The organism is Brumimicrobium aurantiacum (genome assembly GCF_003402975.1).
Classification (GTDB): domain Bacteria; phylum Bacteroidota; class Bacteroidia; order Flavobacteriales_D; family Crocinitomicaceae; genus Brumimicrobium; species Brumimicrobium aurantiacum.
The window spans coordinates 346030-397576 of sequence record NZ_QURB01000003.1; the positions used below are offsets into that span (position 1 = coordinate 346030).

Annotated in this window: 50 protein-coding genes and 2 tRNA genes (1 of these 52 cut by a window edge); 18 read left to right on the top strand and 34 right to left on the bottom strand. The window is 34.2% G+C overall.

The window, feature by feature from the left end; genetic code table 11:
- From DXU93_RS07340 to DXU93_RS07360, 5 genes are all read right to left on the bottom strand, one after another.
- A protein-coding gene (locus DXU93_RS07340; protein WP_116880623.1) for an SDR family oxidoreductase crosses the window boundary here: on the bottom strand, positions 1 to 485 show its 5' end (the start). 511 nt of this gene lie to the left of the window's left edge; only the first 485 of its 996 coding nucleotides appear in the window; its start codon is at positions 483 to 485; its stop codon lies beyond the left edge, outside the window.
- 308 nt (positions 486 to 793) lie between these two features.
- On the bottom strand, positions 794 to 1171 hold the full coding sequence (locus tag DXU93_RS07345; RefSeq protein ID WP_116880624.1) for a hypothetical protein: 378 nt from the start codon (positions 1169 to 1171) through the stop codon (positions 794 to 796).
- Positions 1172 to 1482: 311 nt separating this feature from the next.
- Entirely contained in the window at positions 1483 to 2757 is a 1275-nt protein-coding gene (locus tag DXU93_RS07350) for a nucleotide sugar dehydrogenase (RefSeq protein ID WP_116880625.1), read from the bottom strand.
- Between the two features lie 615 nt (positions 2758 to 3372).
- The gene (locus DXU93_RS07355) at positions 3373 to 4368 is read right to left on the bottom strand and encodes an SDR family oxidoreductase (protein WP_116880626.1); all 996 of its coding nucleotides are present in this window, start codon (positions 4366 to 4368) and stop codon (positions 3373 to 3375) included.
- A 523-nt stretch (positions 4369 to 4891) separates the two neighbouring features.
- A complete protein-coding gene (locus tag DXU93_RS07360; protein WP_116880627.1) occupies positions 4892 to 5350 on the bottom strand; it encodes a UpxY family transcription antiterminator in 459 nt (152 codons plus the stop codon).
- Positions 5351 to 5482: 132 nt separating this feature from the next.
- Here DXU93_RS07360 and DXU93_RS07365 point away from each other — a divergent pair, with 132 nt between their 5' ends.
- A complete protein-coding gene (locus tag DXU93_RS07365; protein ID WP_116880628.1) occupies positions 5483 to 6004 on the top strand; it encodes a type I restriction enzyme HsdR N-terminal domain-containing protein in 522 nt (173 codons plus the stop codon).
- Positions 6005 to 6083: 79 nt separating this feature from the next.
- On the opposite strand, the gene DXU93_RS07370 is transcribed toward DXU93_RS07365, so the two are convergent.
- The 3 genes from DXU93_RS07370 to DXU93_RS07380 all read right to left on the bottom strand — a co-directional run bounded on the left by DXU93_RS07370 (position 6084) and on the right by DXU93_RS07380 (position 8708).
- Positions 6084 to 7049: an OmpA family protein gene (locus DXU93_RS07370; protein WP_116880629.1), complete on the bottom strand. Its 966-nt coding sequence runs from the start codon at positions 7047 to 7049 to the stop codon at positions 6084 to 6086.
- Between the two features lie 116 nt (positions 7050 to 7165).
- Positions 7166 to 8104 (bottom strand): M20/M25/M40 family metallo-hydrolase, encoded by a 939-nt coding sequence (locus DXU93_RS07375; RefSeq protein WP_116880686.1) that lies wholly within the window; start codon positions 8102 to 8104, stop codon positions 7166 to 7168.
- Positions 8091 to 8708, bottom strand: a complete 618-nt coding sequence (locus DXU93_RS07380; protein ID WP_116880630.1) for an IMPACT family protein — start codon at positions 8706 to 8708, stop codon at positions 8091 to 8093. Before DXU93_RS07380 ends, DXU93_RS07375 begins: the two co-directional genes overlap by 14 nt.
- A 42-nt stretch (positions 8709 to 8750) precedes the next feature.
- On the opposite strand from DXU93_RS07380, the gene DXU93_RS07385 reads away from it, so the two are divergent.
- From DXU93_RS07385 to DXU93_RS07440, 11 genes are all read left to right on the top strand, one after another.
- Positions 8751 to 9263 carry a hypothetical protein gene (locus DXU93_RS07385; protein ID WP_123776078.1) on the top strand — a complete coding sequence of 171 codons (513 nt, stop codon included), beginning with the start codon at positions 8751 to 8753 and terminating at the stop codon, positions 9261 to 9263.
- A 92-nt stretch (positions 9264 to 9355) separates the two neighbouring features.
- Complete coding sequence (locus tag DXU93_RS07390; protein ID WP_116880632.1) at positions 9356 to 10423, top strand: bifunctional 3-deoxy-7-phosphoheptulonate synthase/chorismate mutase type II; 1068 nt, start codon at positions 9356 to 9358, stop codon at positions 10421 to 10423.
- Positions 10424 to 10962: 539 nt separating this feature from the next.
- Entirely contained in the window at positions 10963 to 14343 is a 3381-nt protein-coding gene (locus DXU93_RS07400) for a methylmalonyl-CoA mutase family protein (RefSeq protein ID WP_116880634.1), read from the top strand.
- A 471-nt stretch (positions 14344 to 14814) separates the two neighbouring features.
- A complete protein-coding gene (locus tag DXU93_RS07405; protein ID WP_116880635.1) occupies positions 14815 to 15111 on the top strand; it encodes a hypothetical protein in 297 nt (98 codons plus the stop codon).
- Positions 15112 to 15117: 6 nt separating this feature from the next.
- The gene (locus DXU93_RS07410; protein WP_116880636.1) at positions 15118 to 15405 is read left to right on the top strand and encodes a cell division protein ZapA; all 288 of its coding nucleotides are present in this window, start codon (positions 15118 to 15120) and stop codon (positions 15403 to 15405) included.
- A gap of 91 nt (positions 15406 to 15496) precedes the next feature.
- Positions 15497 to 17029 carry a ribonuclease Y gene (gene rny / locus DXU93_RS07415; RefSeq protein WP_116880637.1) on the top strand — a complete coding sequence of 511 codons (1533 nt, stop codon included), beginning with the start codon at positions 15497 to 15499 and terminating at the stop codon, positions 17027 to 17029.
- Positions 17030 to 17259: 230 nt separating this feature from the next.
- On the top strand, positions 17260 to 19134 hold the full coding sequence (locus DXU93_RS07420; RefSeq protein ID WP_116880638.1) for a T9SS type A sorting domain-containing protein: 1875 nt from the start codon (positions 17260 to 17262) through the stop codon (positions 19132 to 19134).
- Positions 19135 to 19219: 85 nt separating this feature from the next.
- Entirely contained in the window at positions 19220 to 19714 is a 495-nt protein-coding gene (locus DXU93_RS07425; RefSeq protein WP_116880639.1) for a hypothetical protein, read from the top strand.
- Positions 19715 to 19742: 28 nt separating this feature from the next.
- On the top strand, positions 19743 to 20405 hold the full coding sequence (locus DXU93_RS07430) for a hypothetical protein (RefSeq protein WP_123776079.1): 663 nt from the start codon (positions 19743 to 19745) through the stop codon (positions 20403 to 20405).
- A gap of 122 nt (positions 20406 to 20527) precedes the next feature.
- Positions 20528 to 21889, top strand: coding sequence for a pyridoxal-phosphate dependent enzyme (locus DXU93_RS07435; protein ID WP_116880641.1), 1362 nt, complete (start codon positions 20528 to 20530; stop codon positions 21887 to 21889).
- 7 nt (positions 21890 to 21896) lie between these two features.
- Positions 21897 to 22676 (top strand): ABC transporter substrate-binding protein, encoded by a 780-nt coding sequence (locus DXU93_RS07440; RefSeq protein WP_116880642.1) that lies wholly within the window; start codon positions 21897 to 21899, stop codon positions 22674 to 22676.
- A gap of 356 nt (positions 22677 to 23032) precedes the next feature.
- On the opposite strand, the gene DXU93_RS07445 is transcribed toward DXU93_RS07440, so the two are convergent.
- Positions 23033 to 24322 (bottom strand): hypothetical protein, encoded by a 1290-nt coding sequence (locus DXU93_RS07445; protein WP_123776080.1) that lies wholly within the window; start codon positions 24320 to 24322, stop codon positions 23033 to 23035.
- A 138-nt stretch (positions 24323 to 24460) separates the two neighbouring features.
- Here DXU93_RS07445 and DXU93_RS07450 point away from each other — a divergent pair, with 138 nt between their 5' ends.
- Positions 24461 to 25015 (top strand): 1-acyl-sn-glycerol-3-phosphate acyltransferase, encoded by a 555-nt coding sequence (locus DXU93_RS07450; RefSeq protein ID WP_116880644.1) that lies wholly within the window; start codon positions 24461 to 24463, stop codon positions 25013 to 25015.
- Positions 25016 to 25136: 121 nt separating this feature from the next.
- Here DXU93_RS07450 and DXU93_RS07455 read toward each other — a convergent pair whose 3' ends face one another.
- The 6 genes from DXU93_RS07455 to rsfS all read right to left on the bottom strand — a co-directional run bounded on the left by DXU93_RS07455 (position 25137) and on the right by rsfS (position 29784).
- Complete coding sequence (locus DXU93_RS07455) at positions 25137 to 25373, bottom strand: hypothetical protein (RefSeq protein WP_116880645.1); 237 nt, start codon at positions 25371 to 25373, stop codon at positions 25137 to 25139.
- Between the two features lie 37 nt (positions 25374 to 25410).
- Positions 25411 to 26076, bottom strand: a complete 666-nt coding sequence (locus DXU93_RS07460; protein ID WP_116880646.1) for a phosphatidylserine decarboxylase family protein — start codon at positions 26074 to 26076, stop codon at positions 25411 to 25413.
- Positions 26077 to 26221: 145 nt separating this feature from the next.
- Positions 26222 to 27037, bottom strand: a complete 816-nt coding sequence (locus tag DXU93_RS07465; protein WP_116880647.1) for a phosphatidate cytidylyltransferase — start codon at positions 27035 to 27037, stop codon at positions 26222 to 26224.
- On the bottom strand, positions 27030 to 27326 hold the full coding sequence (locus DXU93_RS15270) for a putative signal transducing protein (RefSeq protein WP_116880648.1): 297 nt from the start codon (positions 27324 to 27326) through the stop codon (positions 27030 to 27032). The genes DXU93_RS07465 and DXU93_RS15270 overlap by 8 nt, the downstream gene beginning before the upstream one ends.
- Positions 27256 to 29400, bottom strand: a complete 2145-nt coding sequence (ftsH, locus tag DXU93_RS07475) for an ATP-dependent zinc metalloprotease FtsH (RefSeq protein WP_116880649.1) — start codon at positions 29398 to 29400, stop codon at positions 27256 to 27258. The genes DXU93_RS15270 and ftsH overlap by 71 nt, the downstream gene beginning before the upstream one ends.
- Positions 29401 to 29409: 9 nt before the next feature.
- A complete protein-coding gene (gene rsfS, locus DXU93_RS07480) occupies positions 29410 to 29784 on the bottom strand; it encodes a ribosome silencing factor (protein ID WP_116880650.1) in 375 nt (124 codons plus the stop codon).
- Between the two features lie 64 nt (positions 29785 to 29848).
- On the opposite strand from rsfS, the gene DXU93_RS07485 reads away from it, so the two are divergent.
- Positions 29849 to 30586 (top strand): biotin--[acetyl-CoA-carboxylase] ligase, encoded by a 738-nt coding sequence (locus DXU93_RS07485; RefSeq protein WP_116880651.1) that lies wholly within the window; start codon positions 29849 to 29851, stop codon positions 30584 to 30586.
- Here DXU93_RS07485 and DXU93_RS07490 read toward each other — a convergent pair.
- Positions 30583 to 30798, bottom strand: a complete 216-nt coding sequence (locus tag DXU93_RS07490) for a hypothetical protein (RefSeq protein WP_116880652.1) — start codon at positions 30796 to 30798, stop codon at positions 30583 to 30585. The two genes, DXU93_RS07485 and DXU93_RS07490, sit on opposite strands and share 4 nt — an antisense overlap.
- A 99-nt stretch (positions 30799 to 30897) precedes the next feature.
- Here DXU93_RS07490 and DXU93_RS07495 point away from each other — a divergent pair, with 99 nt between their 5' ends.
- Positions 30898 to 31542, top strand: a complete 645-nt coding sequence (locus DXU93_RS07495; RefSeq protein WP_116880653.1) for an HD domain-containing protein — start codon at positions 30898 to 30900, stop codon at positions 31540 to 31542.
- Between the two features lie 72 nt (positions 31543 to 31614).
- Here DXU93_RS07495 and DXU93_RS07500 read toward each other — a convergent pair whose 3' ends face one another.
- The 7 genes from DXU93_RS07500 to proS all read right to left on the bottom strand — a co-directional run bounded on the left by DXU93_RS07500 (position 31615) and on the right by proS (position 36680).
- Positions 31615 to 32796, bottom strand: coding sequence for an OmpA family protein (locus DXU93_RS07500; RefSeq protein ID WP_116880654.1), 1182 nt, complete (start codon positions 32794 to 32796; stop codon positions 31615 to 31617).
- Positions 32786 to 33820 carry a uroporphyrinogen decarboxylase gene (gene hemE / locus DXU93_RS07505; protein ID WP_116880655.1) on the bottom strand — a complete coding sequence of 345 codons (1035 nt, stop codon included), beginning with the start codon at positions 33818 to 33820 and terminating at the stop codon, positions 32786 to 32788. The genes DXU93_RS07500 and hemE overlap by 11 nt, the downstream gene beginning before the upstream one ends.
- A 117-nt stretch (positions 33821 to 33937) precedes the next feature.
- Positions 33938 to 34189 carry a 30S ribosomal protein S20 gene (rpsT, locus tag DXU93_RS07510; RefSeq protein ID WP_116880656.1) on the bottom strand — a complete coding sequence of 84 codons (252 nt, stop codon included), beginning with the start codon at positions 34187 to 34189 and terminating at the stop codon, positions 33938 to 33940.
- Positions 34190 to 34218: 29 nt separating this feature from the next.
- Positions 34219 to 34290 (bottom strand) — tRNA-Glu (locus tag DXU93_RS07515).
- Positions 34291 to 34361: 71 nt separating this feature from the next.
- Positions 34362 to 34433: transfer RNA gene (locus DXU93_RS07520), tRNA-Glu, on the bottom strand.
- A gap of 90 nt (positions 34434 to 34523) precedes the next feature.
- Positions 34524 to 35201 (bottom strand): hypothetical protein, encoded by a 678-nt coding sequence (locus DXU93_RS07525; RefSeq protein ID WP_116880657.1) that lies wholly within the window; start codon positions 35199 to 35201, stop codon positions 34524 to 34526.
- A 9-nt stretch (positions 35202 to 35210) separates the two neighbouring features.
- On the bottom strand, positions 35211 to 36680 hold the full coding sequence (gene proS, locus DXU93_RS07530) for a proline--tRNA ligase (RefSeq protein WP_116880658.1): 1470 nt from the start codon (positions 36678 to 36680) through the stop codon (positions 35211 to 35213).
- A 144-nt stretch (positions 36681 to 36824) separates the two neighbouring features.
- Between proS and DXU93_RS07535 the strand changes: the two genes are divergently transcribed.
- Both DXU93_RS07535 and DXU93_RS07540 read left to right on the top strand, forming a co-directional pair.
- Entirely contained in the window at positions 36825 to 37877 is a 1053-nt protein-coding gene (locus DXU93_RS07535) for a hypothetical protein (RefSeq protein ID WP_116880659.1), read from the top strand.
- 28 nt (positions 37878 to 37905) lie between these two features.
- A complete protein-coding gene (locus tag DXU93_RS07540) occupies positions 37906 to 39381 on the top strand; it encodes an OmpP1/FadL family transporter (RefSeq protein WP_116880660.1) in 1476 nt (491 codons plus the stop codon).
- Here the strand turns inward: DXU93_RS07540 and DXU93_RS07545 are convergent.
- Both DXU93_RS07545 and DXU93_RS07550 read right to left on the bottom strand, forming a co-directional pair.
- Complete coding sequence (locus DXU93_RS07545; RefSeq protein WP_116880661.1) at positions 39371 to 40909, bottom strand: hypothetical protein; 1539 nt, start codon at positions 40907 to 40909, stop codon at positions 39371 to 39373. The two genes, DXU93_RS07540 and DXU93_RS07545, sit on opposite strands and share 11 nt — an antisense overlap.
- Positions 40910 to 41032: 123 nt before the next feature.
- Entirely contained in the window at positions 41033 to 41983 is a 951-nt protein-coding gene (locus DXU93_RS07550; RefSeq protein ID WP_116880662.1) for a glucosaminidase domain-containing protein, read from the bottom strand.
- Between the two features lie 390 nt (positions 41984 to 42373).
- Here DXU93_RS07550 and DXU93_RS07555 point away from each other — a divergent pair, with 390 nt between their 5' ends.
- Positions 42374 to 43684, top strand: a complete 1311-nt coding sequence (locus tag DXU93_RS07555; RefSeq protein WP_116880663.1) for an NAD(P)/FAD-dependent oxidoreductase — start codon at positions 42374 to 42376, stop codon at positions 43682 to 43684.
- A 67-nt stretch (positions 43685 to 43751) separates the two neighbouring features.
- Here DXU93_RS07555 and DXU93_RS07560 read toward each other — a convergent pair whose 3' ends face one another.
- From DXU93_RS07560 to DXU93_RS07600, 9 genes are all read right to left on the bottom strand, one after another.
- On the bottom strand, positions 43752 to 45374 hold the full coding sequence (locus tag DXU93_RS07560) for an ABC-F family ATP-binding cassette domain-containing protein (RefSeq protein WP_116880664.1): 1623 nt from the start codon (positions 45372 to 45374) through the stop codon (positions 43752 to 43754).
- Between the two features lie 101 nt (positions 45375 to 45475).
- Positions 45476 to 46987, bottom strand: coding sequence for a DEAD/DEAH box helicase (locus DXU93_RS07565; RefSeq protein WP_116880665.1), 1512 nt, complete (start codon positions 46985 to 46987; stop codon positions 45476 to 45478).
- Between the two features lie 166 nt (positions 46988 to 47153).
- Positions 47154 to 48104, bottom strand: coding sequence for a thioredoxin-disulfide reductase (trxB, locus tag DXU93_RS07570; RefSeq protein ID WP_116880666.1), 951 nt, complete (start codon positions 48102 to 48104; stop codon positions 47154 to 47156).
- Positions 48105 to 48191: 87 nt separating this feature from the next.
- Entirely contained in the window at positions 48192 to 48911 is a 720-nt protein-coding gene (rluF, locus tag DXU93_RS07575) for a 23S rRNA pseudouridine(2604) synthase RluF (protein ID WP_116880667.1), read from the bottom strand.
- Between the two features lie 69 nt (positions 48912 to 48980).
- Positions 48981 to 49409: a hypothetical protein gene (locus tag DXU93_RS07580; protein WP_123776081.1), complete on the bottom strand. Its 429-nt coding sequence runs from the start codon at positions 49407 to 49409 to the stop codon at positions 48981 to 48983.
- 72 nt (positions 49410 to 49481) lie between these two features.
- The gene (locus DXU93_RS07585; RefSeq protein WP_116880669.1) at positions 49482 to 49694 is read right to left on the bottom strand and encodes a hypothetical protein; all 213 of its coding nucleotides are present in this window, start codon (positions 49692 to 49694) and stop codon (positions 49482 to 49484) included.
- Between the two features lie 412 nt (positions 49695 to 50106).
- Positions 50107 to 50709 carry a short chain dehydrogenase gene (locus DXU93_RS07590; RefSeq protein WP_116880670.1) on the bottom strand — a complete coding sequence of 201 codons (603 nt, stop codon included), beginning with the start codon at positions 50707 to 50709 and terminating at the stop codon, positions 50107 to 50109.
- A gap of 10 nt (positions 50710 to 50719) precedes the next feature.
- Positions 50720 to 50989: a CBU_0592 family membrane protein gene (locus tag DXU93_RS07595; RefSeq protein WP_013871334.1), complete on the bottom strand. Its 270-nt coding sequence runs from the start codon at positions 50987 to 50989 to the stop codon at positions 50720 to 50722.
- 44 nt (positions 50990 to 51033) lie between these two features.
- Positions 51034 to 51336 carry an ArsR/SmtB family transcription factor gene (locus DXU93_RS07600; protein ID WP_116880671.1) on the bottom strand — a complete coding sequence of 101 codons (303 nt, stop codon included), beginning with the start codon at positions 51334 to 51336 and terminating at the stop codon, positions 51034 to 51036.
- Between the last annotated feature and the right edge of the window lie 211 nt (positions 51337 to 51547).

The window sequence follows — 51547 nt, forward strand, 5'->3', positions numbered from 1 at the left end:
TCATTCACATATTTCGTAATGGCATAAGGCGACAAAGGTTTCCCAATAATATCTTCAACTTTAGGTAAGTTTTCAGAATCTCCATAAGTCGAAGAACTCGCTGCATAAACAAATCTATCCACTTTAGCGTCTCTGGCAGCCACCAACATATTTAAGAATCCATCAGTATTTACAGAATTCGTGTTGATAGGATCATTAATAGAACGCGGTACAGAACCCAAAGCCGCTTGATGTAAAACAAAGTCTTTTCCTTCGCATGCGGTATGGCAAGTTTCCAAGTCACGAATATCTCCTTCAATTAAAGTAAAGTTTGAATCTTCAAGGAAAGGCGTGATGTTGTGTTGGTGTCCCGTCGCGAAATTGTCGAGGCAAGTTACTTTTGCACCGATCTCGAGGAGGATTTCACAGAGGTTGCTTCCAATGAAACCCGCCCCTCCGGTTACTAGGATGTTTTTCTTTTTTAGAATACTAAATTCTTTAATCATTTAATGTTTTTTGTGGGGTTGTTTTTTTGTTGAGTTGTTAACTCGTAATTCAGCTTGTTCGTCCTCTGACGAGTATTTTGTATCCGATAGCCATCGGATTGATTTTATTTTGATCTATTCTTCGCTACAAGCCCCGTGAAATATGCCTATATTCCTTTAGATTCAAAATTAAATTAGCTTCGCTGAGACTTCGTGTTCATGAACCGAGCTTGCGAGCTCACTTCGATAAGCTCTGCGCAGCGCATAGTTTGTCCTGAAAAAATCGGGAAATACCTTTTAATATTTTAGAGAATGAATAATAAAATGTGTTAACTTGCTTTAGGGCTGGCAATTATTTCAAAATCTTTTTCTACAATCTGCTCAGGGTTGTAATCATTGATTTGATCAAAATGAAATACCCCTAAACTATTGTATAATCCATTTGAATTTTCACTTTCAATGGTCTTTAATTGTTTTATTTCAGCTATACTGCTATTGTTCACAATTATACTTATTCCGCTTTTTAAATGAGGTTCACTCAGTTTATGAATAACTATTCCATCCTTACAAAATATAAGTTGACTTGAAATGACTGGTGTTGGGATTTTTGTTGTGTTTTTTAAATTGTGTTCTTTTACCTTTTCTTTCAATAGGGTATGGTATTGCTCTTCTAAATCGATCCATTGGTTTTTAAGTTGTGTTTCCATTTGATTTAGGTTTTTATGTTAAGTTGTTTTTTTGTTTAGTCGTTAAGTTGGTTATTCCTAAAGTCGTGTAGTCGGTTATTTGTTAATTTGAAAAGTCGGTTTTTTGTAAATTTGGTTATTCGTTAAGTCGTTTATTTGTTTACTCTTACTTTATATTCAGTGTTCTGGTCTTCGTCGCGTCTGTCGCGACGATTCACCACCCACAACTGCTGTCATTTCGACGAACGAAGTTAGGAGAAATCTTATCCTAAAAATGTTAATTCGTTTTTTGTAAAGTTGTAAATTTGTTTGTTAATTGTTTAACAATGCAATTACAATTTACTTGTAGCATTTTTAACCACTCCTTTCACATCATACAAGATTCCTTTTTCGTTTTTCAATTGATCGATGTCGATACTTAAGAATTCTTTATGTGGAACAGCCAAAACAATAGCGTCAAAAGTAGCTGAAGGCAATTCTTGGGTTGTTGTTAAGTTGTATTCGTGAGCAACTTCTTCTGGATTAGCTAAAGGATCAAAAATAGTTACCTTAGTTCCGAATTGTTGCAATTCTCTGATTACATCAACAACCTTTGTATTACGAACATCAGGACAATTTTCCTTAAAAGTAATTCCCATCACTAGAATTTTAGAGCCTTTCACTTTTTGGTCGTTGTTCAACATTAATTTGACCACTTCAGAGGCAACGTAAGCGCCCATAGAATCATTCATACGTCTTCCTGCGAGAATAATTTCGGGGTGGTATCCTAATTCTTGTGCTTTTTGTGCTAAGTAATAAGGATCAACTCCGATACAGTGTCCTCCTACTAATCCTGGTTTAAATGGTAAAAAGTTCCATTTTGTTCCAGCAGCTTCCAAAACCGCATTGGTATCAATTTCCATTCGGTTAAAGATTTTCGCCAATTCATTAACAAAAGCAATATTGATGTCACGTTGTGAATTTTCAATTACTTTAGAAGCTTCTGCTACTTTAATGGTAGGTGCCAAATGCGTTCCAGCTGTAATAACGCTGTTGTATAATGCATCAACTTTTTCTCCGATTTCTGGAGTTGAACCAGAAGTCACTTTTAATATTTTCTCGACTGTATGTTCTTTGTCTCCCGGATTAATTCTCTCTGGAGAATAACCTGCAAAAAAGTCTTCATTAAATTTTAAACCACTCACTTTTTCCAGTACAGGAACACATTCATCTTCCGTTACACCAGGGTAAACTGTAGATTCATAAATGACAATATCCCCTTTAGAAAGCACCTTTCCAACCGTCTCAGAAGACTTGTATAAAGGTGTTAAATCTGGTTTGTTGTGTTTGTCAACAGGAGTAGGGACAGTAACGATGTAATAATTACAATCTTTAATGTCTTCTAAGTTCGCAGAATTGAATAATCCTGTTTCCATATTGTGATCTTCTACCAATACAGATTTCAATAAATCATCCGCCACTTCTAAAGTAGCATCATGACCATCATTTAATTCCTTAATTCTAGCCTCGTTTATATCAAATCCAATTACAGGATATTTTGTAGCCAATAAACGTGCTAATGGAAGTCCTACATATCCTAATCCTATTACTGCAACTTTATCTTTCATTTTTTTTTATGTTAGTTCTCAAGTTGGTTTGTTAAGTTGTTTACTTTATATTCTTTGTTTTGACCGTCGTCGCGCTTGTCGCGACGATTGATCTCCCACAACTACTGTCATTTCGACGAACGAAGTTAGGAGAAATCTAATTTTAGTGTACTGTAAGTTTGTTGATTCGGTTATTCGTTAATTTGTATAGTCGTTAATTCGTAAAGTCGGTTATTTGTTTTTTTGTGTATCCGATTTCTGTCGGTTTGTTTATTTGCTTACTCTTACTTTATATTTTTTGTTTTGGTCGTCGTCGCGCATTGCGCGACGATTTATACCCCTTAACAGATGTCATTTCGACGAACGAAGTGAGGAGAAGTTCTCAGTCAACTGACTGAATCTATTATTGAGTGAATTGTTAATTTGTATAGTCGTTAATTCGTAAAGTCGGTTATTTGTTTTTTTGTGTATCTGATTTCTGTCGGTTTGTTTGTTTGGTTATTCTTGCTCTGTATTTGCGGTCCATTCGGCAAGCTCTGGGACCGTAAATGCCGAGTTTTATATTTGTCAATCTAAATAAAAGTATAGTTTTTCACCTCTTTACTCAATACTCTTGCTCGAAACTGTAATTTGAATTTACTTCAAATTATTCCAGTACCATTCAACAGCCTCTTCAATTCCATCTTCGATTTTATGACTAGGTATATACCCTAATAAATCCTTTGCTTTGTCGATGCTGGCCAAAGAGTGTGGAATATCTCCCTTACGATTTGGACCATGTTTGATTTCAACATGAGCTATTGCTTCATCAAATTTTGTTAAGTGTTTTTTAAGTAATTCTGTTAATTGAACTAGGGTAGTGCGATCCCCAACTGCTGTATTGTAAACTTGGTTCAGCGCTTCTTTATTTTCAGTGGTTATGGCGCGTAAATTCATTTGAATTACGTTGTCGATGTAAGTAAAGTCTCTAGAGTAAGTTCCATCTCCATTAATGATTGGACTTTCGTGCTCCATAAATTGTTTCACAAATAGAGGAATTACTGCTGCGTATGCCCCATTAGGATCTTGTCTTCTTCCGAAAACGTTGAAATAACGTAGTCCAATCGTGTTTAGGCCATAGGTCGCAAAGAAATTGTCAGCATATAATTCATTGACATATTTAGTGATAGCATAAGGAGACAATGGCTTTCCAATAATATTTTCAACTTTTGGTAAGTTTTCAGAATCACCATAAGTAGAGCTACTTGCAGCGTAAACAAAACGTTTTACTTCAGCGTCTCTTGCAGCAACCAGCATATTTAAGAATCCTCCAATGTTAACTTCGTTTGTTTTTATTGGGTCATTGATTGAACGCGGTACAGAACCTAATGCTGCTTGATGTAATACGAAATCTTGATCTTTACACGCTTTGTGACAAGTTTCCAAATCTCTAATATCTCCTTGGATAAAAGTGAAATTGTCATTACTCATAAAAGGCTCGATGTTGTGCTTATGTCCAGTTGATAAATTGTCAAGACAAGTCACTAAAACTCCAGTTTTTAGTAGTCTTTCGCACAAGTTAGAACCGATAAAACCTGCTCCACCGGTTACTAAAACCTTTTTATTTTTGAGTTGTGTAAATTGTTCTATCATTTTTTTATGCTAATGGCTGTAAGCTTTTAGCTTTTAACTAGTTTTCTCCAACATTATATGTTGTTCGAAATGACAATTTTCCTGAGGTGTTTCTCGTCGCGCGGAGCGCGACGATGATCGAATAGTTCAATATGTCATTTCGACGAACGAAGTTGAGGAGAAATCTTTTTGTTGGCCGATTGAGTCTTTTTTCCTCCTTTTCCTTTATTAATTTTTGGAAGATGTTTTAGCTTCCTCCCCTTGTCCTCCCGTCAGCTGACGGAGAAGTATGAATTCCTTCGTTTTTAATATTATGATTTATTAAGTTTAGTTAAGGAATTAAATTGTTTACTAAATCTTCTTGCTCAAAACTCTTGTCTTGCTCAATACTCTTGCTCAATACTGACTTCCCACGGCTTCGCCATTATCAGTCACATTTCCATTTGTAATGTGTTGATTAAAAAAGGGTTTGCAATACTAAGAAAAAAAAGCCTAGCATTGTTTTTTCCGTATTATTTTAAGATGAAACGCGATTATAAAAACATTATAATTTTAGTCTCACTATATATCCTAAGTTTTTCAACAGGACCCAGCATTGATTTCCTGAGATCTTTTTTACTACACCTTTTTTTGTTTCGGTTCCAAAGTTGGTAACATCAATTTCGCTTCCTTCTTTGATTTTATCAACCGACACAATATTGGCGTGGTTTTCACTCATTTCATTCAATACGTCAACTTCCTGCTGGCTCACTTCGGCGGGTTTCCCCAACCAAAATAAATAACGCAATACGCCTGGGACTTCAAAAACGAGATCGCGTTCATTGTCCTTCAAATTAACCAGTAACATCGATGGGAGCATTGGAGTTTCAACCTTTTTTATTCGGTCGCTCCATTGTCTACGTTCGATTCTGGTGGGGCAATATGCTTCAATTCCTTGTTGAAGTAAGCGGGATTCCACTTTCTTTTCACATTTAGGTTTCGTTATAAGCACATACCAAGGCATTGTGTTGTTATTTTAGGAATGCAAACATAACTAATATTATCGAATATTTAATGAAATTATTTATTTAATCTTATGAAATAAGTAGGAGGGGCTTGAACATTTTAGTTTTAGATTAAAAAGAAGGAGTATCGTATGAAAGGTGAGGTTTATACTGTTGGAATTGCGTTTAAATTTTACTTTTGCAAAATGCTAACTCCATTGAATTTTCCAAAGACGGTGCTAAAACTCACGAAAAAGGGTGGTGATGTTTTTGTGTGGGATGAATTTCGTAAAAGAAAATTATTGTTGACGCCTGAAGAATGGGTGAGACAACATGTTTTACATTATTTAAACGAATATTGTCAAGTTCCACTTCCTTTAATTGCTTCAGAGTATGCAATTGAGGTCAATGGAATGTTGCGTCGTTGTGATGGAGTAGTGTTTGATCGGCAAGGAAAAGCAGTGGCAATTGTTGAGTGTAAAGCACCAAAGGTAAAATTGAATGAAGCTGTGTTGCATCAAATTGCACAATACAATTTCAAGCTAAAAGTCAGTTGGCTAATTCTCACCAACGGATTGAATACAATTGTTGCTCATGTAAATCAATCCACTGGTGAAATTTTGTACCGATCTGAAATTCCTAGTTTTGAGGTGATGGAGTCAATCGATATTTAAATACTGAAGAATGAAAAGTTATTAATGAGTAATTAAACCATTCGTAATCCGATAACTATCGGATCGTAATTAACTTCCTTTATTTCTCAATCAATTCCATTACTTCACTAAGGTCTGGGGATAAAATAATTTCAGTTCTTCTATTTTTTGCTCTTCCTTCAGCAGTTTCGTTGCTTGCTCTAGGGTCAAATTCTCCTCTTCCAGAAGCTGTTAGTCGATCTGGATTCAAACCGTGTTCGCTTTGTAAAATTCGAACCATCGAAGTTGCTCTTGCAACACTTAAATCCCAATTGTCTTTGTATTGCGCTGTTTTAATTGGAATACTGTCTGTGTGTCCTTCAACTAAAATTTGGAATTCTTTGTTTTTCTTTAAAACATCTCCTAATGCTTTTAAGGCCTCTAATCCTTTGTCTTGAACATTTGCTTTTCCAGATTTAAACATCAATTTATCTGACATTGAAACATAGATTTTACCGTTCTTGATTTCAGTAGTTAGTTCATCGCTATCAAAACCGAGTAAGGCTTCTCTTAAAACACGGTTTAAACGTTCGGCAATTGAATCTTGTTTTGCAATTTCTTGTTCTAAAGCTTTGATTTCTTGTTCCCTTTCGCTCAGTGCTTCCTCTTTCATGGCTAGGTGGCGCTCTTTTTCTTTGAGTCTTTCATCAAAAAGGTGTCCTTGATTAAGTTTTTCAGTAATGGCTTCAGAATAGCGTTGGCTTAAATCCATGTGTTCTTTCTCCAAAGACACTAAGTCTTCTTTGGTGGTGTTGTATTTGTGTTTAAGTTCTTTGTTGGTTGAAGATAAACTGTCGTTCTCAATTTCAAGTTTTTGATTGGTTTTCACCAAGAACTCATTCTCTTCTGTTTTAATACTTACTGTTTCACAAAGATCATCACGTTCTTCAACCACATCCATTAAACGACTGCTTCCTTGAATTCCACCTTCTGGACGAGGTTCTCCACATTTGTAAATAGGCGCACAAGAAGCGAGTGAAAAAACTGCTCCAACAAATAGATATTTTAGGTTTTTATTTTTTATCATCGTTTTAAAATTTTTGTCAATTACTCAAATATAGTGATTTAATATTTTTTAAATGAAAAGTGAAAAAATTAAGAATGAAAAATAATCCGAAAACTATCGGATCGTAATTGAATAATCTAAATCTCTTTCATTAAAACTTTATACAATTCAATCATTGCTTCGATATCTGAAATATATACTTTTTCGGTAGGCGAGTGGACATTGTCTTCTGGTGCGCCAATAAAACACCAGTCAAATGGTAGATCTGTCATTTGTAGCATTGAGCCATCACTTCCTCCAGCAGATTCAACTTCTAACTGATATTTAATCTTGTTTTCTTTTGCAAGCGCAATAATTTTATTCAAGAAGCTTCTTCTCGGAATGGCTTTGTCACGCATCGAAATCGCAACACCTCCATCGTGTTGAACACCATCTGTTACCCAAGTGATGTCTGAAATTAGGGCTTGACGAACTTTGTAATTATCATAAAGAAAGCGTCCTAAGAAGCCTACAGAACCGCCTCCGTGTTCTTCGTAAGTAGAAAATACGACAGCTCCATTTTCTAAGTCCTCACAAACTGTTAGCGCATTTAAAACACCTAAACGATTGTCTAAATATGGTGTTTGAACGTGTTGATCAGTTAAATTGAAGTCAGGTTTAAAACTTAAGTTGGTTCCTCTGTCAATCTCACGATCAAAAACATATTTTAAAGTTGTGTTACCTTCATCGTCTTCAATCACCATCAATTCTGTTTCGATTTCACCTTGACTGTCGCTACCAACGAGTTTCATTCCGTCAATGGTACGTGGACCACCAATTTTAATTAAGTTATTGTTGTATCCAACCGTAAACCCTATGGTGTCGGTATGAGCGAAAATCGCAGTTCTTGGTTTTCCGAAAATCAATACAATTGCGTCTTGAAAGCCTTCACCATGATGAACTTCTACTTCACTTTTCCAATTTGCTTTGTTTTCATTGACATAATTAAGGATGAAATCTTTGATTGCTCCTTCGTCTCCGGAAGTTCCTCGAACTTCTATTAATTTTTCTAGTAACTCTGGTTTAAAATGTGCCAATTTTTTCAATTTTTAAAGATTCAAATCCTTTTAGTTTCTCCAATAGGAGTGCAGTTCCGTCAATTTCTATTGCAATACTTAAATAGCAATCGTTTTCAAAAACTTGCTTGTTGATTTTTGCGTTATTGTCTTTCACCACATCCATAATCAAAGCCATATCTTGATAATCAAAGAATAATTCAAAACGGTCTTTCACCACTTCTGTAATGATTTTTCCGTTTTCAAGTGCTTCTTTCGCTGCTGTTCTGTATGCGTTGATTAATCCACCGACACCTAGTTTTGTTCCTCCATAATAGCGAACTACTCCAATTAAAACATTGGTTAAATCATAGGATTGTATTTGTCCTAAAATAGGAGCTCCAGCCGAATTACTTGGTTCTCCATCATCGTTTGCACGATAAAGATCTTTCATGATTCCGAACCTGTAAGCATAGCATAAATGTCTTGCTTGGTGGTGTTCGTTGTTCCATTTTGCAAGAATTTCTTTGGCTTCATCTTCGTTTTCGCAGTTGATTGCGATTCCAATAAACTTGGATCCTTTTTCTTTGTACTGTCCTTCAGAAGTGCCTTTTAAGGTTTTGTATGTTGTGGGTATTTTCAGTATATTTGACTTTTATGCAAATATAATAAGTAATCTACGAAAAGTATGAAGTTCAATTTATCAATATATGTTTTTGTTTGTTTTTTAATGTTTTCTTGTGATAAAGAAGAGCAATCTTGTTCAGATGGGAAATTTACTCCAGAAAAAGAAGAAAAAGTTGATTGTGGCGGTGTTTGTCCTCCTTGTGATTTCGAACCAACAGTTATCGATCATTATGTTTCTGCTAAAGTAAATGGAGAAAGCGTTAGTTTTACAGATTTTGGAATTGCTAAAAACGCTAATTATATCCTCACATTTTTTAATGATAGTTTGACCTTTAATCTCAATTTAGGAGCTGATGAATCCTTGGGAAGTCATCAAGTGCTTGAGATGAATTCAAACGGAACGAAGAATGGAGAGCAATTCCTTGAACTTTATGAGGGAGTAGTTGTTTTTTCGGAGGTAGATACGGTGAATAAAGAAATGTCTGGATTCTTTAAAGCAAAGTTTCATAAAACATCAAACTATTCTGATACTTTGGCGCTCACTTCCGGAGCATTTTCTAAAGTTTCTTGGTAGTGAAGACCTTTTACTTAAATCCAATTAAAGGGTTGAATTAGCTCTTGAAGTCATGATTTAAATGATGTGACTTTTATAATCGAAAATATCCAATGAAATTAGATTTACAGCATAATCTGAAAAAATATAAGCGTCCTTTTTTAATCGCTGGTCCATGCAGTGTGGAGAGTGAGGAGCAAATGATGCAAGTGGCCCAAGACCTTTCGGAGCTTCAACCTGCACTTATCCGTGGTGGGATTTGGAAGCCAAGAACACGACCTAATTCATTTGAAGGAATAGGAGCGATTGGTTTGCCTTGGTTGGTAAATGCTGGAAAAGAAGTTGGAGTTCCAGTTACAACAGAAGTGGCCAATGCGATTCATGTTGAAGCAGCCTTGAAAGCAGGAGTTGATGTGCTTTGGATTGGCGCCCGAACTGCAGTGAATCCTTTTGCGGTGCAAGAAATTGCCGATGCTGTTCAAGGAACTGATATCACTGTTATGATAAAAAACCCGATCAATCCAGATTTAATGCTTTGGATTGGTGCATTTGAGCGTTTTCAAAAGGCGGGAATCAATGATTTGATTGCTATCCACAGAGGTTTTTCTGTTTATAAACACCCGCGTTATCGAAATGTACCGAATTGGGAGATTCCTATCGGGTTAACAGAAGAAATGCCTGAAATCCCATTGATTTGCGACCCAAGTCATATTTCAGGAAGAAGAGATGGATTGTTTCCGATAGCGCAAAAGGCAATGGATTTGAATTTTGCTGGCTTGATGATTGAAACCCATAATAATCCTGATAAAGCATGGTCGGATGCACAACAACAAATAACTCCAAATCAATTAAAGGAATTACTTGATCAATTGGTTTTAAGAAAAGCCGATATTCATGTTGAAGGACTGGATTTTATAGGAATTCAACGAAAAAAGATTGAAGAAATAGATAACCAACTTTTTAACTTACTCAAAGAAAGAATGGAGATTGTAAGAGATATTGGTGAGTATAAGAAAGAGAAAAACATTACTATTCTACAATCAGAACATTGGAAGAAAATGATTGAACAACGCCTTGCTCAAGCTGAACAGTTAGAGTTGAGTATTGATTTTCTTCGCAGTGTTTTAGACGCAATCCATCAAGAGTCTATTCGCCATCAAACAAAAGTGATGAACCCGTAGTTAATTATGGATTTTCAATTACGAATTACGGATTACGAATTGGAGAATTGTGTGAATTCGCAACCGAATATCCATATTTAAATAAATCCATTGAAAGTAGTTTGGTTAAGAATTCTAGCTGGAAATAGTTCTCTCATCGTTCCGATTTCGAGATGACCTCGCTTATGTGGTTTGGTTTGAAAAAAGTGTGGGGAAAATTGGGTGGGGAAGTCGTTTAAATTTCTCCACACTTTTTTCTTTAATATCTCTTTGGACTGGTCATCTCGAACGACTTTGTCGGAGAGATCTTTTCCGGTTAAAACTGTTTTTCGAATCATGGTAGAGTATGTGGTATCTACTAATTTTAGAAAAAAATAACTCAAATGGTGTTCAGCCTTTAATCAATTACGAATGTTCAATTACGAATTACGGATTACGAATTACGAATTGGAGGATTGTGTGAATTCGTAATTAAACCATTCCTAATTGATTAATTCCTAATTCGTAATTAATTTCACCATAAACTCCTTATATTTGCGGGTATTCATTAGAATAAAATTATGGAGAAAATTATACCTTATAAACCAAAGAATAAAGTAAGAATAGTTACTGCAGCCTCACTTTTTGATGGCCATGATGCAGCAATAAACGTAATGCGTAGAATCATTCAAGCCTCAGGTTGTGAGGTGATTCACCTTGGACACGATAGAAGTGTTGATGAGGTTGTAAATTGTGCTATTCAAGAGGATGTGCAAGCTATTGCAATGACTTCTTACCAAGGAGGGCATACAGAATATTTAAAATACATGTATGATTTGCTCCAAGAAAGAGGGGCGCCACAAATCAAAATATTCGCAGGTGGTGGTGGAACAATCCTTCCTGATGAAATTAAAGAATTACATGAATATGGAATCACGCGTATCTATCATCCAGATGATGGTCGTGAGATGGGATTGCAAGGAATGATCAATGATTTAATTGAACAATCTGATTTTACAGTAGGTAAAGATGTAAAAGTTGATCCTAAAAGCTTAAAAAACAAGAAAGACGCAGATATTGCAAAAGTGATTTCAGCAGCAGAAAATCATCCAGAGGAATCTAAACAACTTCTAGATGAAATGCATGAATTGGCTGAAAAGGCAAATGTTCCAGTACTTGGTATTACAGGTACAGGTGGGGCTGGAAAGTCATCACTTGTAGATGAATTAGTGCGTCGTTTTCTAATCGATTTTGAAGATAAACACATCGCTGTTGTTTCTGTAGATCCGTCGAAGAGAAAAACTGGTGGAGCATTGCTTGGAGATAGAATTAGAATGAACTCTATTTCTAGTGACCGTGTTTATATGCGTTCTTTGGCAACGCGTCAATCTAATTTAGCACTTTCTAAATATGTTGCAGAGGCATTGTTGGTACTTAAAGCAGCAGAATATGATTTAATTATCCTTGAAACTTCTGGTATTGGTCAGTCTGATACAGAAATCATGGACCATTCAGATGCAAGTTTGTATGTGATGACGCCAGAATACGGTGCTGCAACACAGTTGGAGAAAATCGATATGCTTGATTTCGCCGATGTAATTGCATTGAATAAATTTGACAAACGTGGAGCTTTAGATGCTTTGAGGGATGTACGTAAACAATACCAAAGAAATCATGTGCGTTTTGATGACGCTGTTGATGATATGCCTGTTTACGGTACAATCGCTTCGCAGTTCAACGATCCTGGAATGAATCAGTTGTATAAAGTTTTGATTGAGACATTGAATGAAAAAACTGAATCAAAATTGACGTCTACTTTTGAAATCACAGATGAAATGTCAGAGAAGATATTTGTGATTCCACCAGAAAGAACACGTTATTTATCAGAAATTTCTGAAAACAATAGAAATTATGACCGTTGGGTTGAAAATCAAGTAGCGGTAGCAGATAAATTGTACGGAATTCAAAAATCAATGGATACCATTTCAGAAAGTGAAATGGAAGACAAAGATCGATTGGTGAAAGGATTGACTGAAGCTTTTGAAAAGTTGAAAATGGACTTAAATCCTCACAATTGGGAAGCCATTGAAACTTGGGGCGACAAAGTACAGAAATATAAAGATCCTGTCTTTAAATTTAAAGTGAGAGATAAAGAATTAAAGATTCAAACACATACAGAATCACTTTCTCACCTACAAATACCAAAGATTGCCTTACCAAAATATTCTTCATGGGGAGATATTTTAAAATGGTTGCTACAAGAAAATGTACCGGGTGAATTCCCATACACAGCAGGATTATTCCCTTTCAAACGTGAGGGAGAAGACCCAACAAGAATGTTTGCAGGAGAAGGAGGACCAGAGCGTACAAACAAACGTTTTCACTACGTGAGTTTAGGAATGCCTGCAAAACGACTTTCTACAGCATTTGATTCAGTAACATTATACGGAAACGACCCTGCGGAACGTCCAGATATTTACGGGAAGATTGGTAACTCTGGAGTTTCAATTTGTTGTTTAGATGATGCGAAAAAATTATACTCAGGATTTGATTTAAGTGATCCGAAAACATCTGTTTCAATGACCATCAACGGTCCAGCACCAATGTTGTTAGGTTACTTTATGAATGCTGCCATTGACCAAGCCTGTGAAAAATACATCAAGGCCAATGGAATGGAAGAAGAGATTCAAGCGAAAATCAAATCAATTTTTAATGAATTAGGAACAGAGCAACCAAAATATCAAGGTGAATTACCTGAAGGAAATGATGGCTTAGGTTTGATGTTACTAGGATTGACAGGAGATCAAGTTTTACCAGCTGATGTTTATGCTCAAATTAAGAAAGATACACTAGCTGTTGTTCGTGGAACAGTTCAAGCAGATATTTTAAAAGAAGATCAAGCTCAAAACACATGTATTTTCTCAACAGAATTTGCATTGCGTTTGATGGGAGATGTTCAAGAGTATTTCATTAAAGAAAAGGTAAGGAATTTCTATTCTGTATCTATTTCAGGATACCATATTTCAGAAGCAGGAGCTAATCCAATTACACAATTGGCATTAACGCTTTCAAACGGATTTACTTATGTAGAATATTACTTAAGCCGTGGAATGGACATCAATGCATTTGGTCCGAATTTATCATTCTTCTTTTCAAACGGAATTGATCCAGAATATGCTGTGATTGGTCGTGTAGCAAGAAGAATTTGGGCAAAAGCAATGCGTGAGAAATACGGAGCGAATAAACGTGCTCAAATGTTGAAATACCATATTCAAACCTCTGGACGTTCTTTACACGCTCAAGAAATTGATTTCAACGATATTCGCACAACATTACAGGCTTTGTATGCAATTTATGACAACTGTAATTCATTACATACGAATGCTTATGATGAGGCAATTACAACACCAACAGAGAATTCTGTACGTAGAGCAATGGCTATTCAGTTAATCATCAACAAAGAGTTAGGTTTAGCGAAAAATGAAAACCCAATCCAAGGATCTTTCATTATTGAGGAATTAACAGACTTAGTTGAAGAAGCAGTGTTGACAGAGTTTGACCGTATTACAGAAAGAGGCGGTGTGCTTGGTGCAATGGAAACAATGTATCAACGTTCTAAGATTCAAGAAGAGTCATTACACTATGAAACGTTGAAGCATACAGGGGAATTCCCAATCATTGGAGTGAATACATTCAAAAGTTCTCAAGGTTCGCCAACGATTGTACCAAAAGAAGTTGTACGTGCAACCGAAGAGGAGAAGCAATATCAAATTTCAATGTTAGCTGACTTGCACGAAGCGAGAAAAGAAGAATCAGAGAAATGGTTAAACATTCTTCAGGATGCAGCCGTGAACAATGAAAATATGTTTGAGACATTGATGGAAGCAAGTAAGTTCTGTTCTTTAGGACAAATTACCAATGCGCTGTTTAATGTTGGAGGACAATACAGAAGAAATATGTAATTTGTTTAAAGCATATCGGGAGCTTTACTAGTTTTCTTTTAATTGGAAAAAGATTTCTCCGACAATGTCGTTCGAAATAACTAAGTCATCTCGAAATCGGAACGATGAGAGATCTATTTTCAATTAACAATTTTAGTAAAGTCGAATGTTTTAATTACACTTAATTTTATAACTAGCTTTGTGATAAACCAAGCCTGAGAGGTAATACTTCATTCAGAGATAAATAAAATTATTGGTAAAGTATCCGATATCCATTTATTATTTAAACAAATAGATTGAATTTTTATTCAACTTAAAAAGTTGTAATATTTTGAAAACACCTCAATTACTTGTGATTGAGGTGTTTTTTTATTTTTACGATAAATAAGTTTTTCTTGTTGATTTTGGCTTGAATCAATTTAAATAAATCAAATCAAAATTTTATTGCTTTATAAGCACACGAATATTATCTTTGTAAAAGTCGTACAAGAAATGGAAGAAATTCAAAAAGTCATAGCAGAGATTGAAACGAAAGTCGCTAAAATGCGATCTTCTTTGAAGAATGCGAATGCTGAAAAAGCAGATTTAGTTTTAGAAATTAAGTTACTTAATGAGAAGTTAAGTCAACGAGATGTTGAAATTAAAGACTTTAAAGAGAAGTATGATGATTTAAAACGTCAACAAATTGATCAGATTACGAAGGAACAAGAAAGTCGTAAATCAAAAGAAGTTCAAGTTGACGCATTAGTAAGGGAAATAGATGACTGTATAAGTCGATTGAAAGCATAAATAACAATGAGTAAAGTGTCAATTAAAATAGTGATTGCCGGACGCAATTATCCACTCACCATCAACGAAGGTGAGGAGGAGTTGGTTCGTAAAGCTGTGGAGGACATCAATACAAATGTTCAAAAGCTTCAAGAGAGTTATGCAGTAAAAGATATGCAAGATTTATTAGCAATGACTTCATTGCAACTGGCAACACGCGCTAATTCAGCGCCATCAGATGGTAAAGAAAGAGTTCTGAAATCAGATGTTTTAGGAGCACTAAAATCGTTATCGGAAGGTATTGAAGGAGAGTAAGTAACTTGCATTTTATTTATAATAAACGTTTCCCACTTTTTGAAAAGCAATATTGCTTTTTAAGCTGTGGGATTTTTAATTTTTAAGAACTATGGAAATAATAATAGGAGTGAGCATTGGGCTGATTATCGGTGCCGTCGTTGCTGTACTAGTGCAAAATGTGCTATTAAAAAAGAGGAAAGAACAGATCCTTCATGAAGCAGAGACGGAAGGAGAATCAATTAAAAAAGATAAGATTATTCAAGCAAAAGAAAAATTCTTAAACTTGAAACAAAATCATGAGAAAGCCATCAAAGACCGTGAGCGTAAATTGCAGTCGGCAGAAGATAGAGCTAAAGCTAAAGACAAAAACTTATCAAAGAAAATTGAAGAGTTTAATCGAAAAGAAAAATCTTTAGATGCTAAAACGAAGACGCTTGATGAAAAGATTCAATTGAATGTAACAAAGCAAGAGGAGCTTGAAAAAATTCAAGATAAGCGTGTTTTAGAACTTTCTCGTATTTCAGGAATGGATGTCGAGGAAGCGAAGAAACAATTGATGGAGGCCTTAAAAGATGAAGCCAGAACTGATGCAATGGCGCACATTAAGGACATCGTCGATGAGGCAAAACTAAATGCCAATCGTGAAGCGAAAAAAATCATTATTCAATCGATTCAACGTGTAGCACATGAGCAAGCCATTGAAAACTCAGTTTCAGTATTTAATATTGATTCAGATGAGGTGAAAGGTAGAATCATCGGTCGTGAAGGACGAAACATTCGTGCTTTAGAATCAGCTACAGGAGTAGAGATTGTTGTAGATGATACACCAGAAGCTATTTTGTTGTCTTGTTTTGATCCAATTCGTAGAGAAATCGCAAGATTATCTATGCACCAATTGGTTTCTGATGGGCGTATTCACCCAGCAAGAATTGAAGAGGTAGTTGCAAAAACGAGAAAATCATTAGATGATGAAATCGCAGAAACAGGACGTAGAACTTGTATCGATTTAGGAATTCATGGTTTACACCCAGAGCTTTTGAAAATGGTAGGTAGAATGAAATATCGTTCTTCTTACGGGCAAAACTTATTACAACACAGTAGAGAGGTAGCCAACATTTGTGCGATCATGGCTTCAGAATTAGGATTGAATGTGAAATTGGCGAAACGTGCCGGACTTTTACACGATATAGGTAAAGTTCCAGAAGATGAACCAGAATTACCACACGCAATTTTAGGAATGAAATTGGCAGAGAAGTTTGGTGAAAAACCAGATGTTTGTAATGCTATCGGTGCTCACCACGATGAGATTGAAATGAATGCAATGATTTCTCCTATTGTACAAGTAGCAGATGCTATTTCTGGAGCGCGTCCAGGTGCACGTAGAGAAGTTGTTGAATCATATATCAACAGAATTAAAGAATTGGAAAATCATGCCCTTTCTTATGACGGTGTAATTAAAGCCTACGCTATTCAAGCCGGTAGAGAATTACGAGTTATGGTAGAGAGTGAGAAAGTTTCTGACTTGAAAGCGGATGAATTATCATTTGCGATTTCTCAAAAAATTCAAACAGAAATGACTTATCCAGGACAGGTGAAAGTGACTTTAATTCGAGAGAGAAGATCTGTGAATTACGCGAAGTAGATTGCCAAATAAATTAATTATAGTTGAAATGTCATGCTTTTTAGTATGGCATTTTTTGTTACTTGTATTTTTCCATTTAAATATCTTTGTTTTAACTGTCCTAATTTTGACAAAACGAATGAATTATAATTTGTCTATTGTAATAAATGATTTTCTCACAACATTTTAGCATTCTAAAATGTTTAGTCTACACGGCTTAACTTTTTTGAAAAATATTTTATTTTTGTGGTATGAAAAATCTTTACATTCTTGTGTCATTTTTAGTTACAATGAGTACATTTCAAGTTTCTGCGCAATCGGATGAAACGACCAAAGCAACTAAAAAACAAGGTACATTTTTAGGACTTACTAAGCCATTGCGAGAACTTCCACAAATCCACGATGAAAGCTCGGCTGTTTATTATAATGACGAAGCAAAAGTTAGAAAAAATAGAGTAAGGCCAGAACATGTTGATACAACGGCATTGCCAAAAAAATACGATCCATTAGCATATAAGCTGAAAACAAAAGCACCTGGTCCTGCAGAAAGATTTAGAGGTGAAGTAAACTTGATTGAAAACTTTGATGGAATGGATGGTGCTTTTCCACCAGATCCATCGGGAGCTGTTAGTGAAAATTATTATGTTCAAGCAGTAAATACAGCATATCGTGTTTATAATAAAGACGGTTCTCCAGCTACTGGAGTTATTCAATTGAGTGATTTGTGGCCGGGTTCGAGTAATTCGGGCGACCCAATTGTAATGTATGATAGACATGCTGAAAGATTTGTGGTTACTCAATTTCAAACAGGATCGAATGAAATATTACTAGCAGTTTCTGAAACCTCTGACCCAACAGGTGCATATTATGCTTATTCTTTTTCTTTCAGCACTTTTCCAGATTACCCGAAATACTCCGTATGGTCTGATGGTTATTATATGACTTCCAACACTTCAGGAAAGGACGTTGTGGCTTTTGAACGTGAGAAAATGTTGGTTGGAGATCCTTCTGCTTCAATGATTTCAATGAATTTGCCATCATATACTTCTCAATATGGTTTTAGAAGTGTTCTTCCTGCAGATGCCGATGGTGATTTGCCTCCGTATGGAACACCAATCAGTATGTTTTTGTTCCAAGATGACGGTTGGAGTACTTCTATATTTTCAGACCATATCAAAGTATTGAAAATGGAGATAGACTGGAATAATCCAAACAGCTCTTCAATTACAGTAGATCAGGAAATTGATACCGCTCCTTTTAATGCTGTGTTTACCAATAGTTGGGATGATATAGAACAAAAAAACACGAATCAAAGATTAGACGCTATTGCTTCGGTATTTAATTATAGAGCGCAATACTTAAAGTGGCCAACTTACAATACGGTTTTGCTGTGTAATGTCGTTGATTTAGATAATAATAATGTTGCTGGAATCAGATGGTATGAATTACGTCAAGATGATGATAATAGCAATTGGACAATTCACCAACAAGGTACCTATGCTATAACCGATGGAAACAGTCGTTTTTTAGGAAGTATCGCCATGGATTACAATGGTCATATCGGTATGGGATATTCTGTTTCCGGACCAACTGAATATCCAGGTTTAGCAGCAACTGGAAGATTGGCAAATGATCCATTAGGTGAGTTTACTTTTACTGAAACTTGGGCTAAAAAAGGTGAAATTTATCAATCTAATGCCAATAGATATGGTGATTATTCTCATATGTCGCTTTCTCCGAACGGTCAAGAATTTTGGTTTACAGGTGAATACATTGGAGATGGAGGACCAATTGGGGCAAATGGTGTGAGAAAAACAAGAATATTTTCATTTAACCTTCAAGAACAAGTCAGTGTTGAAAATGAAGAAGGCAGTAAAGACCCAACTTTGGTCATTATTCAAAATGATGACCAAATTAAAGTAGAAGGAAATAACCTACCTACAGCAGATGAAATGTATATTGATTTATTTGAAATTAGTGGGAAATTGATAGAACGTCAATCTAAAAAAAGTACGGAAGGAACAATTATCACTTCTTTTGATAAATCAAAATTAACACCTGGAATTTATCTTGTACGCCTTGGTAAAGAAAGTTTTATGCGCGTAGAAAAGATTGTAGTTCAATAGTGTTGATAAACTTAATGAGAATGTTTAAACCTCCTTTTTTATCTGATTAAAGGAGGTTTTTTTTTGTATTGATAAACCATAAGTAATGCTGACGAAAAGAAAATTATTGAAACTAATGGACTGGACTTATGGTGGTATGTTTATCTATTATTGTCCAGTGTTTAAGCATGAAATAGAGTTTAATACCTATCTCAATGATGCCTCCGAAATAAGTCCTAGAATAATTCAAACCATCAATGAATTTTTAGCTGTGTCAGAAGAAGAGTATCAGTTTATTGAAGAGCGTTTATTCAATATTTTTAAATCAACTTATCTTCTAGAAGAAACTAAAATGGACTTCCTTTTGCGTTCTTTGAATGTCGATGAGTCGAATCTCTTGAGAAACTTTATTGAAAATGATTGGATTCTAATTGAATTACTTTGGGATGATATTCATCAGTATAAAAATAATTATGTGAAAGTTGGTTTTTACTATCCTACTGATGATTTCGCAACCTATATAGTTTTTGAAAACGGTCAACTTAAAGCAGCTTTTGCTCATGATGGGAAAGACGAATATCCTACTTCGATATTTAGTTGATCTTAGATTTTCTTCTATTTTTATGAATATGAGAAATGTACTTTGGATTGCTATATTATTGCAAATTTTACTTTCTTGTGGTGGTAAAGAAGAATCTAAGCTTGCCTTTAAATTGACTTATAGTACTCATGTTGAGATTTTAGACCAGTCAATGCCAATTGAAACTCAAAATTATTTCTTACAAAAATATGGAGATAGTGTTGAAGTTATATATGGTAGTCAAGGAAGCATTCGTTCTGATTATTATGGTTCAGGTCCCAAAGGTTTGAGTTATATATTTTATAATCAGTCAACCCATAAAAACTGTGCTAAATGGAAGAACCTAGAAAAGCTATACTGTTATGATGTGAGGAGAAATGATTATATCTTGGATTCTAGTAAATACATTAAAACGGACAATGGCTTTATGCTCAAACATTATTCACAAAATCCAAATGACGAAGAAATAATTATTCAAACGTATACATTTATAGACGACTCTTTAAAGGTTGATGGTAAACTGTATTCAAATTTTAAGGATTTATCTTTTAATGTAGTTTTAGCAAAAGCCAATCAATTGCCTATCAAGATAGTTCAGACTTCTGAAGGAGTTCGAATTACAACTGAACTCCTAAATGTTTCAAGGATTTCAGATCCTATTTCTGATTTGTATGAAATTATGCCGAATTTAATACTCCAAAATGCTCAATAATTAAATGGTTTTAGGGCATTAAGCTAGGTGTTTGTCTATGAATTTACGTTAATGATTAATAATTAATCTAGAATAATTTATTCTTCCCTAAGTACTTATTATCTTTGCACAAAACAATTGGAATGAAAGTTTACAACAACATACTTGAAACGATAGGGAATACACCAATCGTGAGATTAAACAAAATGACAAAAGACCTAGAAGGAGACTTCTTGGCTAAAGTAGAAACAACAAACCCAGGTAATTCTGTGAAGGATAGAATGGCTGTAAAAATGATTGATGAAGCTGAAAAGCAAGGATTAATCAAGCCTGGTGGAACTGTAATTGAAGGTACTTCAGGTAATACAGGAATGGGATTAGCTTTAGCATGTATCATACGTGGTTATAAATTGATCTGTGTATTGAGCGACAAGCAAAGTAAGGAGAAAATGGATATTCTTCGAGCTGTTGGAGCTGAAGTTGTTGTTTGTCCAACAAATGTTGAGCCGGAAGATCCTCGTTCATATTATTCTGTATCGAAAAGATTGGCGGAAGAAACTCCAAATTCTTGGTACGTGAATCAATATGATAACCTAGCAAATCGTGAAGCACATTACGAATCAACTGGACCTGAAATTTGGGAACAAACAGAAGGAAAAATCACTCACTTTGTGGTAGGGGTGGGAACTGGAGGAACAATTTCGGGTGTTGGGAAATACTTGAAAGAAAAAAATCCAGATGTAAAGATTATCGGAATTGATACTTATGGATCTGTATTTAAGAAATATCATGAAACAGGAATCTTTGATGAAAATGAGATTTATCCGTACATCACAGAAGGAATTGGAGAGGATATTCTTCCAAAAAATGTTGATTTCAGTGTAATAGACCATTTCGAAAAAGTAACCGATAAAGATGCTGCAATTTATACAAGAAAATTAGCCTTAGAAGAAGGTATTTTTGTTGGAAACTCTGCTGGTTCTGCAATAAAAGGTATTCTTCAAATGAAGGATATGTTCAAGAAAGATGACGTTGTTGTGGTTTTATTCCATGACCACGGAAGTCGTTACGTTGGAAAAATGTTCAACGATGATTGGATGAGAGATAGAGGTTTCTTGGAAGAAAATCATAAATCTGCAGAGGATTTATTAGAAAATCACAAAGATCAACCTTTGGTAACTGTAGGAGTGGAAGAATTGGTTTCTCACGCAGTTGCTAAAATGAGACAATATAAAATTTCGCAAATTCCTGTTACAAAAGATGGTGAGTTTGTTGGTTTAATTGATGAAACAGCTTTGATTAATCAATTGGTTGATAATAATGAATTGAAAGATGAAGCAATTGGAAACATTATGGGGCCTAAATTGCCTATCGTAAAATCCTCAACTTCAATTAAAGAACTGTCTAAATTAATCAATAAAGAAATGCCAGCCGTATTGGTTGAGCTTGAAAATGGAAAACACCATATTATCACACGTCATGATGTGATTGGTGCAATGGCTTAGTCTGATTTTGATTGATCAAATAGGAAATAAAATAAATTTAGAAAAGGAACCAGTGCGCATTGTCTCATTGGTTCCTTCTCAAACAGAACTACTTTTTCATCTAGGTCTGGGAGATAGAGTAGTGGGAATAACCAAATTTTGCATTCATCCCAATGAATGGTTTCGTTCAAAAGAAAGAATAGGAGGAACAAAAGATGTCAAAATAGACAAAGTTGCTCAATTAAATCCAGACCTAATCATTGCTAATAAAGAGGAAAATACCAAAGAAGATATTGAGGCTTTGCAGGAAATAGCTCCTGTTTATGTAAGTGATATTTTTAATTTGGAAGACAGTCTCGAGATGATTACTCAAGTGGCTGAACTCTGTAATTTAGCTTCTAAAGGCGAAGAAATAAAATCAGCAATAAGAAAAAACTTTAGTACTATAGTTCCATTTCTAAATAAACCAAAAGTTGCTTATTTAATTTGGAAAAATCCATATATGGGAGTTGGATCTGATACATTTATTGATTTTGTATTATCGGATTGTTTGCAGATGGAGAATGTTCTGGCCAATCAATCACGTTATCCAGAGCTTAACTTAGAAACTATTCCAACATTGGATTATCTATTTCTGAGTACAGAGCCATATCCATTTAAAGAGAAACACATCGAAGAATTACAGTCTGATTTTCCTGATACAAAAATTGTTTTAGTAGATGGTGAATTTTTTACTTGGTACGGTTCACGATTGATTAATGCTCCGAAATATTTAAATGGATTAATGAAGGAGTTGATTGATGATTAAGTAGTAGTGTTTTTCTATTTTTGATGTAATCTCGAATTGTTTTCAAGCTATCTAATTTTAGAATATTATATGTTAATGTAAGTTCTTAGGGACGCGCCTTATATTTTTTTAAAGTTGGAGTGAACTAAAAGTCGCTAATAATGGAGGAAGCTGCAAAGCTTGCGTGGAGATCACCGACATTATCGACTTTTAGAAGTGGAGACAATAAAAAATATCAAGCGCTAGAGTTTTTTGCTTTACTTTTTTTGTCAATGAAAAAAAGTAAAAAAGCCAATTTGATTTATGTCTTTATTTGAGAGTCTTATATGACAATTTTATTTTTAGAATCACTCGGCCGTGCGATTCTACAAATATTATTACAACAACAACATAACTAATTTCGCCATTTCAATAGACATCATCTTACCTTCCTTCATTTTAATTTCTCCTTTAATTTTCATTATCTCTCCTTCTTGTATTGTATGAATATTAAAATGTTCAATGTCTTCTAAAAACTTTTTTGGGTATTTTACTTGCGGTAACATTTTGATAAATCCAGCAACAAAATTATTTCCTTGGATATTTAAAATCGCATCAGGATTTCCTTTTAAAGCAAATTGTGGTGTTTTATTTAATTGTTCAACAGCTAAATTATTTACACCGATATGAATCTCGCTTGGAGAAAGTTGTTTGTATTTAAATAGAATTTCTCCTATTTTAAATTGTTGATTTTTAAAATCAATAGCAGCGCTATAACGACTATTAAGTTTGAATAAAAGTGAATCTACATTAATGTCCTCTTCAAATTGAATAATCCAATCCATATCAGGAATAGGTAGAGTCGCACCACTCACTTTTTGAATTGTGATTCCCTTGAGTGCAATTTGTTGCGCTTTTATTTTTGGGATGTTTATACCTAATGTTTTGATAAAGGGTGTTAGAAAATTAAATTGATGAAGGTCAGTAGCTCTTGTTTGTAATTCTAGGTAATTTGAATCCAACGCTTTAAATTGATGCATTTGTTGAGCTTTAAGTGGACCAATTGAGGGACCACTTCCATTTATTTCTAAAATTTTTCCTCTCAAATCCATCTTGACTTTGAACTTTGATGTTGCATTACGATGTTCTAAAACAATCATTTCAGTTTGAACTGTAATTTCCTCTGATTTATACTTACTATCAATGATGTTTTTAGCAAGAGCTTCATAATGTTTCTTATCTTTCTCTGATATATTTTTATCTAACAGGATAATCACACCAAATTTGTTATTACTAACTTTTATTAAGTTTTTATCGTCAAAATTATATCGTTGAAAAGCTGCTTCATCAGTAATGTTTACTAAAACTCCTTTTGCATTACTAGATTTCCATATATCTTGAAAAAGGATAATTTCAGAAGTTAAATCAACGCCTAATTTTGAACTTTCACTCTTTTTCTTTGGGATAAAGAGTTCTGCTGTTTCTTGATCCAAGTCAGCCTTAAACAATAAGTCGGTCAGAAATGATTTTATCACTAGATGTGAATGAATGGTAATCACAGATTCTACTTCAATTGGTATTAAGTTACGATTACTGAATTGAGGTTTTTTATTAGCGAAAGCCACAAAAAATACAATTGACCATAACCCAAGTAATGAGACTGTCAGTAGAATAATTTTTGTTACCATGTTTAATTTCATTACTGTTGTGAGCTTATTGTATGGAAAAACTATATTTGCACAATTAATTTATGTATCAGTAAATTTAATCAAAAGAGATACATTTTAAGCCTAAGGCTATATATATTGTGAGAACAAATTTAAATTATGGGAAAAATTGCTTGGTGGATATTGAGATTAATGGGATGGAATATTAAAGACAATCCAGAAGGTGTAGAGAAAGCTGTTATTGTGATGGGTCCACATACGAGTAATTGGGATTTTATCATTGGAAAACTTGCTTTCATGCACTATGGTGTTAAAGGTCGTTATTTGATTAAAAGCGAATTATTTAAGCCGCCATTGGGATGGTTTTTAAAAGCAATCGGTGGTATTCCTATTAACCGTAAGAAAAACAACAAGTTTACAGATCAGGCGGTGAAGCATTTTAACGAAAATGATTCTATGTATATGGTTTTTACACCTGAAGGTACAAGAAGTTATAATCCAAATTGGAAAAAAGGATTTTACTATATTGCTTTAAAAGCGAAAGTGCCGATTTACATAGGTTATATGGATTATCCTTCGAAAACGGGAGGCTTTTTAGAATTGTTTAAACCAACAGGGGATGTCAATAAAGACATCGCATTTATAAAGGAGCAATTGTCTCAATTTAAAGGTAAATATCCTGAAAAGGGAATAAGATCAGTTGAAAATGAGTAGGTTGAATTAATGATGGGTTTACTAGATGCTTGAAAAGTATCACCTTTCAAAAAAAGTATGAAACAAAAAAAAGAGAAAAATATAATTTTTCTCTTTTTTTATTCCCGAAATAGTTGGGTAATTATTTCTCTTCAGCCTTTTTCTTACTGCAACAAGATTTCTTTCCTTCTTTGCTTGAACAAGATTTAGCTTCTTTTTTGGTCTCTTTGCTCTTTTTGTCTTTACAGCAATCCTTTTTACAATCGTCTTTACAGTCACTTATTTCCGTTTTTGTAATAACATTTGCGTTTGCTGTAGAAGTATATCCAATTGCTCCGAAAAACAATCCCATGGATAATATCATTAATCTTTTTTTCATCTTTTTGGTTTTAATAGTTTACTCAAAAATAAACCAATTATTTTAATTCCCCAATTTTTGTAATTCGACCTTTGACAACATCACCTATTTTGACATCAATTTTAGTGTCTAATGGAAGTAATAAGTCAATTCTTGATCCAAATTTAATGAATCCAAATTCTTCTGCTGCTTTTACTTTGTCTCCTGGTTGAACGTAGTAACAAATTCTTCTTGCAAGTGCTCCTGCAATTTGTCTAAATAGGACTTCTTTACCACTTTCATGTTCAATCACAAAAGTTGTTCTTTCGTTGTCAGTTGAACTTTTTGGATGCCAAGCAACTAAAAATAATCCCTTATGGTATTTTGCCCATTTTACAATTCCAGAAATCGGATTGAAATTGGCATGTACATTTAGTGGAGACATGAAGATTGAAATTTGAATTCTTCTGTCATTAAAGTATTCTGCCTCTTCGACTTCTTCAATCACTACAACTTTTCCATCTGCAGGACAAATAATTTCATTGGTTTTCTCAATGTATTCAATTTTAGGAACCCTAAAAAATTGGATAATCAGGTAGGCCATTACAATTACACCTAAGGTAAGAATAGCGTATAGCCACCATAAATCTAGAACTGTCCATAAGTAATAGTTTAATCCTTGAATAGCGATTAATATTGCTAATCCAATTGTGATGATGAGATAACCTTCTCTATGTATTTTCATTTGAGTATATTCTGTTTATTTGGGTGTAAATTTAAACTAATTTTCGTTTTTTGGGTATTTCTTTGAACACTATAATTAACTGAAAATATAAATTCTGAATGAATTTCAAAATCAAGAAGATTAGACTGGAAAAATAAAGTGATTCCTAACCCAGGGTTCTCAACAATAAATAGAAAAATGGAGTAGCGTAAATTACAGCATCAAATCGATCAAGAATTCCACCGTGTCCAGGGAGAATTGTACCAGAATCTTTGACATTTACAATTCTTTTGAACTTTGATTCTATTAAATCACCTAAAACACTTGTTGGAGAAATAATGATTGCGGATACAATCCAAAAAGTAAAGTTAGCATCTGTAAAATAAGCGTAAACCGCAGCAGCTACAATTGTAAATATAAATCCTCCAATACTACCTTCCCATGTTTTGTTTGGTGAGATGCGCTCAAAAAGTTTATGCTTTCCAAATGTTCTACCTGATAAATAAGCAAAGGTGTCGTTTGTCCAAACCATGATAAACAATCCGATAATGTAAGTCCATTGCGCGCCTGTCTCAAATTCAAAATTATAAATTGAAAACATCAAGTAAAAAGGGAACATCACATAAATCCACGGGAAGAATGTAACTGTTAAATCGAGTAGGGGATTATTGTTTTTACTAAAAACAACATATAAAAAAGGTAGAAAAACAATTGGAATTAATATTAATTCGAGAGGAATTTCAATAAGATTTAATTGATGGGTAACCAGTAAAGTATAAAGGACTGCTGCTCCTATAATCCCGCTGTATGCCTTGGGTTGTACTATTTGAGATAATTGAAAAAAACGATAAAATTCAAATACACCAATGCACATGAAGAAACCTAAAATAATAGCTGTTGCATATGTTCCAACAATAAATGAGCTGATGATGATTACAACAAATAAAGCTCCCCAAACCGCACGTGTAAGTATGTTATTCATAGTCTTTTTCTATGATGTATTTTGCTCGAATAACATCTTTTTGGTTAACGAAAAGTTCGATTTGACCAAAGTTGTTATAAGAAGAATCCATCTTATTAATTAAAATAACATGGATTCCTTCTTCTTCAAGTTTTAATTTCATAATACTAGCTAAATGTACTTGTGAAGTACGGTAAACTAGCTTGTTTTCTTCAAATTTTGTTACTCTAGGAAGGACCTTATGAATCCAAGTTTTTATCCTCTTCCACATTCGTATCTTTATTGTTCTCTGGCTGAACAGTAGATCCATTATCTGAAGTAGGCTTTTTTGTTTCCTCTTCAATAACACTAGCGTCTTCTGCTGAAACCTTAGCTTGGTCTCCTGCAGCTTGAATTTTCTCAGCCGCCGAAAGCTTATCCCAAGGTCTCTCACCAAAAATTGTGATTAAATCTTCCTTAAAGATAACTTCTTTTTCTAAAAGTTTGTTGGCCAATTCATCTAGTTTATCTTTATTTTCCGTTAAAATACGTTTAGCACGCGCATATTGTTCTTCAATTAGCTTGCTCACTTCCTTGTCGATAATACGGTTTGTCTCTTCAGAATATGGCTTAGTAAATTGGTTTTGACCTTGCGAATCGTAGTAAGAAATATTTCCAACAACCTTGTTTAATCCGTAAATAGAAACCATCGCATAGGCTTGTTTGGTCACTTTCTCAAGGTCACTTAACGCTCCAGTAGATATTTTTCCAAAAACAATTTCTTCAGCTGCACGACCACCTAAAGCAGCACACATTTCATCCAATAATTGTTCTGTTGTCGTTATACTTCTCTCTTCCGGTAAGTACCAAGCAGCACCTAAAGATTGACCACGTGGAACAATTGTCACTTTTACCAATGGATGTGCATGTTCTGCCAACCAAGATACAGCAGCGTGACCCGCTTCATGAAAAGCAATTGATCGTTTTTCAGACTTAGTGATTATTTTATTTTTCTTCTCTAAACCACCAATAATTCGGTCTACAGCATCTAAAAAGTCCTGTTTTTCAACATGTGGTTTGTTCTTTCTTGCAGCAATTAATGCCGCTTCATTACAAAGGTTTGCAATATCTGCTCCAGAGAATCCAGGCGTTTGCTTAGCCAAGAAATCGACATCGATTTCTTTTTCAATTTTAAGTGGTTTTAAATGCACTTTAAATATGGCTTTACGTTCATTAATGTCTGGCATATCCACATAGATTTGACGGTCAAATCGACCAGCACGCATCAATGCTTTGTCCAATACATCAGCTCTGTTTGTTGCTGCTAAGATGATCACTCCTGAGTTAGTTCCGAATCCATCCATTTCAGTCAATAATTGATTCAATGTATTCTCGCGCTCATCATTTGACCCCATGTTGTTGTTCTTTCCACGCGCTCGTCCGATGGCATCAATCTCATCAATAAATATAATAGATGGTGATTTTTCTTTGGCTTGCTTGAATAAATCTCTTACTCTAGAAGCACCAACACCAACAAACATTTCAACGAAATCAGAACCTGACAAAGAGAAAAACGGTACGTCTGCTTCTCCGGCCACGGCTTTAGCCAATAAAGTTTTACCTGTTCCTGGAGGTCCTACCAAAATTGCTCCTTTTGGAATTTTAGCTCCTAGTTCAGTGTATTTAGTTGGTTTTTTTAAGAAACTTACGATTTCTTCAACCTCTTCTTTAGCGCCTTCCAAACCAGCAACATCCTTAAATGTTACATCCGTTCCTTTTCCTTTTTCAAAAACCTTTGCTTTTGATTTACCAATGTTAAATATCTGACCACCAGCACCGCCTCCAGCACCTCCAGACATTCTTTTCATAATGAACATCCAAATAGCGATAATAATAATGATCGGTAATAGGAAACTGAAAATCTGTCCTACATAGTTATGTTCTTCATCAACACGGTAAGAAATCGTTTCAAATCCTGCTTCTTTTCTATTGTCATTAATGGATTCAAATTCCTTGATGAATGCCTCTGTTGAAGCGATATCGAATGAGAATTGAGGGGAAGCTGATCCTAAGGTTTTTCCAGAATTGTTCATCGATCTGCGAATTGTTTCAAAATCCGGTCCTGAAAAATCACCCTGCTGAATAGCGGTCATTCCCGATTCATTGATTTTGAAATCAACTCGTCCAACATTTCTCCATAAAATTGTATTCTCTACAAATCCTTCATCCATCAAGGTTAAGAAAGTTTGTTTTGACTGTAATTCTTTAGAGGTAGAAGAACTCATAAATACTTGGATTCCAATAATTAGGATTCCAATAGCCGCATAGATCCAATAAATAGAATATGGATTCTTTTTATTTGTAGGCTTCTTTTTGTTTTGATTGTTTTTGTTTTCTTTTGCCATTTCTTAGGTTTATTGATTTTCAATCTGACGTTTTTTTCCGTCAGCCCATAAATCTTCTAATTCATAATAATCACGCACATCTTTGTGGAAAATATGTGCCACAACATTTACATAATCAAGCAACACCCACTGAGCGCTGTTTTTTCCTTCCTGATGCCATGGTTTTTCCTTAAGGGTTTTTCTTGTAGCTCTAACAACAGCATTCGCAATACCATCAACTTGTGTGATTGAATCCCCACTTCCAATGATGAAAAAGTCGGTTACTGCATTCTCTACTTCTCTTAAATCGATTACAACAATGTCTTCTGCCTTGTTGTCTTGCATTCCTTCAACGATTACCTCGCAAAGTTTTTCTGCACTTATTTCTTTTACTAAATTTATCATTCTATAATACTTGCTTACAAAGCTAATTAAATTTTAATTTTGGGCTCTCATTTTATACTGTTTCATGCACAATTCAAAAGCACATATTGGTCACAATATAATATTTCTTGAGCGAGTTGATAGTACCAACAACTATGCTGCCAATAGGTTTAAATCTGGTGACATTGGTTCTGGTGCTGTAATTCTGACAGATATACAAACAAATGGCAGAGGTCAAAGGGGAAAAGAGTGGCAATCTGACGCATTTTCAAGTCTGATTGTGAGTGTTGTTGCTGATCTTAATTTATGGAAAATTAACAATATTATATCCCTAAATCATATTGTCGCTTTATCAATTCAAGCCTTTTTGAAAAAATATTCAGAAAATGTGGAGATTAAATGGCCAAATGATCTCATGATTAATGACCGAAAAGTTGCAGGAATTTTGATTGAATCATTTATGAGTTCAAGTCAGAGAACTTCAATTATTGGTTTTGGAATTAATATCAATCAAGATGATTTTAATGTACCTCGTGCCACATCATTGAAAATTGAAACGGGTATTTCTAATAGTCCACGAGAGATGATATACCAAGTTATTGACTGTTTTAATCATTATATTGATTTGTATCATCAGAAAGGGGAGAATTGGGTTTTTGATGAATACAATAAAGAATTATGGAAGTTAAACCAAAACCATTCTTTTGAATTTGATGGGGAAACTGAAGTCGGAAAAATTGTAAAGTCAACCTTATCTGGTGAATTGATTGTTGATTTTAATAACACAGAAAAAGTCTTTCGAAATGGAGAGGTGAAGTATTAATTTATTGAATCAATTCTTAAGCTATCTCTTGCAATATCTAAATCGTATTTTAATATTTCGATATAGCCTTGTTGATACTCAAATTTCTCTTCTAAATCTGTAACTTCTGATTTTAACATTGTGTTTTCTTTCATCAAAAAGATGTTCCATACAATTAGGGCTACAATTAGAAAAGCCATGATTGCGAAAATAGAATTGAATTTAATTGACATTTTGCGTTACAATTTGTGAAATATTAGGGCTAAATTTAAAACTTTTAAACGTATATCGTAGATTTAATTCCTTATTAAAAATGTAATTTAAACAATAGAATGACTGAAGTAATAAAAAGGATTGAAGAGTTGGTTCAAAAGCAATTTGAGAATGAAGGAACTGGACATGATTGGTACCATATTGATCGGGTACGTAAAATAGCGCTAAAAATTAATTCAAAAGAAGGAGGGAATCGAGATATTGTTGAATTAGCTGCTTTACTTCATGATATTTCAGATCATAAATTTAATGGAGGAGATTTTCAAAAAGGAGGAGAGGTGTCACGTCAAATTTTGATGGATTGTCATGTTGATGAAAAAACGATTCAGGCTGTAGTTGATATCGTAAATAATGTTTCTTTTAAGGGGAGTGGTGAGGAAAATAACATCAAATCCATTGAAGGGAAAATTGTTCAGGATGCAGATAGAATAGATGCTGTTGGAGCAATTGGAATCGCAAGAACATTTGCCTATGGAGGCGCTGTTGGTCAGCCAATTTATGATCCTAAAATCGCACCCAAAACCAGTCAAACGAAAGAAGAATATGTTTCAGGAAGAACGCACACTATTAATCATTTTTATGAAAAATTACTCTTGTTAGCCGATCGAATGCATACTAAAAATGGTAGAATAATAGCATTAGAAAGAACAGCCTATATGCAAGATTTTTTAGATCAATTTTATAGCGAATGGAATGTTGATTAATAAAGTTTAGTTCAAAAAAAATACGCCTCGAATTGAAGCGTATTTTTTTTTGTATTTCAAAATTTGAATTGATTAGATCACTCTAAAAGTTACCCTTCTGTTTTTAGCAGCCTTCAAGTTTTCGTCATCACTTTCGTTAATGTATTTTGAGGCAGTTCCGTTTTTACCATCTTCGATGATTAAACGGTCACCATCAATTTCTCTTTCTTCTAATAATTTTTTAACATACTCAGCTCTTCTCATTGATAAAACTTGCTCTGCAGCATTACCAGCTTCTGCATCATCAGAGTGACCTGTAATTTGAATCTTCATGCTTGGATTTTCCTTCATTAAAGATGCAATTTTATCAAGAGTTTTAACACCGTCAACTTTTACATCATATCTTCCTCCAGCATAGAAAATGTTATATTCAGAAATCTTGTCGTTTAAAGTCATGTCTTTTGTGATCTCTGGAGATCTTTGGTAGATTGTAGAAGCTTCTTGTTTAGCTTCGTCACCATAATCACATTCACATGTTTCATTTGGACCTAATAATTGAACTGAGATATCATCAATATAATAGTATGCTGCAATAATCTGCTTTCCTTTGATGTCCCTAGGTTTTCTTGCGCGGTCATTAGTGATTTCTGAATCTTCCGCAAAGTTTCCTATGGTGATATAGCGCTCTTTTCCTGTTGCAACATATTCACCACAAACTAAATCCCAACCATACATTCCATCAAATACCTCTTTTTTAGGATGTTCAACATGTGTTTCAGCTATAATAGCAGGTACTTTATCATCTGTTCCTAATCCTTTTTTAGAAAAATGTGCTCCTAAACGATTGGCAGAATACTTAGAAAGTTCAGCAAGTGAAGCATAAAACTGCACTTTGTAACGCATTCCCTTCTTTAATTTTGTTGTTAATTCTGAAGTTATATAAGTTCTGTTTTCTTTTTCTCTATATGAATAAGCAATGATTCCTGCGTAATTTACACCTGATTTAGCTTCCTCTTTTCCGTAAATGTTTTCTGGAGTCATAACATCAGGTCCATTGGCATCAGCAGAATAAAGATCAGCTCTATCTCCAGAAGCAGATGACCATCCATCAGCTTTTTCAATGTCACCAACACGCCTAATTTTTCTACTCTGAGCATCTTCAAAGCTTGGATTAGCCACCAAGTTTTCGGCCTCTTGTGCCATTACAGATAATGAAAGTAATGCGACTGGTAATGTGAATAACCAACCTTTTAAATTTTTAGTTTTAAATTCCATAGTTTTTTACAGTTTTAATAAATGTTTGTACTTTTTCTGGATTGATGTCAGGATAAACTCCATGACCCAAATTTACAATATGTCTTTTACTTTTGAAACTATCCAACATATTAATTGTCAATTGCTCTATCTCGTTATGAGAGGCATAAAGGGCACAAGGATCTAAGTTCCCTTGAAGTGTTTTTTCTTCACCAACAATTTTTCTGACCTCTGAAGCATTCATATTCCAATCAAGTCCTATCGTATTACAACTTGATTTTGCTAGGTGAGGTAGTGCTGCGTAAGCTCCTTTTGAGAATAAAGTAACGGGAACTTCATTAATTGCTTCAGCAATTTTATTCATGTACTTTAAACCGAATTCAAGGTATTGTTCGTTTCCTAAAATTCCTGCCCATGAATCAAATACTTGGATAATATCTGCCCCGGCTTTTATTTGCATTTTCAAATAACGAATTGTAACATCCGTGATTCTTTCAAGCAAGTCATGTGCCAAAGTCGGATTTTGATACAACATTTTCCTTGAAGCAGAAAATGTTTTTGATCCTCCTCCTTCAATCATATAGCAAAAGATAGTCCATGGTGCACCAGCGAAACCAATTAAAGGCACGCGTCCATTTAATTCTTTTTTTGTGATTTCTAATGCTTCTTTTACATAGCCTAAACGATCTTCAACATTGAAATCGGTTTGACCATATTTTAGTAGGTCACTTTCGTTTTTAATTGTTTTTTCGAAGTAAGGTCCAACTTTTTCAACCATTTGATATTCTAACCCCATTGCTTCAGGGATAACTAAGATATCTGAAAAAATAATGGCAGCATCTACATCGAGATGGTCTACCGGTTGGATGGTAACCTCTGCTGCTAGAGCAGGTGTTTCAACTAATTCCTTAAATCCACTCAAGGAATTTCTAACAGCTCTATATTCTGGAAGAATTCTTCCAGCTTGACGCATTAGCCAAACGGGATATCTTTCAATATCTTCTCCACGGGCTGCTCTTAAAAGTAAGTCATTTTTAATATCCATAGAAACAAAGATAATGATTCATTATGGATAATGGTTGAAGTGGTATTAGAAAAGTTTAAAGCAAAAAAAAAGGAACCTAATTCAATTAGATTCCTTTTTAAAATAAGTTTAAAGATCTTACAATTCAGCAATGTGCATTGCTAATCCAGATTTTAAATTAGCCGCTTTTTTCTTGTGAATGATATTTTTCTTTGCTAATTTGTCTAACATACTTACAACTTTTGGGTATTGCTTTTCAGCTTCTGCCTTGTCAGTTGTCGCACGTAAAACACGAATCGCATTACGCGTTGTTTTGTGCTGGTACTTGTTACGTAAAGCTTTCGCTCTGTCTGATCTTACTCTTTTAAGTGCTGACTTATGATTCGCCATAATTTACTTTTGTTATAATATTTAATAAGTAGCCCATAGGAGAATCGAACTCCTGTTTCCAGGATGAAAACCTGATGTCCTAACCACTAGACGAATGGGCCAATAATTCAAAACGATATTTGAAACTTAAAAACTGTAAAAAGTTATACTCGTTTGTATAACTTTTTACTTGTAGCCCATAGGAGAATCGAACTCCTGTTTCCAGGATGAAAACCTGATGTCCTAACCACTAGACGAATGGGCCGTTGTTTTGTTTTTAAGTATTTCAAATAATCGGAGTGCAAATATACGTACAGTTTGGATAACCACCAAGCTTTTTTTGAAAAAAAATCAATTATTTTTTATTGATTTCTGCTTCGAACTTGAATCCCAGTCTTTTACCTGTTGAAATTTCTTGTGCATTTGTTATGGTTTTTATTTGATGAACATTTACAACGCTTACTTTATCAAAAGGCGGAGTTTGTAAATCAAAGTTTGCAGCATGTTTAACAGATATCTCAAAGATGGATTTCATACTTTCTTTATCGAATATATTTGATCGTAGATTTCTGAAGTAATAAGATAATTCCCCTTTTCCTTCTATTATAAAGTGTCTGTCCTTATTGATAAAGATTCTACCGATTAAATATCCTGCATCTTTTAATCGCGTATGCAAAAAAGAATCTGCTAGAAAATTATAAATATTAATGACCCCAAAGTATCCTAGGTTCTTGTCTTCTTCTATATACGAGTTTTTCCAAATCGGATGGTTATCGGGGAAGGTAAATACATTACTGTGCATGTTAAAGACCAATACATCACTTCCTACATAAGCGTGTGTTTCAAAGTCTCCATTGTAGTCAAACTTCAAACGTACACGCTCATCAGGAATTTTTACACGGAAATCAATTAATTCGTGTTCTATCAATTCTCTAAATTCCTTGTAACATTCAAGAGTAGTTTTGTAAACTTCCTGTTTGAGAACGGACTTTGATTTTAATAATTCTACGATACTATTGTTTTCCTTTTTCATTCTGGTCTTTTAATATGCTTTTGCAAACAATACTCTTTGAGTTGATGGTTTCCCACTATATATACAAGTCCCTTCTTCCTTGACACTGTCTAATGGAATACATCTTATGGTTGCTTTGGTTTCTTCTTTAATTTTTAATTCAGATTCTTTTGTCCCATCCCAATGAGCTGAGATAAATCCTCCTTTTTCATTCAATACTTTTTTGAATTCTTCATAAGTATCAACAGAAGTTGTCTTTTCTGCCCTGAATTCTTTGGCTCTATTGATTAGGTTGTCTTGAATGTCATTAAGGAGCTTTTCAATATAATCCTCAATTCCATTCCAGTCAACAACTTCTTTTGTTTTGTTATCACGACGTGCAACTTCAGCTTTTTGATTTTCTAAATCCCTAGGTCCGATAGCCACACGTACAGGAACTCCTTTAGCTTCGTATTCTGCAAACTTCCAACCTGGACGTCTGTTTTCATCATCATCAAATTTTACTGAGATTCCTTTTTCTGATAATGCTTGTTTTAATGCGTCTACTTTTTCTGTAATCGCTGCAAGTTGTTCTTCTGTTTTAAATATAGGAATAATTGCTACTTGTATAGGTGCTAATTTTGGAGGTAAGACTAAACCTTCATCATCTGAATGCGTCATAATTAATCCTCCAATTAATCTTGTAGAAACTCCCCAAGATGTCGCCCAAACATGTTCTAATTTACCTTCTTTGTCTGCAAATTTAACATCAAATGCTTTTGCGAAATTTTGACCAAGGAAGTGTGAAGTTCCTGCTTGAAGTGCTTTTCCGTCTTGCATCAAGGCTTCAATACAGAAAGTCTCTATCGCACCTGCGAATCTTTCAGCTTCTGTTTTCGTTCCTTTGATCACCGGCATTCCCATGTATTGCTCTGCAAAGTCAGCATAAACATGTAGCATTTGCTCAGCCTCTTTGATTGCTTCTGCTTCTTTAGCGTGAGCTGTATGTCCTTCTTGCCATAAAAACTCAGATGTTCTTAAGAATAATCGAGTTCTCATTTCCCATCTTACAACATTGGCCCATTGATTTATTTTTAATGGTAGATCTCTATAAGATTGAATCCAATTTTTGAAAGAATTCCAAATGATCGTTTCCGATGTTGGTCGAACAATTAATTCTTCTTCCAATTTTGCATCTGGATCAACAGAAAGTTTTCCGTCCTCAGTATTCTTTAATCTATAGTGTGTAACAACTGCACATTCTTTAGCAAAACCATCAACATGTTGTGCTTCTTTATTAAGGTATGATTTTGGAATGAATATAGGGAAGTAAGCATTTGAATGACCAGCTTTTTTGAATTTATCATCCAAAATACTCTTCATATTTTCCCAGATCGCATAACCATATGGTTTAATGACCATGCATCCACGTACATCTGAATGCTCAGCTAGATCAGCTCTTTCAATAATTTCATTATACCACTTGGAATAATCATCAGCGCGTTTAGTATATTTTGCCATTTTTCGGAACAGTTTTTGTTATATTATTCTTAATATTTAATGTGACTCAAATAAATATTGTTCTTAGAGATAAAGACAAAAATAAGAACTCAATTTGGATATTCTTTAAATATGTTGTAAGTTTAATCAAAATCTAAAGGAATTATGAAAACATCTATAAAATATCTTATACCAATCGTTTTAGGAGGAATTCTTGCTTCTTGTTCGAATTCTAGTTATATATCTGAAAATGACGTGTATATGCAGGCCCCTACGAAACTGGATTTAAATGAAGATCAAGATGATATTACTTCGTTTAATGCTTTCAAAGCGCGTCAAGAAGGATTGTTTCAAGACGAATACATGGATCCAAGAGCCAATCCAGTTATGATAAGAAATCAATTTGCCTTAAGGGCATCTTATATGCCTTTTGGAATGATGTTTTATAATCCTACGAATTTTCATGGAATGTCTAACCGCTTTTATTTTGGAAGTGGTGTTATATATACTGGTCATGGAATGGGGCTAACAGGAATGTATGGAAATCCATATAATTCTCCTTTTGGAGGTTATGATTTTGCATGGAATAATAACTATTACCCATACGGTACTGGTTACTACAACGGTTGTCCAAACTATGGTTATTATGGTGGTGGTTATGCTACAAATAATGCATATCAAAGTTCGGTAGGAAATGTTTATTATGGACCACGTAATTCTATGACCTCAAGTTCAAGAAGGTCAAGTTTTACATCAGCTCAAAGTATAGGGCAGAAAAGTGCTGCACAATCAAATCATATAATTTCTAGAAATACAACGGTTTCTAAAAGTACAATTGAGAAAAGAAATGCTGGAGGTAGAGACTATACGAGTAGTGTTGAACGCAATACTTCTAATTCTGGTTTGGTATCAAGTGCTAGTAGAAGAACTGGGACAGCAATTTCTAATAGTCAAAGAAATTCAAGTACATATTCGCCAAGTTCATCAGCTAGAAGATCTGGAATATCTACAACTTCTGTATCAAGAACTACACCATCTGGTAGTTCGACTAGACAAGGAACAACAGCTACTCCAAGTAACAGAGGTGTGAATACAAGGACGAGTTCTCCTCGTGTACAGCAAAGTACATCAAGACAAGGATCTTTTAGTACATCATCAAGAAGTAGTTCTTCTAGGGGCAGCGGTTCGTCTTCATCTTCATCATCAAGAAGACGTTAATTTTAAGGTTCAAGACTTTATTTGAAATATGAGATTTTTATTCTTTTGTTTGGCAAATCTACTTTTGTCAGTGAGCGTTTTTGCTCAAAATGAAAATGATGTTTTACGATACAGCACAACTGATGTGTTTGGATCTGCAAGATTTGAAGCGATGGCTGGATCCTTTGGTGCTTTAGGAGCAGACTTTAGTGCAATACAAATTAACCCAGCGAGTATGGGGAGATTTTCTTCCTCTAAAGTTTCTATAAGCTTTAATAATAGTTTTATACAAACTAATTCTACTTACAATGACACCAGGGCTAGCGCTGAAGATAATAAATTTACAGTTGGAAGTGTTGGGGCTGTTTTTACCACAGATCTTAGCAAAACAAATACGGGTAAAAAATTCGGACAACTTTCAATAGGATATACACGATTAAAAAATTTCCATAATACAAAAAGATACGAAGGTCAAAACTTCTATTCTCTTCTTGATGTATTTGCCAATTCAGGATATGGAATTGATCCACAATTTATTTATACTGATAGACCTTTTACAACAGGTCTGGCCTATGACGTGTATGCTATTGATTATCTAAGTATGGAAGATGGATATGCCTCGCGCTTAACCGATGGAGATATGTATCATAATCGTGAGATTAATACAGGAGGAGGTATTGGAGAATTTCACATCGGATATTCTGAAAACTATAGGAATAAATTGTATTACGGAGCTAGTCTAGGAATTCGTAGGATTAAATATGATGAGAGTTACAACCATAATGAGACTTTACTCGATACTGTTGGAACGACTTTACAATCATTTAACTATACCTATGATCAGGTTACTAGAGGTTTAGGTGTGAATTTAAAGTTGGGTTTGATTTATTTACCAACAGACCAGTGGAGATTTGGACTCGCATTTGAATCGCCAACTATGCTTAACCTCGAAGATGAGTGGACTGCAGATATGACTGCTACACATGATTATGGCGTAGAGACTATTGCTGCTGAATATGTTCCAACTGGATATTATGAATATCGTATGAAAACACCTATGAAATTGAGAGGTTCATTTGCATACACCTTTTTAATGCGCGGAGCCATCAATGTTGATTTGGAAATGTCCAGATTACCTGGAGGAAAACTGAGGGCTGATGAAACTTATGACTTTAGTGGTTATAATTTTTCTTACGAAAATGAAGAAGTTCAAATGCAATTTAGGACCGTTTTGAATACTAGAGTAGGAGTTGAGTATATGGTGTATAAAGATCTCTTCCTTAGAGGAGGAATTGCTGTTTTACCACAACCCTATAAGGAAGAAATTGGTAATGTCATGACGCCAAACATGACTTATTCTGGTGGAATAGGTTGGGATAATCAAATGTTTGCTGTCGATTTTAGTTATAGACTACTTAGGCTTCAAAGTGACTATTATGCTTTTGATGCTAGTAAAATTGAAAATAAAACTGAATTTGTTACTGATATACACAATTTTGTACTCACTGCTAGGTTTAAGTTTTAATCTTAGCAGCAACAACTTCAGAAAACTTCTGATTCGAAATTTTTGATTTTAACCAAGATAAAATGTCGATATAGTCTAAAATTACATTTTCATTTTCATTCTCGTTCTCCAACAATTGCTGAATTTGATCAAGGGTTTCTTTATAAATGTCTATTGTATCAATAGGTGTTAATGTTTTAGCAAGTTTTTTAATTTGCTTAATGAACACATTTTCAATTTGATGATCTCTTTTTGTTTTGTTTAAATAACGAATTGCTGAGTTAGAAGTGTATTCTAAGTATTCAAAATTACCTAACTCATAATGTAATAGCAAGTTAAGAATTCTAGCAAAACTATATATGTCTTGTCTTAATTGTTGTTCATTATCATTAAGGATTTCATTTAAGAACTGTAGTGATTTTTTATATTCTGCATTCCCAAAGTATGTATATGCTGTGCTGAAATAGAATTTTATTCTTTGTTCTTTACTCGATCTTTCAATTAATTCATCATTTTCAGAAAATCCGCTCTCAAGTACCTCTAAAGCTTTTTCAAACATACCTTGAGAACAATATAAATTCATTTGATCTGACAATAAAATGTTGTTAATTCTCAATGTTAAATGAAGGGAATTGAATCCTTTTTTACCTTTTAAATCTTTGATTTGATTGATCATTTCTTGAGCCATCTCAAAATCATTCGCGTTGATATAGCTTTGCATTAAATGAAATAAGGTTAAAACATAACGCTGACCTAAATCAATTTTAATTTTAGGATGGCTGTCTAATATATCCCGCACGCGATTAAACTTAACTTGACTTAATTCAAAGTTTCTATTTGTTGCAGCACATAATCCTTGGATGTAATAACAAATTGAAGCCGCTCGTGTTGAAAGTGCAGTATTTTTTCCTTTTATTAAATGATGATTTTCAATTTCCTTAACTGTATTTCTTTCTTCTTCGTTCTTGGTAAATCCATCACTTCTAAAAACAGAATTAATGCGAGAGTACAAGATATGGTATTCAGCCAGATTTCTTAATTTCTCAATAATTTCAGCTTCTTCTTTAATTATATTGTTTAGATCTACATCAAATTCACCAGATTCGTAAGATTCTTCAGTTAACACCTTGTCCCATGAAATTAATTCAATAGCAAAATAAAACTCTTCGTTTTCTCTTGCCATTTTCTTGGCGCGTTTTAGAAACTTTTTAGCCTCCTTGTGAAGGGCTTTATTGTAAAGAAGTTCAATGTTCTTGATTTCCTGTTTTAGAATACTTGAAATTGATTGCTCACCATAAAACTGACGTAAACTTTTTAAAATCAATTTGTATAAATGATTTTTTTCAGAAGGAAGATGTTTGATAAACCTCTCTTTCTTGAAATGATTTTTTAACGCTGCTTCGTCATAAGTTGACTGAGTATCAATGTAATCAAATAGTTTGAAATAATTTTTTTCACCAGATTGAATAGAAGACGAAAGTTTGAAAAATCTCTTTTCAGACTTTGTAAGCGATTTTATTAAATGAAATAATTCATTACTAGGCTTCATATACAGTTAGTTTATTTCTATAATACGAAATTAACACTTTTCAATGAAGTACTAAATAAAAAATTGCTTTTTAAGTCCAGTGTCTTAGATTTTACTTTTGTGTACGAGCAAAAAAATATTTTTTTATTTAGAAAGTGCGATACTTCCTTTGTTTTGCGTTTTGTGCTCTAGCAAAGAAGATAGTTGAATTCCATGTTCTTGCGCAATAATCCATAATTCTTTATTCTGTTTTATGTCTTGAAAAACAACATCACTTTTGATTTTTTTACGTTTACGCATAATGTAAACTTTGTCACCTTCTTTCAGAACATCTTTGTGAGGTGGAAAATCATTCCATCTGTTCATTTGACGTAAACTGTACCCAAATTCTTTAGCAATTAGATAAAAAGTATCGTTTTTACCAGCAATAACATATTTTGTACGGTTATTGTTTTTGTATACTTTACGTTGTGCAGTTACTTCAGCAACGTTTGTTGTTTCTTGAGTCGTTGTTTTTATTTCAGAACCAGTTGGAGTTTCTTTATTTTCAATTTCATTTTGATTATTTTCTACAATCCAGTCACTCGTCGCAAGAACATCATATTGATCAAGGTTATATCTTTCAATTAAATCAATCAATCGTTTTGGGTATTTTGGATTTGTAGCGTAACCAGCATCTTTTAATCCATGAGCCCATGCTTTATAATCGGTGATTTCTAATTCAAAAAGTGAGGCATAACGTGAACGAGAGGTTAAGAATTTACTGTGGTCCTCATAAGACTGAGCGGCATTGTCATACTTTCTAAAGCATTCATTTTTTTTATCGTCATCTTTATAGATTGTTTTTCCTTTCCAGTCGTGGCACTTAATACCAAAATGATTGTTTGCTTCTACAGCTAGGGTTGAGTTTCCAAAACCACTTTCTAGAATTCCTTGTGAAAGCGTAATACTCGCTGGAATTCCATGGGAAAGCATTTGATTCATCGCTACATCTTTCCATTTTTGGATATAGTCTTCTAAGCTTGTCTTGGTGTTGTTTGACAATGCTGAAAAAGAAATAAAAATCAATGTTGTGAATGCAATTAATCTGGTCATTGTTCTCGCTTTTATTTTAGTATAACGAGAGTTATTAACAATGGTTACAATTATTGTTGAAAACTCATTATTTTTTTGTTGATAAGCTAGATTTGTCTATCAAATATTAGCTGAACTACTTAGGAGTTTATTGATCAATACCTTAACGCTGCCAATCGGAAGTCTTTTTATTCCCTAACCAGCTCTTTATTTTTTGCGCTGTATTGGAACGCGGTCCCGAAAACTTTCGGGAACGCAGATCTCCGAACGCGGATATAAGCAGATTTTATAGGTGTTTTAGTGTGGGGAGAAAATCGCTAAAAAATCTTGGATTAATTAACAATCTTCAATTGCTTTAGCCCTCGTAAATGAGTAAATTTAGTGTTTAAATGTACACGTGAAATTGAGAAGATGAAAGTTGAGAATAATAAAAATACCATTCGTTTACCTGAAACAGAATTGCCCCGTATCGTTGTATTAGGAGGTGGGTTTGCAGGTTTGTCTTTAGCCAAGAAGTTTAAAAATCAAGATGTCCAGTTGGTTGTTCTTGATAAAAATAACTTTCATCAATTTCAGCCCTTATTGTATCAAGTTGCTACTTCTGGGATTGTGCCTGACAGTATTGCGTTTCCGTTTCGAAAACAATTTAAAACCTACAATAATGTCTACTTTAGAATGGCAAATGTGGAGCGCATTGATAAGGAAACGAAATGTGTGTACACAGACATTGGGATGGTGGCTTACGATTATTTAATCATTGCAACGGGAAGTGATACCAATTTCTTTGGTTTAGAAGATGTACAAATGCACAGTTTAGGTATGAAATCCATTCAAGAGGCATTAGATATTCGAAGTTTATTGCTTCAGCGATTTGAAAAGGCAGTTGTTACAGATGATGATGAATTAAGAAATGCACTTACCAATTTTGCAGTTGTTGGAGGAGGTCCAGCTGGGGTGGAGACAGTAGGTGCAATTGCCGAGTTTAAAAAATACATTTTACCGAAAGATTATCCTGATTTGGATACGTCGATTATGACGATTTATTTAATTGAATCTAATGAACGTTTATTGAGTGGTATGTCTGATAAAGCTTCAAAAAACGCGATTAAATATCTTGAAGATTTGGGGGTGAAGGTACATCTCAAAACACGTGTAACTTCCTACGATGGAGAAAATATTAAAACGGCAGATGATCAGCATTTTAAAGCCAAAAGTATGATTTGGACAGCTGGTGTGAGGGGAAATGTTCCTGAAGGAATTGAGGAAGATAGTTTGGCCCGTGGAAATCGACTTGTTGTCAATGAATATTCTGAAGTAAAAGGCTGTTCTGATGTTTATGCTATAGGAGATATTGCTTCGATGTCAACAAAAGATTACCCGAATGGACACCCTATGGTTGCTCAAGTTGCCATTCAGCAAGGAGATCTTTTGGCGAAAAACATTTTGAATAAATGGAAAGGGAAGGAACTTGAAAAGTTTGTATATAATGACAAAGGTTCGATGGCAACTGTTGGGAAGAAAAAAGCAGTTGCAGATATTGGTCGATTCAAGTTTGGTGGATACTTTGCATGGTTATTATGGTCTGTGGTTCATTTGATGTCAATTAGTGGATTCAAGAATAAGCTTTTCGTTGGAATCAACTGGATATGGAGTTACTTTACCTATGATAAAGGAAATAGATTGATCATGAGGAGATATAAGAAATCAAAACGATTAGATTAAGCACAAAAAAAAGGATAACTCAATAAGAGCTATCCTTAATATTTATTGTGGAGCATTGAGCTTTCTATTATGCGTATAATTCTTCTTGTTGCTGTGCGATTTTTTCATCTTTCAAATACTCATCGTAAGGCATTAATTTATCAATCATACCGTTTGGTGTGATTTCGATAATTCTATTGGCTACAGTTTGTACAAGTTCCTGGTCATGAGAAGTAAACATGATGATACCTGGGAAATCTTTCATACCATTATTTAAAGCAGTAATCGATTCAAGGTCAAGGTGATTTGTTGGCTCATCCATCATGATTAAGTTCGCTTTCGCCATCATTAATTTAGAAAGCATACATCTCACTTTTTCCCCTCCAGAAAGTACTTTTGCACTTTTCAAAGCTTCTTCTCCTGAGAATAACATACGACCTAAGAAACCTCTTAAATATACTTCTTCTCTTTCTTCATCTGTTTGAGCATAAGTTCTTAACCAATCCACTAAACTTTCGTCTTTCTGGAAATATTCATGGTTTTCATTTGGTAAGTATGCAGAAGTAATCGTTGTACCAAATTTAAATTCACCTGTTTTAGCTTCTTTATTTCCACTCAATACTTCAAAGAAAGCTGTTAAAGCTTGCGAATTCTTAGAAATAAAAGCGATTTTATCATTTTTCCCTACGTTGATGTTAATGTCTTTAAACAAAGTTTGTCCATCTTGCTCGTAAGATAAATTAGTAACGTGAAGAACTTGATCTCCAGCTTCTCTTTCTTGTTCGAAAACAATTCCAGGATATCTTCTTGAAGAAGGTTGAATCTCATCCAAATCTAACTTCTCAATTAATTTTCTTCTACTTGTTGCTTGCTTAGATTTAGAAGCATTTGCAGAGAAACGAGAAATAAAGTCTTGTAATTCTTTCTTTTTATCTTCAGCTTTCTTGTTTTTATCTGCACGTTGACGAGCTGCCAATTGTGAAGACTTATACCAGAAAGTATAGTTACCTGTGAATAAGTTAATTTTAGAATAATCGATATCACAAATATGCGTACATACAGTATCCAAGAAGTGACGGTCGTGAGAAACTACTATTACCGTATTTTTAAAGTCAAGTAAGAAGTCTTCCAACCACTCAATTGTTTTTAAATCTAAATCATTGGTAGGCTCATCGAGTACCAATAAATCCGGATTTCCAAATAAAGCTTGGGCAAGAAGTACACGTACTTTCAAAGCATTTGGAATATCTTTCATTAAAGAATTGTGCATTGATTCATCAATTCCCAAACTAGAAAGCATTGTTGCAGCATCAGTTTCTGCGTTCCATCCTTCCATGTCAGCAAATTCTGCTTCCAATTCAGAGGCTTTCATTCCGTCTTCATCTGAGAAATCTGGTTTTGCATAAAGGGCATCCTTTTCAACCATAATTTCAAAAAGACGTTGGTGTCCTCGAATTACAGTTTGAAGTACTTCGTATTCATCAAATTCGAAGTGATCCTGCTTTAAAACCGCCATTCTTTTTCCTGGTTCCAATGCGACCTGACCTTTTGTAGGATCTTGATCTCCAGTTAAAATCTTTAAAAATGTTGATTTACCAGCACCGTTGGCACCAATAACACCATAACAATTACCCTGTGAAAACTTTAAGTTTACTTCGTCAAACAAAACGCGTTTTCCAAATTGAAGTGTTAAATTATTAACTGAAATCATATTTATTGTAATTCTAAATTTTATGCAAAGTTACATTTAAAAAATTCATTTCCACACTTTGCATTTGGAAATGAGATTATTGGGCTTGTCGTTAAACAATTTTATTCATCGTCAAGGTTTGCACGTAATTTCTGACGCAATTGACGGTTATATGTTTCCATTAAATACTTGAAGTAATTTCGAGTACTCTTGGCAATACATTTAGTATATTGTTTTAATCTGTTTTCTATGTGTTCTTGAAGTGCTTCTTGCATTTCTAATCCATCATAAAAGTCCTCTGCTTTATTATAAATGGCTTGGAAATGGTTTTCAACAGAATCTTCAACGGCTTGTTTTCCTTTAATTCCTCTGTCGATGTAATCTTCATAAACTTCTTTCATTTTGAACTTATCCAAAACTTCAGTGTCTACTTTTTCTCGAATATGTTTTGGTAGCCTGTAAGCCGCCTCAAACATGATATCTTCTTGTTCTGTTAGTCGAGCTTCGAGGAATCTGTCTGGGAATTTAAAAGCATCATTCCAATTGATGTAGTCTTGCCATAGTCCGAATCGACGTACGTTATTCCCTAAATCAATTAATTTGAAAATATCTTTATTCGGAAGCTTTCTTGATCCACGACCAATCATCTGATGATATAAAGTCAACGATCGTGTTGCTCTATTTAAGATAATTGTTTCTACCGTTGGTTCATCAAATCCAGTAGTTAAAATTCCTACAGAAGTTAAGATGGCATTTGGCGTTTCCTTAAACCATTTCAAAATATCCTTTCTGTCTTTATCTGAGAATGTACTGTCGAGGTGACGAATTTTATATCCTCTTTTAAGGAAAGTTTCTTGAACACGGATACTTGTTTCAATACCAGAGTTGAAAATCAAAGTTTTGGAATTTACCGCAACTTCTTCATAAGCAAAAAGTAATTTTTCTTGCATGAAGTAATTCCCATAGACTTGTTCAGAACTACTTACCGTAAAGTCTCCATTTGATCCAATTTTTAATCCATGAAGGTTTACATCGTATGTAAATGTTTCTGCGTTGGCAAGGTAACCACTTTCAATTAAGGAAGAAATGCTTTCACCAACTTTTAATTTATCATAATGATCATTTAAAGGAAGCGCTTTATTTGAACTTAAAGGTGTTGCAGTAACTCCTAGAATATTGGCTTGTAAATAGTATTGGAATATTTTTCTAAAACTATTATAGTGTGCCTCATCGACAATCACCAATCCAACATCTTTAATGAAATTTTCATCATCTTGTAGACGGTTGTTCAAGGTTTCAACCATTGCAATAAAGCAATTGTATTCATCTTGGTCATCTAAAGTTTTTACTTCACTATTGATGATTTTGTTGTTAATACCAATGGCTTTTAATTGTTTAGCTGTTTGCACAGACAACTCAATTCGGTGAGTGAGTATCAATACTTTCTTTTTCCAAGTTTCAATGTAATTTTTCGTTATTTCAGAGAAAATTACTGTTTTTCCACCTCCTGTTGGAAGTTGGAAAAGTAGGTTGAAATCTGTTCCATTTTCTTTTAGTTCCGCAATTATCTGATCCACTGTTCTTTGTTGGAACGGATAAAGTGTTTTTGGTTCAAAAAGGGCTTCGTCTATCATATGTTGAATATCTCAAAAATTGGGGTACAAAAATACGCCCTTTTTCGAGAACAAAAAAATAATACGCTATATTTTACTGTTTAATTGGATATTTGCGGATTTAAGCCAAAAAAAAGGCAGCTCATAGTGAACTGCCTTTGATCTCTTATATAAGTATGTTTTATGCTTAACCTTCTAACGCTGCAAGGTAACGCTCTGCATCTAAAGCTGCCATACATCCTGTTCCAGCTGCTGTTACTGCTTGTCTGTAAACATTGTCCGCTGCATCTCCTGCAACAAAAACTCCTTTTACATTTGTTAATGAAGTACCTGGTTTTTCATATTTTACATAACCTGTTTCATCAAGGTTGATGTATTCTTTGAAAATGTCAGTATTTGGTTTGTGTCCAATCGCCACGAAGAATCCAGTACAAGGAATTTCTTTCGTTTCTTTTGTTTTGTTGTTGATTACGCGAACACCTGTAACACCCATATCATCACCTAAAACCTCTTCAGTTTCAGTATTCACTAATATCTCGATGTTTTCTGTATTTCTTACACGGTCTTCCATAATTCTAGAAGCACGGAATTCGTCACGACGAACCAACATTGTCACTTTCGAACATAATTTTGAAAGGTAATGTGCTTCTTCACATGCTGTATCTCCAGCACCAACAATTACAGTTTCTTGGTTTTTATAGAAAAATCCATCACAAACTGCACAAGCAGAAACTCCACCACCCATTTTTAGGTATTTTTGTTCTGATTCTAATCCTAAATACATTGCTGAAGCACCTGTAGAAATGATTACTGTTTTTGCATGAATTTCTGTTCCATCATCTGCCCAACATTTGTGAACATCTCCTGAAAAATCAACCTTCTTAATGAAGCCTGGACGAACTTTTGTATTAAATCGTTCCGCTTGAGCTTTCAATTGATTCATCATGTCTGGTCCTGTAACTCCTTCTGGATAGCCAGGGAAGTTTTCAACTTCGTTTGTCGTTGTTAATTGTCCTCCAGGTTGTAATCCTTCATACATAATTGGTTCCATATCTGCACGTGCAGCATAAATTGCAGCTGTATAACCAGCAGGTCCTGAACCTATAATTAAACAGTTTGTATTTTCTATTTTACTCATTTCTTTGTCAAATTTTAGATTGTCAAATTTAATAAATTTTTCGTTTTAAATTTGTATCAAATGTCTCCTTTAAATTGTAAGGCTAGTTTAATTTGTTTTTGATGAATTACCGATTAAATCATTTAAACGTTCCAATTCTTGTTGGGTAAGATAACGCCATTCTCCAACAGGAGTGTCAAGGCGGATGTTCATTATTCTTACACGTTTTAAGGCTGTTACTTCATAATCGAAATATTCACACATTCTACGTATTTGCCTGTTCAAGCCTTGTGTTAGAATGATTTTAAACATTCTTTTATTCAATTGTTCAACAAAACATTTATTGGTTATGGTATCTAAAATAGGAACTCCATTTCCCATTTTATCAATAAATTCTTGTGTAATTGGTCGGTCAACGGTAACAATATATTCTTTCTCATGATTGTTGTTGGCACGTAAAATCTTGTTTACGATATCTCCGTCATTGGTCAATAAAATCAATCCTTCACTGGGTTTGTCTAATCGACCAATTGGAAAAATTCGTTCTGGATAATTCATGAAATCGATGATGTTGTCTGGCTCTACACGCGTATCTGTTGTACACACGATTCCAACAGGTTTGTTTAAGGCAATGTAAATGTTTTCTTTGTCTTTGTTGTCAACATTTTTCCCATCCACAGCGACCACATCACCGGGCTGTACTTTTGTCCCCATTTCCGGAACAGTTCCATTAATTGTTACTCTATTTTGTTCAATTAACTTATCAGCAGCTCTTCTTGAACAATAACCAGCTTCACTTAAATATTTATTGATGCGCGTTTCTTTCATATTGCAAAGATATGAATTAGAAGTAAATCTACTTGCTGTTTTTAGAAAGAGAAAAGGGGAGAGGTGGGCTTATTTGAGATTGATTTTATGATACACTCCGTCAGCACCGTTTTTGCCTAAAAGTATTTTGTGCTCGCCATCAAAAGTTGCTTTGAATTGGTCGGTAGTATTTTGTCCATAAGCAGAAAATAAAGGAGCAGCAATTCTTCTTTCACTGATAGTAAACTCATAGTTAGAGCTTCGCTTGATATTTTTGACGAATTGATCTCCTTCTTCCATAAAAAGCTGAACATATTTGTTGTCATTCAATTGAATGATTTCACCATACAGTTCTCCGTTATCTTTCTTTTTAATTTCAAACTGTATTTTATCCGTGATTCCACTTCTGTTTAAGCGCCATTGACCCAAAAATTGATCTTTATCTATTTTATTCATCTTCGATGTCTCGCAACTCATTAAAGTGGCTACGATAATAAATAAGGAAAGTATATTTTTCATTGGATATTTCAATTGCGTTAGTCTATTGTAATCAAGGGTGATTGATGGTGAGACAAATATATTAAGATTTATTTAGCCTTTAATTAATGTTACAATAGAATATTTCCTTTCTACTTCATCTCCTGCTTTACTCATCACCAAATCTGATAATTGATGGGATGACTCCATTTTTAGATTGGATTTAGCAATTAGTTTTTCAATTTCCTTTAACTCATACAATTTAAATCGATCACCAACAAATGGAAGAGGTCCCCCAAAAAACTGGAGAAAAACCTTAAGTATCATTAAATCAATAATATAAATAAAACGACATGTACGTAATGGAGAAGTAATGTCTTAGAATCAGTGAAATCGACATCAGACTGGTGAAAGCCCTTATAAATGGGCGGTCATTGTGATAGTGAATGATAATCAACCAGTGTAAATGAGAAATGCACGCACACTTTCGAGTCTGCAACCCCCCAAAATCATCTTTCAAAAATAAGGTATTAAACCGCTTTCCCCATACGTTCGGCAAGCTCAGTACAGGTAGGGAAATCCTGATCCGTCAACATGGTGTTATTCATTTCTTGATTGTTTTTTAAAGGAATTCATGAGAACTTCGTTGTTCAGCGTTGGCCAACTTAGCGAAGCGATCTCACAACCGAAGGGCGTAATCGGCACGCCGAAGACTTAGTTATTGGCAACAGGCTTTTTTTTAGTCGTAGATTCTAATTATTTCACCATTTCCTTTTCCGTTTACACTTCTTACATATCCGTTAATTACTTTTTTCATTGGTATCGGATTGTGCCCTGGGAAATATTCTTTGTATTTTTCATAAGCATCTTCCACCATTCCAGAAGAAACAACATTTACTCTAATTCCGTTTTCAATTTCAAGCGCAACAGCTTGCACAAAACTATGAATTCCGCCATTTACCATTGATGCACTTGTTGTTTTTACTACAGGGTCATCTGCTAAAATTCCTGTGGATAAAGTAATTGAACCATTTGAATTTAAATAATTCTGTCCGATTCGTACAAGATTAACTTGTCCCATTAATTTACTTTTCAGTCCGATATAATAATCGTCTTCAGAAAGCTTATTGAAATCGTCCCATTTTGCTTCTCCAGCGATACAAATTATAGCGTCTACTTTTCCAATCTTTTCAAACATTGACTTTATCGAACTACTATCAGCAATATCAACAGTGACGTCTCCATTGGTTCGTCCAGCGATTAAAATTTCGTTCTTTTCATTAAAATGTGAAACAACAGTTTTTCCTATTGTTCCATTTCCTCCAATTATTAAAATTTTCATTGTTTTAATTTTAAGTTAAACATTTAGTCTTGTTGCATTTCTCTTTTTTATTTCTTGACTTATATATCGTTAAAGTTGCAATGACGCTCCAAAGTAAATTAGTTACAAATGGTGGGATTGCATTATAGTAATAACAGTTTATGGCTATTAAAAGACCTCCGAGTAAGTTTAAATACTTACCATAATCTAAATACTTTTTATTTTCAATCAGGGTTAGGGCATAGGCAAGGATTATTAATCCTGAACCAGACCAACCTAAAATGTCAATTAATAATTTCATAGTTTGTTATATTGCGAAATATCGATATGTGATTGCAAATTTTTTTATGTTAAAAAATCAGTAAACTCCTTAATTGTCTTTTCATTCCTTTTTAAGTAAGACCATTTTCCGTGTCTTGTTGATATTAAAAGTCCGCACTTTTCCATATTAGTTAGATAAGTTGAAATTGTTGATTGTGATAATCCTGCTTTTTCTTGAATATAAGTAACGCAAACACCATCATTAAAATGTTTTAAGGTCTCGTGTGGTGGGAAATGTCTCTCTGGTTCTTTCAGCCATTCCATAATCTGAAACCTTGTTTGATTAGATAAACATTTTCCTATTTCTGTTGCTGTTTTCAAATTCATACTGCAAACATATTGATAAATCTCGATATATAAAAGTGAATGCGCGTTTTTGTTTGAAGTTCGATGTGTTTTTAGCTTGTTGCCAACGTTTAGTATATGCAAAGTAGGCGATTGCGGGCTTCAAACTTATCAAACCGAGATGAAGTTGAAGCGAGCTACAACCGTTGAATTTACTGCTATTTCGCCTATTTTGTATATACATTGTTAGCGG

Coding starts and splice junctions, on each gene's coding strand:
- DXU93_RS07345 (WP_116880624.1), bottom strand. CDS start 1,171: ATGGAAACACAACTTAAAAACCAATGGATCGATTTAGAAGAGCAATAC.
- DXU93_RS07350 (WP_116880625.1), bottom strand. CDS start 2,757: ATGAAAGATAAAGTTGCAGTAATAGGATTAGGATATGTAGGACTTCCA.
- DXU93_RS07355 (WP_116880626.1), bottom strand. CDS start 4,368: ATGATAGAACAATTTACACAACTCAAAAATAAAAAGGTTTTAGTAACC.
- DXU93_RS07360 (WP_116880627.1), bottom strand. CDS start 5,350: ATGCCTTGGTATGTGCTTATAACGAAACCTAAATGTGAAAAGAAAGTG.
- DXU93_RS07365 (WP_116880628.1), top strand. CDS start 5,483: ATGAAAGGTGAGGTTTATACTGTTGGAATTGCGTTTAAATTTTACTTT.
- DXU93_RS07370 (WP_116880629.1), bottom strand. CDS start 7,049: ATGATAAAAAATAAAAACCTAAAATATCTATTTGTTGGAGCAGTTTTT.
- DXU93_RS07385 (WP_123776078.1), top strand. CDS start 8,751: ATGAAGTTCAATTTATCAATATATGTTTTTGTTTGTTTTTTAATGTTT.
- DXU93_RS07390 (WP_116880632.1), top strand. CDS start 9,356: ATGAAATTAGATTTACAGCATAATCTGAAAAAATATAAGCGTCCTTTT.
- DXU93_RS07400 (WP_116880634.1), top strand. CDS start 10,963: ATGGAGAAAATTATACCTTATAAACCAAAGAATAAAGTAAGAATAGTT.
- DXU93_RS07405 (WP_116880635.1), top strand. CDS start 14,815: ATGGAAGAAATTCAAAAAGTCATAGCAGAGATTGAAACGAAAGTCGCT.
- DXU93_RS07410 (WP_116880636.1), top strand. CDS start 15,118: ATGAGTAAAGTGTCAATTAAAATAGTGATTGCCGGACGCAATTATCCA.
- rny (WP_116880637.1), top strand. CDS start 15,497: ATGGAAATAATAATAGGAGTGAGCATTGGGCTGATTATCGGTGCCGTC.
- DXU93_RS07420 (WP_116880638.1), top strand. CDS start 17,260: ATGAAAAATCTTTACATTCTTGTGTCATTTTTAGTTACAATGAGTACA.
- DXU93_RS07425 (WP_116880639.1), top strand. CDS start 19,220: ATGCTGACGAAAAGAAAATTATTGAAACTAATGGACTGGACTTATGGT.
- DXU93_RS07430 (WP_123776079.1), top strand. CDS start 19,743: ATGAGAAATGTACTTTGGATTGCTATATTATTGCAAATTTTACTTTCT.
- DXU93_RS07435 (WP_116880641.1), top strand. CDS start 20,528: ATGAAAGTTTACAACAACATACTTGAAACGATAGGGAATACACCAATC.
- DXU93_RS07445 (WP_123776080.1), bottom strand. CDS start 24,322: ATGGTAACAAAAATTATTCTACTGACAGTCTCATTACTTGGGTTATGG.
- DXU93_RS07450 (WP_116880644.1), top strand. CDS start 24,461: ATGGGAAAAATTGCTTGGTGGATATTGAGATTAATGGGATGGAATATT.
- DXU93_RS07455 (WP_116880645.1), bottom strand. CDS start 25,373: ATGAAAAAAAGATTAATGATATTATCCATGGGATTGTTTTTCGGAGCA.
- DXU93_RS07460 (WP_116880646.1), bottom strand. CDS start 26,076: ATGAAAATACATAGAGAAGGTTATCTCATCATCACAATTGGATTAGCA.
- DXU93_RS07465 (WP_116880647.1), bottom strand. CDS start 27,037: ATGAATAACATACTTACACGTGCGGTTTGGGGAGCTTTATTTGTTGTA.
- DXU93_RS15270 (WP_116880648.1), bottom strand. CDS start 27,326: ATGGATCTACTGTTCAGCCAGAGAACAATAAAGATACGAATGTGGAAG.
- ftsH (WP_116880649.1), bottom strand. CDS start 29,400: ATGGCAAAAGAAAACAAAAACAATCAAAACAAAAAGAAGCCTACAAAT.
- rsfS (WP_116880650.1), bottom strand. CDS start 29,784: ATGATAAATTTAGTAAAAGAAATAAGTGCAGAAAAACTTTGCGAGGTA.
- DXU93_RS07485 (WP_116880651.1), top strand. CDS start 29,849: ATGCACAATTCAAAAGCACATATTGGTCACAATATAATATTTCTTGAG.
- DXU93_RS07490 (WP_116880652.1), bottom strand. CDS start 30,798: ATGTCAATTAAATTCAATTCTATTTTCGCAATCATGGCTTTTCTAATT.
- DXU93_RS07495 (WP_116880653.1), top strand. CDS start 30,898: ATGACTGAAGTAATAAAAAGGATTGAAGAGTTGGTTCAAAAGCAATTT.
- DXU93_RS07500 (WP_116880654.1), bottom strand. CDS start 32,796: ATGGAATTTAAAACTAAAAATTTAAAAGGTTGGTTATTCACATTACCA.
- hemE (WP_116880655.1), bottom strand. CDS start 33,820: ATGGATATTAAAAATGACTTACTTTTAAGAGCAGCCCGTGGAGAAGAT.
- rpsT (WP_116880656.1), bottom strand. CDS start 34,189: ATGGCGAATCATAAGTCAGCACTTAAAAGAGTAAGATCAGACAGAGCG.
- DXU93_RS07525 (WP_116880657.1), bottom strand. CDS start 35,201: ATGAAAAAGGAAAACAATAGTATCGTAGAATTATTAAAATCAAAGTCC.
- proS (WP_116880658.1), bottom strand. CDS start 36,680: ATGGCAAAATATACTAAACGCGCTGATGATTATTCCAAGTGGTATAAT.
- DXU93_RS07535 (WP_116880659.1), top strand. CDS start 36,825: ATGAAAACATCTATAAAATATCTTATACCAATCGTTTTAGGAGGAATT.
- DXU93_RS07540 (WP_116880660.1), top strand. CDS start 37,906: ATGAGATTTTTATTCTTTTGTTTGGCAAATCTACTTTTGTCAGTGAGC.
- DXU93_RS07545 (WP_116880661.1), bottom strand. CDS start 40,909: ATGAAGCCTAGTAATGAATTATTTCATTTAATAAAATCGCTTACAAAG.
- DXU93_RS07550 (WP_116880662.1), bottom strand. CDS start 41,983: ATGACCAGATTAATTGCATTCACAACATTGATTTTTATTTCTTTTTCA.
- DXU93_RS07555 (WP_116880663.1), top strand. CDS start 42,374: ATGAAAGTTGAGAATAATAAAAATACCATTCGTTTACCTGAAACAGAA.
- DXU93_RS07560 (WP_116880664.1), bottom strand. CDS start 45,374: ATGATTTCAGTTAATAATTTAACACTTCAATTTGGAAAACGCGTTTTG.
- DXU93_RS07565 (WP_116880665.1), bottom strand. CDS start 46,987: ATGATAGACGAAGCCCTTTTTGAACCAAAAACACTTTATCCGTTCCAA.
- trxB (WP_116880666.1), bottom strand. CDS start 48,104: ATGAGTAAAATAGAAAATACAAACTGTTTAATTATAGGTTCAGGACCT.
- rluF (WP_116880667.1), bottom strand. CDS start 48,911: ATGAAAGAAACGCGCATCAATAAATATTTAAGTGAAGCTGGTTATTGT.
- DXU93_RS07580 (WP_123776081.1), bottom strand. CDS start 49,409: ATGAAAAATATACTTTCCTTATTTATTATCGTAGCCACTTTAATGAGT.
- DXU93_RS07585 (WP_116880669.1), bottom strand. CDS start 49,694: ATGATACTTAAGGTTTTTCTCCAGTTTTTTGGGGGACCTCTTCCATTT.
- DXU93_RS07590 (WP_116880670.1), bottom strand. CDS start 50,709: ATGAAAATTTTAATAATTGGAGGAAATGGAACAATAGGAAAAACTGTT.
- DXU93_RS07595 (WP_013871334.1), bottom strand. CDS start 50,989: ATGAAATTATTAATTGACATTTTAGGTTGGTCTGGTTCAGGATTAATA.
- DXU93_RS07600 (WP_116880671.1), bottom strand. CDS start 51,336: ATGAATTTGAAAACAGCAACAGAAATAGGAAAATGTTTATCTAATCAA.